The organism is Methylobacterium mesophilicum (genome assembly GCF_036441335.1).
In the GTDB taxonomy this organism is placed as follows: Bacteria; Pseudomonadota; Alphaproteobacteria; order Rhizobiales; family Beijerinckiaceae; genus Methylobacterium; species Methylobacterium mesophilicum_B.
This window is the reverse complement of the sequence record NZ_MLBW01000026.1, coordinates 1-55,891: the sequence shown is the minus strand read 5'-3', so window position 1 is coordinate 55,891 and position 55,891 is coordinate 1. Positions and strand designations below refer to the sequence as shown.

The following is a 55,891-nucleotide window of genomic DNA, read 5'->3' as shown; positions in this document are numbered from 1 at the left end:
ACGGTGAAGCTGAAGGGCACCGTGGAACCCTACTTCCGCGACCCGGTCGCGGAGGCCTGATCGGCCACCCGCGCGAGCGCGGACTCGAAGTTGCGGACGGCCTCGCGGACGAGCCTCCCGATCTGATCCGGAGAGCGCGGCCCGTCGACGACGAGGCTCGCGAGGATGTCGGAGCGGCGAGCGCGCTGCTTGGCGGTGCGCCCGTGGTTCGAGACGCGCAGGTGCCAGGGGCAGCCCGGCCGCCTCAGGTACAGGCTGTCGCCGCGCTCGTTCCGGGCGACGATCGCGAAGCCGTCCGCCTCCAGCATCCGCGCCGCCAGACCGAGCGCCGCGAGCGGCGGAAGCGGGCCGACGGCGGTCACGGCCCGGCCGGCTCGATCGTGCCGNGGCCCGGCCGGCTCGATCGTGCCGAGGCGGCGCCGCCCGAGCGCCCGCGCCTTGAGCGCCAGGGCCGGCCGCTCGACCGCGTACCAGGACAGGGCCGCGACCGGCACCGCGAGGGCGAGGGCCGGGACCAGCAGCGCGATCCCGGAGGCGGACGGCCACAGGGCGTGCAGGCTCTGCTGGATCGGCCAGCCGTAGAGATAGATCCCGTAGGAGAGATCGGACGACGGGTCGAACACGCCGCGCGCCAGGGGGCCGAGGGCGAGCCAGACCACGCCGTAAGCCTCGGCGAGGAACAGCAGGGCGGGGTAGGCCGGCGTCCGCGCGAGGACGAAGGCGCCGAAGACCAGGCAGGCGAGGGCCGCTGCCGAGACCCGCAGGCGATCGCGCCACAGGTAGAGACACGCGCCGGCCGCGAAGATCAGCGGCAGGCGCAGCGCCGTCTCGGTGCCCTTGGGCAGGTCCGCCCCCCGGGATCCGCAGGCGATCGTCAGGGCGAGTGCCAGCCCCAGCACGATCAGGGGGGCCGACCACCGTCGCCGGAGCAGCCCGCACGGGGCGGCGACGAGGACGCCGAGGTAGCACAGCACCTCGTATTTCAGCGTCCAGACCGTGCCGAGGGGCGCGCGGTAGGGGTTGGATTCGAAGACGCCGGGGAGGGCGGCGTTGCTCTTGAAGGTCGTCAGCGTGCCGCGGATGAACGACCACAGGGCGGGATCGCGCCAGTACTCGGAGACGGGCAGACGGGTCAGCGCCGCGCCGAGCCCGAGCGCGACGACGAGCGTCGCCGCCACGAGGCCGGGCAGGATCCGCAAGGTCCGTGCGAGGGCGTAGTCCCGGATACCGCGCCGGTCGCAGCTCATCGTGACGAGGAAGCCCGACACGGCGAAGAAGCCGTTCACCGCGTGCTCGCCCAACGTGTAGCCGGTGAGCCGGGCGAGGGGCTCGTCGCCGGCGGCGCCGGTCGCGACGCTGAACGCGTGGGACACCACGACGGCCAGGGCCAGCATCAGCCGCAGGCCGGTGAAGCCGTTGGGCCCGCGCTCCAGCGCGGCCGCGATCGTCGGCGCGCTCATCCCGCCAGACCCTCGCGGGCCAGCGCGGTGCGGCCCCGGAGGAAGGAGAGGGCACCCGCGGCCGAGCCGCCGTAGCGCTCGAGTCCGGCCCGCCGCAGCACGAGCGCGGACAGCAGCGCCTTCGGCAGATTGGCGGCCAGGGCGGCGAGGCTCGGGTCCGGCAGACCGTACTTCCGGCTGACATAGGCGCGCGACCATGCCTGATGCCAGCGCGCGCGAAACACCCGTCCCGGCTCGGGCGCCGACGACCGTCCGCGACCGTGGAGCGCCTCGGCGCGGTGGACGTGAATCAGGGCGCGGCCGCTCTCGGCCACGCGCCGGCACAGGTCGTCGTCCTCGTAGAACAGGAAGATGTTCTCGTCGAACCCGCCGAGGTCGAGGAACAGGGCGCGCGGCATCATCAGGCAGGCCCCGGAGAGGAACGGCGCGCAGGCGTCGCCCTGCGGCGGCGCGCGCCGGCCGGCGGGATTGGTCAGGTAGGGCGCGAGCAGGGAGCGCGCCTGGAAGAAGAAGCGCCCGTCGGGTTCGACGAGGCGCGGGGCGAGCAGACCGGCATCCGGCCAGGCGCGGGCCGCGTCCAGAAGAGCGTCCACGGCGCCCGGCCGCAGCACGACGTCGGGGTTGACGACGAGGACGTGCTCCGCCGTCTCGGCCGCGCGGACGCCCCGGTTGTTGGCGCGCCCGTAGCCCTCGTTGCGGGCGTTGCGGATCACCTGCGCGCCGGCCGCCTCCGCGACCGACGCGGAGGCGTCCCGGCTGGCATTGTCCACGACGATCGCCGGCACGTGCTCGCCGGCGAGCGCCGCGAGGCAGGCCGGCAGCACGTCGGCGCTGTCGTGGGCGACGACGATCGCGACGAGGCTCGCCACCGCGCGGCGGGACTATCGGCGCCTCAGGCCTTCTTCTCGGGCAGGTTGAGGCGGATGTGCAGCTCGCGCAGCTGCTTGGGGGTCGCCTCGGAAGGTGCGCCCATCATCAGGTCCTCGGCGCGCTGGTTCATCGGGAACAGCACGACCTCGCGGATGTTCGGCTCGTTGCACAGGAGCATGACGATGCGGTCCACGCCCGGCGCGATGCCGCCGTGCGGCGGGGCGCCCATGCGCAGGGCGTTCAGCATGCCGCCGAATTTCTGCTCCAGCACCTCGTGGCCGTAGCCCGCGATGGCGAAGGCCTTCTCCATCACGTCCGGACGGTGGTTGCGGATCGCGCCCGAGGACAGCTCCACGCCGTTGCAGACGATGTCGTACTGGAACGCCTTGATCCCGAGGATCCGCTTGGTGTTCGCGCCGGTCTCGTCCTCGCTCGCGAGGGCGTCGAGGTCGAGCGCGAGGAACTCCTCGCGGTCGATGTTCGGCATCGAGAACGGGTTGTGGGAGAAGTCGATCCGCTTCTCCTCCTCGCTCCACTCGTACATCGGGAAGTCGGTGATCCAGCAGAACGCGTACTGGTCCTTGTCGCAGAGGCCGAGCTCGTCGCCGATGCGGACCCGCGCCTTGCCGGCGAGCCCGGCCGCCCTCGACTCGGGGCCGGCGGCGAAGAACACCGCGTCGCCCGCCTTCGCGCCGGAGCGCCCGGCGATCAGGGCCTGGACCTCGGCGGGGATGAACTTGGCGATCGGCCCCTTGCCGGTGAGCTGGCCGTTCTCCTCCTCGAACACGACGTAGCCGAGGCCGGGCGCACCCTCGGAGCGGGCCCAGTCGTTGAGCTTGTCGAAGAACGAGCGCGGCTGGCTGGCCGCCCCGGTCGCCGGGATCGCCCGGACGACGCCGCCGGAGGCGACGACGCCCTTGAACGCCTTGAAGGCCACGTCCTCGCGGGCGAACAGGTCGGAGACGTCGGCGATGACCAGCGGATTGCGCAGGTCGGGCTTGTCGACGCCGTACTTCAGCATCGAATCCGCGTAGGTGATCCGCGGGAACGCCTTGGTCACGCGCTTGCCCTCGGCGAACTCCTCGAACACGCCGCGCAGGACCGGCTCGACCGCCTGGAACACGTCCTCCTGGGTGACGAAGCTCATCTCGATATCGAGCTGGTAGAACTCGCCCGGCGAGCGGTCGGCGCGGGCATCCTCGTCGCGGAAGCAGGGCGCGATCTGGAAGTAGCGGTCGAAGCCCGCGATCATCGTCAGCTGCTTGAACTGCTGCGGCGCCTGCGGGAGCGCGTAGAACTTGCCAGGATGGACCCGCGACGGCACGAGGTAGTCGCGGGCGCCCTCCGGCGAGGAGGCCGTCAGGATCGGGGTCTGGAACTCGAAGAAGCCGCCGTCGCGCATCCGGCGTCGGAGCGAGTCGATGATCGCGCCGCGCTTCATGATGTTGGCGTGGAGCTTCTCCCGGCGCAGATCGAGGAAGCGGTACCGGAGCCGCGTCTCCTCCGGGTACTCGAGGTCGCCGAAGACCGGCAGCGGCAGCTCGCCCGCCGGGCCCAGCACCTCGAGGTCGTCGATGTAGACCTCGACCGCGCCGGTGGGCAGCTCGGCATTCTCGGTGCCGGCCGGGCGGGTGCGCACGCGACCGTCGATCCGCACGACCCATTCCGAGCGCACGGCCTCGGCGGCCTTGAAGGCCGGGGAATCGGAATCGATCACGCACTGCGTCAGCCCGTAATGGTCCCGCAGATCCACGAACAGCACGCCCCCGTGGTCGCGGATGCGGTGGCACCAGCCGGAGAGGCGGACGCTCTGCCCGACGTCGGACGGGCGGAGCGCCCCGCAGGTGTGGGAACGGTAACGGTGCATGACGGGCTTCTTCTGTGGGAAGGCCGGCACCATTCACGCGAGGCCCCCCAAGTCAAGCGCGGGGGGCGCAGAACGGCGCCGAAAGCCGCGCGCGGCGCGCCCGCCGGCCTACCGTGGGGAGCGCCCAATTCCCATATGATGTCCATGAACAACAACGTCTTTCTCGATCTGGAGCGGCCCGCGAAGGCGGTGCCCGGGCGCGAGCCGGCCGGGTGGCGGACGCTGCCCCTGGAGGGCCGTTTCGACCTCGTCTACGAGGACGCGGCCGGGGCCTGGAGCAGCCGGTCCATCGACGCCCGCGAGCTCAGGCTCGGGCCGGGGCGGACGCTGCTCGGCGGCATCGACGCCCGGCGCGGCGGCTATCGCGGGTTCCGGGTCGACCGGATCCGCCGCCTCATCGACGGGGCCACCGGCGAGCGGGTCGAGACCGGCATCCTCGACCGCCTGCTCGGCCGCGCCGAGGCGCAGCGCCGGGCCGACGCGCTGCGGATCCGCTGGCAGGCACGAACGCGCCGGAAAGCGGCGGCCGCGGCCGTGGCGTGATCGGCGAGCCGGCGTGGTGCCCGCGTGAAAGGTGAAAGCGTGAAAGATGGGGACCTGCGAAGCCGCGTCTCCCCATGGCGGCCGCGGTTGCGTATAGCCGGTGCATGGACCTGATCACCACCACTGACGCGCTGCGCCAGATCTGCACACGCCTCGCCGAGCAGCCCTTCGTGACCGTCGACACGGAGTTCATGCGCGAGACGACGTATTATCCGAAGCTGTGCCTGATCCAGATGGCGGCACCGGACGGGACCGGCGTGCTGGTCGATCCGCTGGCGCCGGGGATCGATCTCGAGCCGTTCATCGCCCTCATGGCCGACGAGCGCACCGTCAAGGTCTTCCACTCCGCCCGCCAGGACCTGGAGATCATCTGGCTGATCGGCGGGATCCTGCCGCACCCGTTCTTCGACACGCAGGTCGCCGCCATGGTCTGCGGGTACGGCGATTCCGTCTCCTACGAGCAGCTCGTCAACGACGTCGCCAAGGCCAAGATCGACAAGTCGTCCCGCTTCACCGACTGGTCGCGCAGGCCGCTCTCGGAGGCGCAGCTGACCTACGCGCTCTCCGACGTCACCCACTTGGTGAAGATCTACGAGGTCCTCGTCGGCGAGCTGCTGCGGACCGACCGCGGCGCCTGGCTCGACGAGGAGATGGCGGTGCTGACCTCGCCCGAGACCTACCGCGCCGACCCCGCCCAGGCGTGGCGCCGGCTGTCCGGCCGGATGCGCAAGCCGCGGGAGATCGCCGTGCTCATGGAGGTGGCGGCCTGGCGCGAGACCGAGGCGCAGACGCGCAACGTCCCGCGCGGGCGCGTCCTGAAGGATGAGGCGGTCATCGACATCGCGTCGGCGGCGCCGCGGAGTGCCGAGGCGCTCGGTCGCCTGCGGACGATCCCGGCAGGGTTCGAGCGGTCCCGGACGGGGGCCGACATCGTCGCCGCCGTGGAGCGGGGCCTCGCCCGCGACACCAGCGGCGTCCGGATGCCCGAGCGCGTGCGGCGGAGCGGCGGCAACGGCGCGATCGTCGAGCTCCTGAAGGTCCTGCTGAAGGCGATCTGCGAGGCCGAGGGCGTCGCGCCCAAGATCATCGCCACGGTCGACGATCTGGAAGCGATCGCCGACGACGACGCCGCCGAGGTCCCGGCGCTGCAGGGCTGGCGTCGGGGCCTGTTCGGCGACAAGGCGCTGGCCCTGAAGCAGGGGCGGCTGGCGCTCTCGGTCGAGTCCGGCCGGATCGTGGTACGCCCCCTCGAGGCCGAACCCGCGACCGTCGGCGCCGGCACGACCGCATGACGCCGCGGCGACGCTGACAGAACAAACGCCGCGGCCGGGCGTGACTCGCCGCAGGTCCGGGATTAAATGGCAATTGGATTGCCGCTTAATCCCGCCCTTGCGTCCCGCGTATGTTCGAGCCGAACGAGATCCTCAAGACGCTGACCGGGCGCGGTCTCGTATCGGCTGAAGGATGCGAGTCGGTACGCGTCCGTTACCGAATCGTCGTCGAGAGGCGCGAGGGCGGAGTCGTCGCCTACGGCAACCTCTACGGCAGCTACGCCGGCCTCCGGCCGGTCTGGCTCGAGCCGGACGCCCAGCTCCGGCTGTCCAACGGCCGGCGCCTCAACATCTCGCTGACCGATCTGATCGGCGACGTCGCCGAGTTCGAGAGCACCGGCCCCGTCGGCGCCCTCTGACGCCGGCACGCGCTCGTTCACCAGATCACGGGCGGCACCCGGCACTGAGCCGCGAGACGCATCCTGATCCCGGATCGGGACGATTCGGCAATTTGTCGCGCGCGAACCCCGGTTGCGGGCGAGGGATCCTTGAAAAGGTCGGATGCGGCGACTGGGCGCATAGGGGGGCTTTGGGAAAATTCGGCACCGGATAGCCGCCGAAGCGTCTCGCAGTGCGGTCAGAGTGCAGGAGGCGGCGCCGCGTACGCCCTGGCTTGTTGCTGCCCGCCCGCGCGGACGGCGCATGCTAAACCCCAGCAAAGCTCTCTCGTTTGCAAGGTCTGCATGGGAAACGCACACGTGCCCGTGAGATGGGATCGAGAGAACCCGCAGCCGTTTGTGCGTCGCAACATTTCTTTTCGCATATGCATGACATCGACCCGGTCCGTGTCACGGGCAAAGAAGCTTTCACCGTGCTCCCACAGGCGTCGAACAGCGAGTTGACGGCGCTCAAAAATCTCTTAAGGTCCGGGCAAGCCTCGGTTTCGAGGGAGCCGCCTCAGGGATGGCGGTTCCTGGCTAGGGGATCTGTAGATCTCCTCGAAGTCCACTATGCCCGCTACCGAGGCGTCCATCCCTGTCGCAAACAGTCAGGTCGGAGTCCGAGCGACGCCACTCTCTTCGCGCGCCGTGAGAACTCTCAAGACTTGTCGGAGGAACCCATGAGAGCGGTACATCTCCTTGCGCTCGGCGCAGGTGTCGCGGCCGTCGCCGCGCCGGCGCTGGCCAATGAAAGCGTCATGAAGGGCATCGCCAACCCGGCGGAACAGGTTCTTCAGACGGTGGACTACGCGAACACGCGTTATTCGAAGCTCGACCAGATCAACGCCAAGAACGTCAAGGACCTGCAGGTCGCCTGGACGTTCTCGACCGGCGTGCTGCGCGGCCACGAGGGCTCGCCGCTCGTCGTCGGCAACGTCATGTACGTGCACACGCCGTTCCCGAACATCGTCTACGCCCTGGACCTCGACCACGAGGCGAAGATCCTCTGGAAGTACGAGCCGAAGCAGGATCCGTCCGTGATCCCGGTCATGTGCTGTGACACGGTCAACCGCGGTCTGGCCTACGCCGACGGCGCCATCCTCCTGCACCAGGCCGACACCACCCTCGTGTCGCTCGACGCCAAGACCGGCAAGGTCAACTGGTCGGTCGTGAACGGCGACCCGAAGAAGGGCGAGACCAACACCGCGACGGTTCTGCCGGTCAAGGACAAGGTCATCGTCGGCATCTCGGGCGGCGAGTTCGGCGTGCAGTGCCACGTCACCGCCTACGACCTGAAGACCGGCAAGAAGGTGTGGCGCGGCTACTCCGAGGGCCCGGACGATCAGCTGATCGTCGACCCGGAGAAGACCACCTCGCTCGGCAAGCCGATCGGCAAGGACTCCTCGCTGAAGACCTGGGAAGGCGATCAGTGGAAGACCGGCGGCGGCTGCACCTGGGGCTGGTTCTCGTACGACCCGAAGCTCGACCTCGTTTACTACGGCTCGGGCAACCCCTCGACCTGGAACCCCAAGCAGCGTCCGGGCGACAACAAGTGGTCCATGACCATCTGGGCGCGTAACCCGGACACCGGCATGGCCAAGTGGGTCTACCAGATGACCCCCCACGACGAGTGGGACTACGACGGCATCAACGAGATGATCCTCACGGATCAGAAGATCGACGGCAAGGAGCAGCCGCTCCTGACCCACTTCGACCGTAACGGCTTCGGCTACACGCTGAACCGCGCCGACGGCACCCTGCTCGTCGCCGAGAAGTACGACCCGGCCGTCAACTGGGCGACCAAGGTCGACATGGACAAGGGGTCCAAGAACTACGGCCGTCCGCTGGTCGTGTCGAAGTACTCGACCGAGCAGAACGGTGAGGACACCAACTCCAAGGGCATCTGCCCGGCGGCCCTCGGGTCGAAGGATCAGCAGCCCGCGGCCTTCTCGCCGAAGACCAACCTGTTCTACGTGCCCACCAACCACGTCTGCATGGACTACGAGCCGTTCCGGGTGACCTACACCCCGGGCCAGCCCTACGTCGGTGCGACCCTCTCGATGTACCCGGCCCCGAACTCGCACGGCGGCATGGGCAACTTCATCGCGTGGGACGGCGTCAACGGCAAGATCAAGTGGTCCAACCCCGAGCAGTTCTCGGTGTGGTCCGGTGCTCTGGCGACCGCTGGCGACGTCGTGTTCTACGGCACGCTTGAGGGCTACCTGAAGGCTGTCGACGACAAGACCGGCAAGGAGCTGTTCAAGTTCAAGACCCCGTCGGGCATCATCGGCAACGTGATGACCTACCAGCACAAGGGCAAGCAGTACGTGGGCGTCCTCTCGGGCGTCGGCGGCTGGGCCGGCATCGGCCTCGCGGCCGGCCTGACCGACCCGAACGCCGGCCTCGGCGCGGTGGGTGGCTACGCGGCTCTGTCGCAGTACACCAACCTCGGCGGTCAGCTGACGGTCTTCGCCCTGCCGAACTAATCGGCCGCAGGGTCCACCTGTAGAAATCGGTGCCGGCGCGGGTTCCCGCGCCGGCATCCTTGTGATTAGACTTTCTCGCAAGAGGCTGCGGCTCGGAGGGAGACGAAGGGCCTCGATCCAGGGAGACACATGCGTTGCTCAACCTCAGCAAGATTGTAACGCGGCCGGTTATCGCCGCCCTCGCCCTAGCGACCGTCTCGACGGTTGCCGTACATGCTGAGGATGCCAAGCCCGCCGACCCCAAGCTGGCCAATTCGCTGAACGCGAACGACAGGACCGCCGAGCAGGATCCCAAGCTGCTGAAGCAGGACGCTGCCGTGAAGGTCGAAGACGGCAAATACATGGACGCCGAAGGTCACCCGACGTTCCACGTGACCCAGGACGGCAAGATGCTCGACTGGTACACCTACTCGGGCTACCGCCGCTATCACGCCGAGTGCCACGTCTGCCACGGCCCGGACGGCATGGGCTCGACCTACGCGCCGGCGCTCAAGGATTCGCTGAAGCACCTCTCCTACGAGGAGTTCATCGGCATCCTGGCGGGCGGCAAGCAGGACGTGAACGCCGCCGAGCAGAAGGTCATGCCGGCCTTCGGCGACAACAAGAACGTCATGTGCTACTCGGACGATCTCTACGTCTACCTCAAGGCGCGCGCCGCCGGAGCGATCGGGCGTATCCGTCCCTCGGAGCACGAGGATAAGCCCGAAGCGGCCAAGAAGGCCGAGAAGGAATGCATGGGCTTTTGATGGCGCCGTTCGCCCGGATCCTCGCTCTCTGCGCTCTGTCTTTGGTGACGGCGCAGGGGGCCCGCGCCCAGCACCTTCCGGACACGGTCACCACGGACGTGCTGCGCGTCTGCGGGGATCCGGGCAACATGCCGTTCTCCGAACGCAAGGAGGACGGCTTCGAGAACAAGATCGCGGCGATCATCGCCGACGAACTGAAGATCAAGGTCCGCTACTATTGGCTGACCCAGGGTCCCGGTTTCGTGCGCAACACGCTCGGAACCGGCCTCTGCGACGTCATCATGGGCCAGGCTTTCGGCAGCGACCTCGTTCAGACCACCAATCCGTACTATCGCTCCGCCTACACGCTGGTCACCCGCGCGGGTGAGTTCGACGGCGTGACGGCCCTCGACGACCCGCGCCTGAAGGGCAAGAGCATCGGCGTGATCGCCGGGACGCCGCCGGTGAACCGGATGGGCGAGCTCGGACTGGTCTCGAGCATGAAGGCCTACGCGCCCTATCAGCTCGATCCGTCGCGCAAGTACCAGACGGTCGCCGCGGAGATCGTCGCGGCCCTGGCCGCCAAGGAGATCGACGCGGCCGTGCTCTGGGGACCCGCCGCGGGCTGGCTCGCCAAGCAGTCCGGGACGCCGATGAGCGTCGTGCCGCTGCTGAAGGAGCCGGAGCGGCCGCCGATGGCGTACCGGATCGCCATGGGTGTCCGGCTCGGCGAGAATGACTGGAAGCGGTCGCTGAACACGATCCTGCGCAAGCGCAAGGCCGACATCGACAAGGTCCTGCGCGAGTACGACGTGCCGCTCCTCGACGAGGAAGAGAACAAGCTCGTCACCCCCGGCGAGCGCTGAGGCGCGCCGGGATTGGACCGGCCCGCCGTCAGGCGCGCGCGATGCTGGTCCGGTCGAGCTTCGCCAACGCGTCCACCACGCGCTCGCCGCCGATCACGAGGTCGGGCGCGATCTCGGCCAGCGGAACCAGCACGAAGGCCCGCTCGCGCACGTAGCGGTGCGGCAGGACGAGGCGCGCGTCGTCGATGCTGGCGCCCTCGTAGGCGAGGACGTCGATGTCGATCACCCGCGGACCCCAGCGCTCCTCGCGGATCCGGCCGAGGTCGTGCTCCACCCGCAGGCAGGCGTCGAGCAGGCCGTGCGGGTCGAGGTCCGTCTCCACCGCCACGGCGCCGTTGAGGAACCACGGCTGGTCGGTCTTGCCCCAGGGCGGCGTCCGATAGTCGCTCGAGCGCGCGACGACGGCGATGCCCGGGGTCGCCGCGAGGCCGGCGACCGCGCGATCGAGCATCAGGGCCATGTCGCCGACGTTGCTGCCGATGCCCAGATACGCCCTCATCGGCCGGCTCCGCGGCGGCGCGTGATCGCGACGCCGACGCTGTCCAGGATGGCGGGCACGGGCGCGCTCGGCTTGTCGACCTGCACGGTGATCGCCTCGACGCGCGCGAAGCGCGCGAGGATCTCCGCGGCGACCGTCTCGGCCAGGGCCTCGATCAGGTTGAACCGTCGCTCGGTGGCGATCGCGACGGTCACCGCCGTCAGATCGGCGTAGCTGACCGTGCCGGCGACGTCGTCGGACCGGCCCGCCGGGCCGAGGTCGAGCTCCGCTTCGAGCGAGATGTAGAAGCGCTGGCCCAGCACCGCCTCTTCGGCCAGCACGCCGTGCCGGCCGAACACGGCGATCCGGGAGACGCGGATCAGGTCGCCCGCCATGCTCAGCGCGCCTCCGGCCGCATCACGGCGTCGACGACGCGCATCGCGTCGATATGGGCCGCCACGTCGTGCACGCGCACGATATCGGCCCCGAGGGTGGCCGCGACGGCGTGGGCCGCGAGGGAGCCGTGCAGGCGGTCGGCCGGACGGGTCTCGCGGTCGTGCAGGCGTCCGAGGAGCGACTTGCGCGAGACGCCGACCAGCACCGGGAATCCGAGGGCGCGGAGCTCGGGCAGCCGCCGCAGCGCCTCGAGATGCTGGTTCCAGGTCTTGCCGAACCCGACCCCCGGGTCGAGCACGATCTCGGAATCCGCGAGGCCCGCCCGGCGGGCGATCGCGAGGGACCGCTCGAAGAAAGCCAGCATGTCCGCGAGGATGTCGAGATCCGGCTCGATCGTCTCGCGGTTGTGCATGATGATGACCGGCGCACCGTGTGCGGCCGCCACGGCGGCGATGTCGGGCTCGCGCTGGAGGCCCCAGACGTCGTTCACGATCCGCGCGCCGGCCTCGAGCGCGACGCGCGCCGTCGAGGCCTTGTAGGTGTCGATCGAGATCGGCACAGGCAGCCGCGGCGCCACCGCCCGGATGACCGGCACGACGCGCGCCTGCTCCTCCTCGGCGGAGACCGGGACGTGACCGGGCCGCGTCGATTCCCCGCCGATGTCGAGGATGGCGGCCCCCTCGGCGACCAGCCGCTCGGCCTGGGTCACCGCCGCGGCCTCCCCGGCGAACAGGCCGCCGTCCGAGAAGGAATCGGGCGTGACGTTGAGGATGCCCATGACCAGCGTGCGGCCGCCGAGGGCGGGCAGCAGGTCGGACAGGCGGGAAGAGGCGGTCACAGGCGGGTCCCGTTCACGAACGCGGTTCGGGAGCCGGTGTGCGCGAATCGGGAGGCCGGCGCAACGCCGGCCTCGCCGTGAAACTCAGCCGTGATAGCAGCGGATCTCGGCCTCGGCCTGGGCCCGGCGCAGTTCCGCAACCTTGTCGTCGAAGATCTTGGTCGACTTGAACTCGTTCGCCCGGTTGCCGATGCCCTGCCGCATCGAGAGCACCGTGCTCGCCTGGACGTACTTGTCGTACGGCAGGATCGCGGCGAGCTGATCCAGCGAGCACGAGCATTTCTGCAGGCTCTCGCGGGTCTGGCCGTTGGCGGCCATGCAGCCGAACACGTAATCGACCCGCGCGTCGGTCGGGTAGTCGTTCTCCTCGGCGGCCCAGCCGGCCAGTCCCGACAGCGTCAGGGCGAGGGCGGCCAGGGCGCCCCGTTCAGCCAGCCTTCTGATCATAGCTCAGCTTCTCCTCAAGCAGTTCGCCGCCATCCGCGCTCTTCGACGACGCCTCGATCGAGACGATCTCGCCCGGAACGGAGGGCGCGGTCACGAAGGTATAGGTCATGTCGTCCATGCCGCGCATGCGCTGCGCCATCGCGTCGCCGGCGAACGGCTTCGTCACGACCCGCCAGCCGTCGACCTCGCGGCCGCCGAAATCCACCTTGGTCGGCGTCACGGTCGCCTTCTCGCGCAGGCCCTTGCGGATCGCGAGCTTGAGATAGCGCGGATTGGCTTCCAGCACCTTCGCGAGAGCCCGGAGGTGGTTCTCCAGGAACAGCGAGACCACCGGGTTGCCCGCCATGTCCTCGAACGGGCCGGCCGGCATCCGGTTCAGGCCAGAGAACATCACGACGCCGATATCGCGGCCCTCGGCGCTCTTCCCGGGCTCGACCTTCAGCTGGATCGTGTCCTCCAGGGGCGCCCCGAACGGCCCCTTCGAGATCCCCGAGCGGCGCAGGTAGTCGTAGGTCAGCGTCGAGCCCGCCGCGGTGTTCTTCATGTGCGGCTGGTCGAACAGCAGGTCCGCCGCGGAGGGCGGGGCGGCGGCGTTCGCCGGGGTGACGGTGGCGGGCTTCGGCGCGTCCTCGGCGAGGGCCGGCAGCGCGGCCAGAGCCAGCGCGACCGTGGTCGCGGCGAGGCCCCTCACGACAAGTCTTCTCACGAGTTCACTTCCTCCTTGAGCGGCGACCGGACGTTGCTGCCGATCGTCCGGTAGACGTAGTCGGGCGGGTTCTCGGCCGCCTCCTCGGTGGCCAGCGCCCGCACCTTGGCGTGGAGCGGCGAGAGCGAGCAGGCCGGATCCGTGGCGGCCGCGTCGCCGGCGAGCGCGAGCGCCTGGCAGCGGCAGCCGCCCCAGTCCTTCTCGCGCCGGTCGCAGGAGCGGCAGGGCTCCTTCATCCAGCCGGTGCCGCGATAGGCCGTGAAGGCCGGCGAGTCGCGCCAGATCTCGCCGAGCGAGCGGTCGTTGACGTTCCAGAACTCCAGCCCCGGGATCGTCTCGGCCGCGTGGCAGGGCAGGACCTTGCCCTGGGGCGTGACGTTCATCAGCTTGCGGCCCCAGCCGCCCGCGCAGGCCTTCGGGTACTTGGCGTAGTAGTCGGGCACGACGAGGTCGATGACGAGCTGGCCCTTCAGGCGCTCCCGGGCCGCCTCGACGATCCGGATCGATTCGTCGACCTGCGCCTTGTCGGGCATCAGGGCGGCGCGGTTGACGTAGGCCCAGCCGTAATACTGCGTGTGCGCCACCTCGAGCCGCTTGGCGCCCATCTTCACCGCGAGATCGATGAAGCCCGCCACCTCGTGGATGTTGCCGCGGTGGATCACCGAATTCAGCGTGAGGGGGAGGCCGAGTTCGACCACCTTGGCGGCGAACGCGAATTTCTGCGGCTGGGCATTCTTCAGGCCGCCGATCTTCTCGGCGTTCTGCGCGTCGACGCCCTGCACCGAGAGCTGCACGTGGTCGAGCCCGACGTCGTAGAGGTCCTGCAGCTTGGCGAGCGCACCGCCGACGCCGGAGGTGATCAGGTTCGAGTACAGGCCGAGATCGGCGCAGGTCTTGGTGATCTCGACGATGTCGTTGCGCGCCGTCGGCTCGCCGCCGGACAGGTGCACGTGCAGGACGCCGAGCGCCGCGGCCTCCCCGAGCACGCGCTGCCACGTCTGCGTGTCGAGCTCGCCCGACCGGCGGTCGAGCTCCAGCGGGTTCGAGCAGTACGGGCAGCGCAGCGGGCAGCGGTGGGTCAGCTCGGCGAGCAGACCGACCGGGGCCGGCGCATCGGGGCGGTTCGGCGTCAGCGCGTTCATCGCTCGAGAACCCGTTTCTCCGCGAGGCCGTCGAGCATCACCAGGATGTCGGTCTCGATAGCGCGGGGATCGGCCGCGTAGGTCTTGCCCAGCTCGTCCGCGATGTCGGCCACGCTGCGCGCGCCGTCGACGAGCTTCAGGACCGCCACGGCGTTGTCGTCGAGGTCGAATGTGCGCTCGGGGGCGAGCAGGACCCACTTGCCGCGGGTCTCGTCGTTGCGCAGCCGGACGCCGCGCGGCAGCCGCGGGCGATCGCCGGCCGCCATCTTCCCGCCGGCCGCACCCGGCACGGCCCGCGACGCCTCGGCCACCAGACCCTCGCCGGGCTGCCACGCGTCGGGCGGGACCATGCCGGGGGCCACGTAGGCGAAGTACAGGGCGTCGAGCTGCGTCCACAGCACGGTGCACTTGAATGTCAGCGCCGCCATCGCCTGCCGCTGCAGCTCCGGCGTCGTGGCGTGCTGCTTGACGTAGTCCAGGGCGAAGTCCGCGTCCCGCGGCGCCTGGGTCAGGCGCTTGTCGAAGTAGGCCAGCGTGTCCTTGGTGATGAAGTCGTAGTTCTTGAGCATCCCGGCGACGCGCTCGGAGATGATGGTCGGCGAGAACATCTCGGTCAGCGACGAGGCGATCGCCTCCAGGAGCGTCCGCTCGGAGACGAAGTGGACGTAGGCCTCGACCGAGAACTTCGTGGCCGAGAGGATACCGCGGGTCGACAGCACGTAGTCGCGATCGAAGCCCACGCCCTCGGCCAGCTTGAGCCAGCGCTCGATGCCGCCGTCGCCCTCGTGGTCGCCGTCGTGGTCGACGATCCGCTGGCGCCAGATCCGCCGCAGCGACGCGTCAGTCATCCGCGCCAGCACGGCGGCGTCCTTCACCGGGATCATCGCCTGGTAGTAGTAGCGGTTCAGCGCCCAGGCCCGGACCTGGTCCTTGGACAGCTTGCCGTCGTGCAGCAGCCGGTGGAACGGGTGCAGGTTGTGGTAGCGGCGCGCGCCGATGTCGCGCAGGGCCGCCTCCAGTTCCTCGGGACTCAGGAGACGCTGGCTGTCGGCGGCATCGGGGGTCGGGAAAATGGCGTTCATGGCGTGTCCGGCGTCCGTCCTGAGGTCGCGTTTCCTGTGTTCCGATCCCGCCCTCGTGCGCGGGGCGACTGTCCGGGCTCAGCCACGATATAGTGCCGCCCCCCCGGGCGCCCAACCATCGCCGGCTACCGTCGGTCGCGCATATGGCCGCGGCGCGGGGATCGGCAGGCCGCTGACGCTCGGTCCTAGAGCACCAGGCTCAGCCCGTCATGCGCCACGGTCCAGCCGGCCGCCTCGACATCGGCCCGCTCCGCAGAGCCCTCGACCAGGACCGGGTTCGTGTTGTTGATGTGCACGAAGACCCGGCGCCCGATCTCGACCGCCGCGAGGGCGTCGATCGAACCGTTCCCGCCGCGCATCGGCACGTGGCCCATGCGCCAGCCGGTCTTGGTGCCGACGCCGGCCCGGATCATGTCGTCGTCGTGCAGGACGGTGCCGTCGAACAGGAGCGCGTCGACGCCCGCGATCCGCGCGCGCAGACCGTCCGTCACGCGGGCACATCCGGGGATGTAGGCGAGGCGCCGGCCGCCGGCCTCGATCAGCGCGCCGACCGTGGTCTCGGTCTCGGCGCCGATCTCCATGGTCTCGTCCTCCAGCCACAGCGGCACCTTGCCGGGCACCGGGAAGAGGGTGACCGCCAGGCCGGGGAGGGGCTCGAAGCGCTGGTCCATGCCGATCGGCCGGCGGGCGACGACGCCCTCGGCCATCACGTCGAAGACGCGGTTGGCGTTGACCGAATCGAGGATCCCGCGCGTGCCGTAGAGGGTGTAGGGCTGACCCTCGCGCAGCGTCAGCAGACCCGCGACGTGGTCGACGTCGCCGTTGGTCAGGAGCACGGCGCGGATCGGCGAGTGGCGCAGGCCCTCGCGCGGATGCATCTGCGGGTTGTCGAAGAGCTGTTGCCGGATATCCGGCGAGGCGTTGATCAGCAGCCAGTCCGACCCGTCCGCGGAGACCGCGATGCTCGACTGGGTCCGGGGCCGCACCCGGTCCGGTTCGGACCGCGCCAGCGTGCAGATGGGGCAGCGGCAATTCCACTGGGGAAGGCCGCCGCCGGCCGCGGAACCGAGGATCACGACGCGCATGGTGCGGCTCCCGAGATCCCCGGCCCGTGAAACTCAGTTGAAGGTGTCGATTTCTGCCGACTCGTAGCTCGTCACTTCCATGCCGACGCAGATCTCGGACACGATCGGGGCAGCCCACTTCATGGTGTTTCTCCTCAGGCGATATCTTCACCGAGTGTCACGCGGTTCCTAAGAGGACCCTAAGACACTGATGGCGCTCTCATTTCCGGCGCCGGAGAGGTATCGACGATTCACGCGCGGGCTTCAAGCACTAAGTTGCCGGATCCTCCCAAATTTTTCGTGACAGACTTCCTAAACGCCCGGAAACCATCACGAAACACGCGGAGCTGCGACTAAAGTACAGGGGCCTACTGGCGGAAGTCGGGGCCGCGCAGTTCGAGCATGAATCCTTTACCCCGCACGGTGACGAGCCCCGGGCCCCCGTAGCGGACGAAATCGGCCATCTTGGAGCGCAGGTAGCCGATATAGACGTCGACCACGTTGAGGGAGAGCCCGCCCTGGCTCGCCCAGAGCCGGTCGAAGATGTCGGCGCGGGAGACCGGCTTGCCGATATTCTCCATCAGCATGGCGAGGAGGTCGGCCTCGCGGGGCGTGAGGCGGGCGCTGGCCTCGCCGCAGCTCGCCTGGCGGGTCTCGAGGTCGAGCATCAGCTTGCCGGCGGTGATGCGCGAGCGCGGCGCCTCCGCCTGCTCGCGCCGCATCAGGTGGGTCCGCAGGCGGGCGACCAGCTCGTCGAACTCGAACGGCTTGATGATGTAGTCGTCGGCGCCGAGCGCGAGGCCCTCGGCCCGGTCGCGGATCTCGTCGCGGGCCGAGAGGAACAGGATCGCGCCCGGGAATCCGCCCTCGCGCAGGGACCGGCAGACGTCGTGGCCCGAACCGTCCGGGAGGTTGATGTCGAGCAACACGGCGCCGGGGGCCGGATCGTGGGCGGCCTTGAGGGCCTCGTCGACGCAGGCCGCGGTCCCGACCTCGAACCCCTCGGCCTCGAGCCCTCGGGCGAGGAGGCCGCGGATGTCGATATCGTCCTCGACGATCAGGATCCGCGTCATGCGGCCGGCTCCTTCACCTGCGCGCCCACGTCGGCGCCGACGGCAGCACCGCCGACCGGGCCCGTTTCCCATGCCGGATCGCAGGCCGGGATGTCCAGGGTGACCCGGGCCCCGCGCCCGTCCGGCCCGGGCCCGAGCCGGATCGCGCCGCCGTGCTGCTCCACGATCCACCGCGCCAGGGCGAGCCCGATGCCGAACCCGGTCTCGTCCGGTCCGGCGCCCGACCCGCGCTTGAAGCGCTCGAACAGCGCGTCCTCGGACGCGCCGAAGCCGGGACCATCGTCGGTGACGGTGATCCGCCCGACCGGCCCGGGACCTGCCGCCAGGGCGACCTCGACCCGGGTGAGGCCGGCGGCGTGGCGGAGCGCGTTGTCGACGAGGCTCTCGACCGTCTGGCGCATCCACTCACGGTCGGCGAGGCTCTCGACGTCCCGGGTGCCGGGATCGAGGGTGAGGCCGACCCGGCGGCGCGCCGCCTCGGAGCTCATGTTGTCGACCGCCTCGGCGAGGACCTGGGCGAGCCCGAGACGGCGCTTGTCGAAGGCGATCTCGCCGGTTTCCGAGCGGGCGACGCGCAGGAGGTCCTCGACGCGCAGCTTGAGGCGCTGCGCCCGCTTCTTGATCGTCGCGAAGACCGGACCCGGATCGGCGCCGCGGGTGGCGCCGCGCAGGGCGAGGTCGCACTCGCCCAGGATGACCGTCAGCGGCGTCCGCAGCTCGTGGCTGACATCGGCGAAGAAGCGGCGGCGGGACTGATCGACGGCTTCCAGGCGGGCGTTGGCGGCGCGCAGATCGGCGGTGCGCGCCGCCACCGTGTCCTCCAGCGCCGCCCGGTCGGCCGCGACCCGCGATTCCCGGCGGGCGAGGCGGGCGGCCATGCGGTTGACGTTGGTCATGAGCAGGCCGAGCTCGTCCCGCGTGGCGACGGAGAGGCGCGTGTCGAGGGCGCCGTGGCCGATGGCGCTCGCGGCGCGGCGAACCTCCTCGATGCGGGCCAGGGTCGGCCGGGTGACGCCGCGGTACAGGATCGCCAGCAGCACCAGGGCCGCCGCCACCGCGGCGGCCGCGGCCACCCGCAGGCGCTCCGACAGCGCCCGGGCCTGCTCGGAGCCGAGCGCCATGCTGCGCCGCTCGGCCTCGATCAGGAAGGAGAGCGGCTGGCCGGTCATGGCGCCGAAGCCGTTGAGCGCGCCCTTGATCGCGTCCTGGCGCCGCTCCGGATCGGTCTGGCGGCTGATCAGCGACACCTGCCGGTCCAGCACCGCGCGGGCCGCGCGCAGCTGCGCCATGGGGCGGGTCCGCGCGGCGTACTGCATCCGGTCGGCCGGGTCGTCGCTCGGCGGGAAACTCTTGGCGAGCGCCTCGTCCACGGTGGTCAGGGCGCGGTCGGCGTTGTCGCGGGCGATCGCCATCGCCTCGGGCTGGCCGTCGGGATTGCCGACCGTCTCCACCGCCGCGAGACCGAACTGCGTGAGGCGGCCGGACAGCTCGGCGAGCAGTTCCAGGCGCCGCTGGGCCTCGAGGGTCCGGTCGACGGTGCGCTCCGCCGCCCCGATCGCCACCAAGGCGGCCGCGGCGGCCAGCACCACCACGATGGCGGTGCCGCCGAGCAGCAGCGCGAAGCGGACCTTCAGCGAGCGCATCGTCCCCGTCCCGCCCTCAATCCCGCCGCGCGGGCGGGCCCGAGCATGGCACCACCTGGGCGCCGAACCAAGGTGCCGTCACAGGTCCTTCGGCAGGCTTTCCTTCGCGGCGCAGCGCCACCGCTCCACGTGCCATTCCGGATGCGCGGCCTGCCAAGTGGCGAGCGCGCTCTGCGAATTGCGCAGGCACACGAAGGGGCTCGACTTCTCGAAGGACATCTCGATCCGGTCCTCGCGGCAGGTCGAGGGCTGGGCGACGAGACAGATCGACAGCAGCAGCAGCATGGGCGCCTCCCCGGGCTGCCGGCCTCGTGCGGGCCGGCTTGGCGGGGAGCATAGGACGCGTCCACGCCCCTTGCCCAGGCGGCGTCAGGCCGCGACCCAGATCTCGCCCTTGGCGATCGTCGCGAGGTCGCCGGAATAGCGGCGCAGCGGCTTGCCGAGGAGGTCGGCGTGCTCGGCGCTCAGGCCGCGCAGGGCCTTGGCCAGCAGCCGCAGGAACACGAGGTCGTGCGCTCCGGTCTCCACGAAGGTGGGCGACATCCGGCCGTGGCTGCCGACGAGGAGCGTCCCGCGGCGCATGCCGAGGCCGGGATGGTCGCCGACCGCGAGCGCCGCCAGGGTGCCGGCGATCATGCGCGAGCCCGCGAAGGCGCCCGCGCGGCCGGCCACGATCGTCCCGCGCCGCATCCGGTCGCCGAGATGCGCCCCGGCGCTGCCCCGGATGATCAGCGTCGCGCCGTCGAGCCCTGCCTTGGCGGCGTAGACGGCGCCGCCGGCATAGTCGCCCGCATCGCCCTCGACGGTGATCGTGCCGCCGGTGGCGCCCGAGGCCGCGTAGGGCCCGGCATTGCCGGTGACGATCACGCTGCCGCCCGCCATGCCGGCGCCGAGGCGCTGGCCGACATCGCCGGTGACCCGGATCGTGCCCTCCGACAGGGAGGCGCCGACCCGGTCGAGGCGCTCGTGGCCGCCCTCGATGGTCAGGGTGTCGGAACCGTCGAGCGCGACCGCGAAGCAGTCGCCGAGGCGCACGCCGGTCCGGGTCGTGCCGATCTCGAGGCGCTCGGCCTCGCCCTGGGACAGGCGGCTGAGCGCCAGCGGGTCGATGTTCAGGAAGTCCAGCCGCTCGGGCGGGGCCGCGCGCAGGGTGAGGGTGCTCACGGCTCAGCCCTCCGGCTTGGCGTCGTCGCGCGCGATCAGGTCGCGCAGGTGGTAGTGGTGGCGGCCGAGATTGCCGCCGTAATTGCCGGCCGTGACGGCGATCAGCCCGTGCTTGCCGCCGATCTCGGTGGCGGCGTGCAGGCCGGCGCGCATCGAGTCGGACACGCCCTGCGAGGTGAGGGCGTCGATCACGATCTCCAAGACCACGCCGCACTCGGCCGGGAGCGCCGAGCCGGCGCGGCCCTTCAGCGTCGGGCAATAGGCGTCGTTGGTCGAGGCCATCATGCCCTTGGTCCGGCCGCCGACCTTGGAGCCGGAGCGGACGATGCCGCCCGGGAACGGCAGGATCGCGCCCGGGACCGCCTTGGCGGCCTCGACGGCGATCTCGGCGACCTTCAGCGTCTCGGCGTGGTTCCGCCCGAGGAACAGCAGGTTGCCGCCGCCGACCGCGCCGTCGACGGCCCGGACCGAGTCCTCGCAGAGGAACTCGCCGTCCATCACCGGGATGCGCCAGTAGCGCCGGGCCTTGCCGCTGGCGTCGGGCAGGCGCTTGGCCACCGCGAAGCCGTCGCCGAAGTAGCGGATCGCGCCGCCGAGCTTGATCCTGGTCGGCCCGTCGACGCCCGCGTAGCAGGCGGTGCCCGGGCAGGTGAGGATGCACTGGCCGACGCGCTTGATCAGCTGGTCCTTGAGGCCGTTCGGCTCGAAACCGAACAGCAGGATGCGCACGCCCGGCCGCCCGTCCGGCGTCTCCTCGGGCGACAGCTCGGCGTCGATGCCGGCCTCGGCGCCGCAGCCGATCACCGAGGTGGCGAAGCCGGTCATCGTGGTCGCGGCGATCATCGCCCACTTGGCGGTGTCGTTCGTGACGATGATGGCCGTGCCGGCCACGTCGAACGCCTCCGCGAAGGTGTCGACGACCGGGATGCCGTTGAGGGTGAGGTCAGACATCGTACGTCCCGCAGCTCGCCCCGCTGATCACGCCCGGCATGGCACCGCCTCAAAGTTCTCCCGGCCCTCGCCGAAGGCCGCGTCGGGCACGGCGAAGCTGTCGAGGCCCTCGCCGAACCGCTCCGTGAGGTAGGTGTCGGCGCGCTTCGCCATGGCCTTGTCGGACTCGACGGTCAGCGACAGCGTGCGGCCGGCGCGCCACTCCACGACCTCGCCGTCCTCGACGATCGGCACGCCGTCCTTGAGGACGAGCTTGGCGGCGGTGAACATCGCGGTGCGATTCGCGTCGTCGCGGTAGACGGCAACGTCGGCCCGGGCACCGGCCCGCAGGTGGCCGCGGTCGGCGAGGCCGAGGAGCTTCGCCGGTCCGGACCGGGTCAGCTGCGCGATCTCGGAGAGCGTGTACTCGCGCTCCAGTCCCGGTAGGCTCGAGCGCTCGCCGACGACGCTCGGCAGCGTCGCGATCTCGCGGTCGCGCTCCGTCTTGTCCATCAGCAGGTGGATGATGCGGGGATACTGGGTGAACGGGCCGCCGTTCGGGTGGTCGGTGGTCAGGATCGTCCGCTCCGGGTCGGTGGAGAGCAGCATGATCTCCAGGCCGATCGCCCATTGCAGCGAGCTGGTCGGGCCCCGGGGCCGGTACAGGAACGGCACCACGCCGCCGCCCTCGGCGTCGCCCGCGTTCAGCACCCACTTCTTCGGCTTGGCACCCTTCCGGCCGGCGAACTGGCGGAGGATGTCGAGGGACACCGTCACGGTCTGGCCGAACACGACCTGCCCGATATCGAGGGTGGCGTTCGGGTTGTCGGTGATCGCCTGCGCGATCCGCTCGGCGGCCGAGCGGAAGCCGCCGGTGCCGGGATTGGCCGGGTCGACCGCGCCGTAGGCGTAGAACTGCGCGTGGGCGAAGTGGATGCGCCGACCCTCCGCCGCGTCCAGCGTCGCCATGAAGCTGTCGTCGGCCCCGGGCAGGCCGAGGTTGTTGCAGTGGACGTGCAGCGGGTGCGGGACGCCGATCTCCTCGACCGCGTCGAGGAGCGAGCCCATGATCTGCCGGGTCGAGAGCCCGTAGCAGGGGATCTCGTCGTCGAGGGAGAGGCGCAGGGCCCCGTCCTTGAAGGCCGAGGCGCCGCCCGCGTTGATGCACTTGACCCCGAGGCCGCGCGACTGGGCGACCGACAGGGCGACGAGGTCGCGCACGGCGTTGCCGCCCTGGCCATCGCGCAGGAGCTGCAGGAGCTGGTCGTCGTTGCCCATCACGGTCAGGGCGCCGCGGTCGAGCAGCGGGATGTCGGCGAGCTCGAGCTGCGTGCCCAGCGCGTGGGTCGGCGGCATCGCCGGCTCGACGGCCGTGGTGTAGCCCATCCGCGCGTAGGTCGAGCCGATCCAGGCCGCCGCCCCACCCGCGTGGGCGAAGGGATGGCCGTCGGGCGCCGCCTCGCTGACGTAGAGGTCGGGCAGGAGCAGCCGCGAGGTGATCACGTTGCCGCCGGCGATGTGCGAGTGCACCTCGACGCCGCCGGCCATCACCACGCAGCCCGCGGCGTCGATCACGGCGTCGGGCTCGCGGCCCGGCGGATCGATCACGCGGCCGTCCTCGATCCAGACGTCGCCCACGGAATCGCGGGACGCGGTCGGATCGACGACGCGCCCGCCCCGGATCACGCTCAGCATGCGGGTTCACTCCTCGACGCGGCCGGGCCCGTGACCAGGCGCTCCTTCAGGGCGCCCAGCACCGACGCGGCCGACGGCAGATCCGACGGCGCCGAGGCCGGCCAGAAGGTCAGCGCGGCGCGCTGCTCGTTCCACAACACGCCGCCGTGGTCGCGGCCGGGCTGGCCGACAGCGATCACCACCTCGGCGGCCCCGGCCTCACCGTCCGCGACCAGCGCGACGGAGGGGACGTTCGACAGCCAGTCCGGGCGCGACACCGGGACGGCGCCGAGCCAGAGAACGGCGTCGACCTCGCCGGCGGCGACCTGCCGGGCGGCGTCGAAGCGCCAGGGATCGTGCTCGGGCACGCGGCGCCCGAAGCCGCTGCGCGGCGCTTGCCCGGTCAGCCAGGCCGAGACCGGCACCACCGCCCGGTCCTGGCCGGTGCCGCCGACCGCGAGGGTGAAGCAGCGGGTCGTCTCGCTGAGCTCCATGGCGAGGCCCTGGAGCATCTCGATGCCGACCTCGCCCAGTTCGGCGGCATCGTAGAGGAGGATTCCGTACTGCGCGGCGGCGAGCCGGGCGGCGATCTGGCCGGGGAGATCATCGCCGGCGAGGTGGCCGCGGGCGTGGGCGCGCAGCACGCCGACCGCCTCGGTCAGCCCGCCCTCGGCCGGCCAGGACAGGGACGCGGTGGCGTTGGCGCCGACGGCCAGCAGGGTGCGGTCCGCCCCGGCGGCGCGACCGCGGCCGGGCTTGCCGTCGACGAGGCGCTTCAGGAGCGGCGCCTGCCAGGGGGCGGCGCCCACAACCAGCACCACGTCGGCGCGCCCGACGGCCTCGGCGGGCGTCGAGGTCAGCGCCCCGACCCGGCTCAGCGCTCCGAGGTCCGCGTAGGTGCCGGCCGAGCCGGCGGTGTCGACGGAGGCGCCGATGCGCCCCGCGAGATCGTAGGCCGCGCGGATCGCGGCCACGTCGGCGCTGAGGCCGGCGATCACCGGCGCGCGCGCACTGGCGAGGAGGGATGCGGCCGCCTCGATGGCGGTGCCCGCGTCCGTCGCGCCACCCTTCACCCAGGCTGCCATGCTCCCTCTCGCAACGTTCTTGCTTGGTTTCGGAGCGGGCGACGGCCGTAAGACCGGACGAAGCGGGTGCCCCTCGAGCCCGAGGGTTCCCCACCGAATCGGAATGGCTCATCCGCCCGGCATGTCCGGGCAGGCGGCAAACTCGGCGCGCCGTCGCGGGCCTAGGTTTGCCTTCATCCGCGCACCGCGGCAAGGGGGTCCGGCGGCGATGCGCGTCGGGAAGTGAATCGCGGGTATCGCTTCACCGCCGCGCGGTCTCCGCGATCGATCAGTCCTGCGCCGTCGGCGGGGACGATCCGCGCGCGTCCACGTTGCCCGGGTCCGGGCCGCGTGTGAAAAGCGCGCCGCGCAGGGGCCGGACCTGCGGGATTCGAGGCGGGATTCGAGGGAAGAGCGTTGGGCGAGGTCCCCGAACGGAACGAGGCGACGGCGGACGGTGCCGTGCGGGTCGAGGCGCCGGCGCGGCTGCATTTCGGCTTCCTGGACCTGCATGGCGGGCTCGGCCGGCGCTTCGGCAGCATCGGGCTGGCCATCGACGCGCCGTCCCTGATCCTGACCGCCCGCCGGGCGGCCCGGCCCACCGTCACGGGCCCGGAGGCCGACCGGGTGCGCGGCTACGTCGAGGCCGCCACCGCCCATCTCGGGCGCGGCGGGGACGTCGCCATCGATGTCGAGCGGGTGATCCCGGCCCATGCCGGGTTCGGCTCGGGCACGCAGCTCGCCCTCGCGGTGGCGGCCGCGATGGCCCGCCTGAACGGCGAGCCGTTCGCGGCGGAGGCCTTCGCGGCGACCCTGGACCGGGGCAACCGGTCCGGCGTCGGCCTCTGCGCCTTCACCGAGGGCGGGCTCATCGTCGACGGCGGCCGCGGCGCGGATGGCGGGCCGCCGCCGGTCATCGCGCGCCTGCCCTATCCCGAGGCATGGCGGATCGTCCTGATCCTCGATCCGAGCATGGCCGGCGTGCACGGGACGCGCGAGGTCGAGGCCTTCCGCGACCTGCCGCGGTTCCCCGAGGTGCAGGCGGCCGAGATCTGCCGGATCGCGCTGATGCAGGTGCTGCCCGCCGTCGCCCTGGCGGAGCCGCAGGGCTTCGGCGCCGGCATCACCCGGATCCAGACGCTGATCGGCGACCACTTCGCGCCCCATCAGGGCGGCCGCTACGCCAGTTCCGCGGTGGCGGAGGCGCTCGCCGCCGTCGCCGCGCGGGGCATCGCGGGCTACGGCCAGTCCTCCTGGGGGCCGACCGGCTTCGCGCTGGTCCCGTCCGAGGCCGAGGCCCGCACCCTGGTGGCCGGCCTCGACCGGGGCGGCCCCCTCCGGTTCGTCATCGCCCGGGGCCGCAACGGTGGCGCTTCGGTAACCGGTCCGGCGTGAGCCGGCCGCCCCGGGCTTGACCCGGGCCGCCGCTCCGGTTTTGACGGAGGGAAGGCGCCTCTCTCGCGCGCCGCACGAGGATTCCATGGCCCGCTCGATCCTCCACATGCTGACGCCGCTCCGGCACATGAGCCCGTTCGACGTGAACATGGCCGTGGATGCCGGGTTCGAGACGGTGGTGACCTACACGGAGGTCAGCCTCGCCGACGTCGTCTCGCTGACTCAGGATTCGATCTTCTCACGGTCGCCGGCCGACGGGACGCGGACGGGCATCTTCATCGGCGGCAAGAACGCCGAGGACGCCCTCGACATGGTCGATCGCGCCAAGAAGGCCTTCGTGCCGCCTTTCGTGAACCACGTCTTCGCCGACCCGGCGGGCTCGTTCACCACCGGCGCCGCCATGGTGGCGCAGGTCTCCCGCGCCCTGCGGCAGAAGTTCAACACCGACCTCACCGGCAAGCGCATCGTGATCTTCGGCGGCGCCGGCGTCGTCGCCTACGTGGCCGCGGTGATCGGTGCCCTGCAGGGCGCCACCACCGTCCTGGTCGGCCACGACGGCGAGGAGCGCGTCTCGAAGATCGCCTTCACGATGAAGTGGCGCTTCGGCATCGAGGTCGGCGCCGTCGACGGCACGACGCCCGACGATCGGCGCGCCGCCATCCGCGACGCCGACGTCATCCTCTCGGCCGGCCCGGCGGGCATCCCGATCCTCACCGCGGAGGATCTGGAATCCGCGCCGAAGCTGCTCGTGGCGTCCGACGTCAACGCCGTGCCGCCCGCCGGCATCGCGGGGATCGACGTCAACGCGGTGGACGTCGCGCTGCCGACGGGCAAGGGGGTCGGCATCGGCGCGCTGGCCGTCGGCGACGTGAAGTACAAGACGCAGCGGCGCCTGTTCGACCGGATGCTCGCCTCCGACACGCCGCTGTGCCTCGACTTCCGCGACGCCTACGCGCTCGCCGTGGAGATCGCCGGCTAGGCCGCTCCCGGACCGGATGCCGATGGCGGACGCGGTCCTGATCGCCGCGCAGGCCGGGCGCTCCCTGGCCGAGGCGGCGCGGCGCGCGGGGCTCCGGCCCTACGTCGCCGACCTGTTCGGCGATTCCGACACCCGCGTGCTGGCCGAGGCCTACCGGCAACTGCCGGGCCGCTTCGGCACCCGCCCCGCCGCCGACGCCACCCTGGCGGCGCTCGACGACCTCGCGGCGCGGGCCGGGAAGCCGGTCGGCCTGATCCTCGGCAGCGGCTTCGAGGACGCGCCCGACCTGATCGCGCGCCTCTCCGCGCGGCACCGGCTCATCGGCGCCTCGGCCGGGACCGTCGCCGCCCTGAAGGAGCCCCTGGCCTTCGCGGCCCTGTGCGCGCGCCTNCGGTCACCGAGCAGTGGTGCGCGCCGTCGCCGATCCGCCCGTTCCGCTACGCCGGGGCGCTCGCCCGCGGCGCCGGGGAAGACCCGGCGCTCCCTGCCGACCTCGTGCAGGCCGTCGCCGCCGGGATCGAGCGGATCGTCGCCGCGACCGGCCTGCGCGGCCTCGCCAGCGCCGACCTGCTGGTCGACGGGACCGACTGGTGGCTCACCGAGATCAACCCGAGGCCCGGCGCGACCCTCGACGTCCTCGACCGGCGCGGGACGCCGCTGCTCGCGGCCCACGTCGCGGCCTGCCTCGGCACGATGCCGGAGCCCGGACCGCATCCGGCGGGTGCGGCGGCCGCGCAGATCTGTTACGCGGACCGGGAGCTTGCGCCTGTGCCGGACCTCGATTGGCCGGACTGCGTGCGCGACCGCCCGTGCCCCGGCTCGGCGGTCCGCCGCGACGCGCCGCTCTGCACGGTGCTGGCCGAAGGCGCGGACCGGGCGGAGGTGCTCGCCCTGTTGGAAACGCGGACGGCACACCTGCGGGCCGTCTGCGCGGCGAAGAAAACACACCCCGAGGAAGCCCCGTCATGAGTGCCAGCCCGACCTATCCCAGCATCAACGCGCTCGCCGGCCCGCTGGTCGAGCGGCTCGTGGCCGACGCCGCGACGCTGCGGCTCTCCGTGTCGCAGGCCGCCGGCGGCGCCCGCATGGTCGATGCCGGCGCGCAGGCGCGGGGCTCGATCGAGGCCGGGCGGCGCATCGCCGAGATCTGCCTCGGCGGCCTCGGCACCGTCACCATCGCGCCGAGCGGGCCGATCGCGTCCTGGCCGTACTCGGTGACGGTCCATTCCGCCGACCCGGTGCTCGCCTGCCTCGGCAGCCAGTACGCGGGCTGGAGCCTCGCGGACGAGACCGGGGATTCCGGCTTCTTCGCCCTCGGCTCCGGCCCGGGCCGCGCGGTGGCGGCCGTCGAGGAGCTGTACCAGGAACTCGGCTTCCGCGATTCCGCCACCAAGACCGCCCTCGTGCTGGAAGCGGCCGGCGGCCCGCCCGAGAGCGTCGTCGCCAAGGTCGCGGAGGCCTCCGGCCTCAAGCCAGAGGATTTGACCTTCATCTTCGCGCCGACCCAGAGCCTCGCCGGCTCCACGCAGGTCGTGGCCCGCGTCCTGGAGGTCGCCCTCCACAAGGCCCACACGGTCGGCTTCGACCTGCACGCCATCGTGGACGGGATCGGCTCGGCGCCGCTGTCGCCGCCGCACCCGGACTTCATCAAGGCGATGGGCCGCACCAACGACGCGATCATCTACGGCGGCCGGGTCCAGCTCTTCGTGGACGCCGACGATTCCGACGCTAGGCAGCTCGCCGAGCAGCTGCCCTCCACGACCTCGAGCGACCACGGCGCGCCCTTCGCCGACATCTTCGCGCGGGTGAACGGCGACTTCTACAAGATCGACGGCGCCCTGTTCTCGCCGGCCGAGGCGATCGTCACGTCGGTGCGCTCCGGCGCCACCTACCGCGGCGGCCGCCTGGAGCCGACGCTGGTCGACGCGTCCTTCGCCTGAGGGCACGCGGGGCGCCGCTCCCGCGCGGGCGGGCCCCACTCCGATCCACCGAGCGACAGAACCTCGGGCCGCCCCGGAGGCGGGCGGCCCCGTGACGATCAGGACCCCCATGCGCATCGGGCTCGCGGCCGATAACGGCACCTGGCACAAGAACCGCCTGCTCGCGGCCCTGCGCGCGAGCGGCGTGGAGCCGGTGCTGTTCTCCCTCGCCGACGTGGCCGTCGTCACGGGCGGCGGCGAGCCGCTGCGCGTGCCGGGCTTCCCCGACGCGCTGCCGGACGGCGTGCTGATGCGGACCATCGCGGGCGGCACCTTCGAGGCGACGACGATGCGGCTCGGCGTGCTGCACGCCCTGGTCGCCGCAGGAGTCACCGTCTGGAACGCGCCGACCGCGATCGAGCGCTCGGTCGACAAGGCGGCGACCTCGCTGCTCATCGACCGGGCCGGCCTGCCGACCCCGGCAACCTGGGTGTTCTCGAAGCGCGAGGCGGCCGCGGCCCTGGTCGCCACCGAGGCACGGCCGGGCGCGCCGCTGGTCCTGAAGCCGCTGTTCGGCTCGCAGGGGGAGGGGCTCGCCCTGATCGAGCGCCCGGAGGACCTGCCCGACGAGGAGGCCGTGGCCCGGGTCTACTACCTCCAGCGCTACGTGCCGCGCCGGGACGGCCTGTGGCGCGACTACCGGGTGTTCGTCTGCGACGGCCGGGCGATCGCCGGGATGATCCGCGAGGGCGACGGCTGGATCACCAATGTCCACCGGGGTGGCCGCCCGCTGCCCTGGGCGATGCCGCGCGCCGCCGCCGAGCTGGCCGAGGCCGCCGCCGCCGCGGTCGGCGTCGACTATTCCGGCGTCGACCTCGTCGAGGACGGGGAGGGCGGCTTCTCGGTCCTCGAGGTGAATTCGATGCCGGCCTGGTCGGGGCTCCAGACCGTGTGCGAGACCGACATCGCCGCCGCGGTGGTGCGCGGCTTCCTCGCCGCGGCCCGCGGCGCCAGCCGTCCCCGGCTCGTGGTGGCATGAGCGGGGGCGGCCTCGACGCGGCCCTGATCGGCACGCTCTACCGGGCCGCCTGCCTCGCGGAACTCGACGCCCTCAAGCCCGGCAACGTCCACGCCTACGCGCCCGGCCACCGCATGGTGCTGGCGGATTTCGTGACGAGCGCCGACGTCTCGGCGCCGCCCCTGGCCCGGGCGGGCGCGGGCGTCGGGGCGCGGGTCCGCGACAGCGTCGCCGCCACCATGGCGGCGGTGGGCCAGAACACCAATCTCGGCATCCTGCTGCTCTGCGCGCCGCTCGCGGTCTCGGCCGAGGGGGGCCAAACCGTCGCGGCGGTGCTCGATTCCCTGGACGGCGCGGATTCGGAAGCGGTCTTCGCGGGTATCCGCCGCGCCAATCCGGGCGGCCTCGGCGCGGCCGGCCGGCACGACGTCGCCGACGCGGCGCCCGGCTCCCTGCGCGACGCCATGGCGGAGGCCGCCGATCGGGACCGGATCGCCCGCGCCTACGTGACGGGTTTCGCGGACGTGCCGGCGATCGGACTCGCGGCCCTGCACGAGGCCCGCGCCGCCGGGCTCGACCCGACCTGGTGCACGACCGCGATCCACCTGGCCTTCCTCCGCGCCGTCCCGGACAGCCACGTCGCCCGCAAGCACGGCGCGGCGGCGGCCGAGCGCGTCCGCCGTGAAGCCGAGGCGGCGCTCGCCGGGCTCGACCTCGCCGCGCGGCCGGTCGATGCGCTGCTGGCCCTCGACGCGTCGCTGAAGGCCCGGGCGATCAATCCGGGCACGAGCGCGGATTTCACGGTCGCGACCCTGTTCTGGGACGCCCTCGCGGGCGCCGGCGGCCGGCTCGCCTGAACCGCGCGCACGATCCGGTGTCCACGGCCTCGGACGGATAGAAATTCCTTCGTGTCAGGGCCTTGCGCGGGTTGTGAGCCGCAGGGCCCCGCTGTAGGGTCCGCCGCGCTGTCCGGCCCAACCGGCTCGGCCCATCCGGCTCGGCCGGCATGGTCGGGCGCCGATAACAAGGATGGCTTCCCGGCCGCGGCTTCGCCCGGCGCGCGGCTCTATTTCGGAATCCAGGGAGAGACACCGAATGGCGAAGATCACCAAGGTTCAGGTCGGCGAGGCCCTCGTCGGCGACGGCAACGAGGTCGCCCACATCGACCTCATCATCGGACCGCGCGGTTCGCCGGCCGAGACGGCTTTCTGCAACGGCCTCGTGAACAACAAGCACGGCTTCACCAGCCTGCTCGCGGTCATCGCGCCGAACCTGCCGTGCAAGCCGAACACCCTGATGTTCAACAAGGTCACCATCAACGACGCCCGTCAGGCCGTCCAGATGTTCGGCCCGGCCCAGCACGGCGTTGCCAAGGCCGTGCAGGACGCGGTGGCCGAGGGCATCATCCCGGCGGACGAGGCCGACGACCTGTACATCCTGGTCGGCGTGTTCATCCACTGGGAGGCGGCCGACGACGCCAAGATCCAGAAGTACAACTACGAGGCCACCAAGCTGTCGATCCAGCGCGCCGTGAACGGCGAGCCGAAGGCCTCGACGGTCACCGAGCAGCGCAACTCCGCGCAGCACCCCTTCGCCGCCAACGCTTAGATCGGGGACGGTCCTGGGCAGAGCGAGCCTCCGCCCGCACCGCGGGGCCTGCTCCAGCGACTGGCTTCGATCTTCCTTGGCCGATAATTGAACCCCTGAACGGGACGGCGCGAGCCGTCCCGTTTTCTGTTTGTCGTCCGCCGCACGAGCCACCGCGGCGACGGAGCGTCGGCCTTCGGCGCGCGGGACCCGTTTCGGTCGGCACGCGCGGCCGCGTCCGCGCCGGCAGAGCCGCGCGGTGAGGTCATACCTTGATCCGCCGAAGGGCTCGCGACCCTGCGCGATCACTGGAGGCACGGCGGCCCCCTGGTCCTCGCCGCGGCTCCCGACACGTCCGATCACGCGGCGATTCACGCCGGGATCCTCGCCTTCGTCGAGACCGGCGCGGACGATACCGATCAGGACAGCATCCCGCCCCTGATCGACCACAGCCTGGACTTCACTCTCCCGTTCCAGGCGACCGAGCGCGTCCGGCAATCCTCGAATCGCCACCGTGCGGGCGCGTCTCGCGGCCCAGGCGTCGCGTCGCGGCATCGGACCGGGGCGCGCCCGCGGGCGACCGCGGCAGGCCGGCGCCAAAAGAAAAGGGGCCGCCTCGCGGCGACCCCCTTCCTCCGTGACGCGAGTGGCGCGGACTTAGAAGTCCATGCCGCCCATGCCGCCGCCCGGCATCGCCGGAGCGGGGCTGTCCTTCTTCGGCGCGTCGGCGACCATCGCCTCGGTGGTCACCAGCAGGCCGGCGACCGAGGCCGCGTCCTGCAGGGCGGTGCGCACCACCTTGGCCGGATCGACGATGCCGGCCTGGATCATGTCGACATACTCTTCGGTCTGGGCGTTGAAGCCGAAGGTCTCCGAGGAGGTGTTGTCGGTGATCTTGCCGACCACGATCGAGCCTTCCACGCCCGCGTTCTGGGCGATCTGGCGGAGCGGGGCCTCGAGGGCCTTCAGGACGATCTTGATACCGGCCTGCACGTCCGGGATCTCGGACTTCAGCTCGGCGACCGCCTTCTTGGCGCGGAGCAGCGCGGTGCCGCCGCCCGGGACGATGCCTTCCTCGACCGCCGCGCGGGTGGCGTTGAGGGCGTCGTCGACGCGATCCTTCTTCTCCTTCACCTCGACCTCGGTCGCGCCGCCGACGCGGATCACCGCGACGCCGCCCGCGAGCTTGGCCAGACGCTCCTGCAGCTTCTCACGGTCGTAGTCCGAGGTGGTCTCCTCGATCTGCGCCTTGATCTGCGAGATGCGGCCCTCGATGTCGGACTTCTCGCCGACGCCGTCGATGATCGTGGTGTTCTCCTTCTCGATGCGCACGCGCTTGGCGCGGCCGAGCATGGGGAGCGTCACGTTCTCGAGCTTGATGCCGAGGTCCTCGGCGATCATCTGACCCTTGGTCAGGATCGCGATGTCCTCGAGCATCGCCTTGCGGCGGTCACCGAAGCCCGGCGCCTTGACGGCCGCGACCTTCAAACCGCCGCGGAGCTTGTTGACGACGAGCGTGGCCAGAGCCTCGCCCTCGATGTCCTCGGCGATGATCAGGAGCGGCTTGCCGGTCTGAACAACCGCCTCGAGCACCGGCAGCATGGCCTGGAGCGACGAGAGCTTCTTCTCGTGGATGAGGATGTAGGGGTCCTCGAGCTCGGCGACCATCTTCTCCGCGTTCGTGATGAAGTACGGGGAGAGGTAGCCGCGGTCGAACTGCATGCCCTCGACGACGTCCAGCTCGGTCTCGGCGGTCTTCGCCTCCTCGACCGTGATGACGCCCTCGTTGCCCACCTTCTGCATGGCGTGGGCGATCATCTCGCCGATCTCCTTGTCGCCGTTGGCGGAGATCGTGCCGACCTGGGCGACCTCGTCGGAGGTCGAGACCTTCTTGGCGCGCGCGATGATGTCCTTCACGGCGGCCTGGGTGGCGAGGTCGATGCCGCGCTTCAGGTCCATCGGGTTGATGCCGGCCGCGACGTACTTGGCGCCCTCGCGGACGATGGCCTGGGCCAGCACGGTCGCGGTGGTGGTGCCGTCACCCGCGATGTCGTTGGTCTTCGAGGCCACTTCGCGCACCATCTGGGCGCCCATGTTCTCGAACTTGTCGGCGAGCTCGATCTCCTTGGCGACCGTCACACCGTCCTTGGTGATGCGCGGGGCGCCGAAGCTCTTCTCGATCACGACGTTGCGGCCCTTCGGGCCCAGCGTCACCTTCACCGCGTCGGCGAGGATGTCGACGCCGCGCAGCATCTTATCGCGGGCGTCGGCGGAGAAACGAACGTCTTTCGCTGCCATTGTGTGCCTCTTAGCTAGTGGTTGAACCCCGAGTCCGGGACGGCCTCAAAGGGCGGTGACGGGTGATCCGATCAGAGGGCGACGACGCCCATGATGTCGGATTCCTTCATGATCAGGAGGTCCTGACCGTCGATCTTGACCTCGGTGCCGGACCACTTGCCGAACAGGACGCGGTCGCCGGCCTTGACGTCGAGCGCGTTGACGCGACCGGCCTCGTCGCGGGCGCCGGGGCCGACTGCGACGACCTCGCCCTCCTGCGGCTTCTCCTTGGCGGTGTCCGGGATGATGATGCCGCCCTTGGTCTTCTCTTCGCTCTCGATGCGACGGACGACCACGCGGTCGTGCAGCGGACGGAACTTCATGAGCTGCCCTCTTGCTTCAGGTCTTGAGTTGGCGTTGATGCGGCCGGCGGGACCGCCGCGAACTCGACTGTTAGCACTCTGTCTCGGCGAGTGCCAAAGACGGCCGCGAGATAGGCGCGGGCGGGTTCCGAGTCAAGGCTGTCGCACCCCCGCGCGACGGTGCGATGACGCGCCGGCGGCACCGATCCCCTCATGGACGACCCGCTCTCATGCTGAGCCTGCACGGACCCGAAGGCCCGGTGGCGCTGCGACCCGGCAGCCCGATCGCGCGCGACACCGTGTGGCTCGACCTGAACGACCCCACGCCGGAGGAGGCCGCGGCAGTCGAGGCCGCGACCGGCCTGCGCGTGCCGTCGCGGGCGGCGCTCTCGGAAGTCGAGACGTCGAGCCGCCTGCGCCGGGTGAAGGGCGGGCTCTCGCTCTCGACGCCGATGATCACCTTCGAGCAGAGCGCGTCGCAGCTGAAGCCACTGGGCTTCCTGCTGACCAAGGATCACCTCGTCACGATCCGCTTCCACGAGCTGCGCGCCTTCGAGGGCTCCGCGAAGCGCATCGCGGACGGCGACGGCAGCACGACGCCGAGCGAGATCTTCCTCGTCGTCCTGGAGGAGCTGGTCGACAGCCTCGCCGACGCCCTGGAGGATATGGGATCCGAGCTCGACACGCTCTCGACCCGCATCTTCGACTTCGACGTCCGCGGTGCCGAGCGGCGGCGCCTCGAGAGCCCGCCGCCCCGGCGCCGCGACCTCGCCCTCCGCCGGATCCTGCGCGGCATCAGCAACCGCGGGAAGGTTCTGGGAAAGATCCGGTCGAGCCTGCTCGGCCTCGAACGGATCATCCCGTTCGTCGCCGCGGCCTGCGACAGTCTCGGCCTGCCGGAGGATTCGCGCTTCGAGACGATCAAGCGGGACATCGAGTCCCTCGACGAGTTCGAGACGCGGCTCGCCGAGAACGTGCAGTTCCTGCTCGACGCCGCCCTCGGCCTCATCACGATCGAGCAGAACAACGTCTTCCGGGTCCTCACCGTCGTCTCGGTGGTCGGCGTCCCGCCGACGCTCATCGCGTCGATCTACGGGATGAACTTCAAGCACATGCCCGAGCTGGACTGGGCGCTCGGGTACCCCTACGCGCTCGGCCTGATCCTCCTCAGCGCCGTGGCACCGATCGTATACTTCCGCATGCGCGGCTGGTTCTGATATTCATAAGCAAAACACAGCATTCATGTCTCCATAGATCGGATAAAATGCAAATATCTGCGCGGATCCGAAATCGGCCACACAGCAGCGGCGATGTTACAAGCATTCGACCCGTGTCATCCGGATTTTAATCTGTACGAATGTCGCGATAAAGGGTTCATTAACGCTACGAGGCTAGACATGGCGCGGGAGAACGCGAGCAGCACCATGTTCAATCGCACTGTTTTCAACGAAGCCCAGGCCAAGATCGATGCCCTGGACCGCTCGCTCGCGATCATCGAGTTCTCGATGGACGGTACCGTCCTGCACGCGAACCAGAACTTCCTGCGGCTGATGAAGTACGGCCTCGGCGACGTCCAGAACCGCCATCACCGCATCTTCGTGGAGAGGGGCTTCGCCGAATCCGCGGAGTACGCGGCGTTCTGGAACAAGCTGAAGGACGGGCACTACGTCACAGGCGAGTTCCTGCGCCTCGACAAGGAGGGCGAACCGGTCTGGCTGGAGGCGACGTACAATCCCGTCCTGGACGCGCGCGGCAAGCCGATCGAGGTCGTCAAGTTCGCCGCGGACATCTCGGCGAAGAAGAAGGAGATCAACCGGCTCCTGACGATGATCGACAACGTTCCGGTGGCGGTCATGACCGCGGATCTGAAGGACGATTTCAAGATCGACTACATGAACGCCACGTCGCGCAAGACGCTCGGCACGATCGACCAGCACCTGCCGGTCAAGGTCGACGACATGCTCGGCCGCTCCTTCGACATCTTCCACAAGAACCCGAGCCACCAGCGCACCATGCTGGGGGACGCGAGCCGGCTGCCGCACAGCACCAAGATCAGGGTCGGGCCCGAGACCCTGAATTTACGGGTCACGGCCGTGACCGACGAGAGGGGGCAGTATCTCGGCCCGATGCTGACCTGGGCCGTGGTCACCGCGCAGGTGAACATGGAGACCGAGGTCAAGCAGGTCGTCGAGGCCGTCGGTTCGGCCATCCAGGAGATGCAGAGCTCGGCCGAGGGGCTGATGCAGTCGGCCGAATCCGCCCGGCACAAGGCCTCCTCGGTCGCGTCGAACTCCGAGCAGATGAACGGGGCGATCCAGGAAATCTCGGGTCAGGTCGGGCGAGTCTCGGAGCGCGCGCAGCAGATCGCCGCCCAGGCCGGAACCACCGACGCGACCATGCGCCAGCTGGCCGAGAACGCCCGCAAGGTCGACGCGGTGGTGGGCATGATCAAGTCGATCGCCGACCAGACCAACCTGCTGGCGCTGAACGCCACGATCGAGGCGGCCCGGGCCGGCGCCGCCGGCCGCGGCTTCGCGGTCGTCGCCTCCGAGGTCAAGGCGCTCGCCGAGCAGACTGCCAGGGCGACCGGCGAGATCACCCAGCAAGTCTCGGCGATCCAGAGCGCGACCGGCGACGCGGTCGGCGCCATCGAGATGATCACCGCGGCGGTGGACGAACTGTCCAACCTCACCCTGGCGATGGCGAGCGCCGTCGAGGAGCAGGCGGTCTCGACCCACGAGATGGCGGGCAATATCGGCGGCGTGTCCGAGGCCGCCAACGCCACCGGTCAGCTCGCCCAGACCGTCCAGGGCATCGCCGACAGCCTCGCCGCCCACTCGACGAGCCTGTCGGAGAGCGTCATCCGCTTCATGAAGTCGGCCTGATCGCGCGCCTCAATCCCGGGCGAGCTGCGCCCGGCCGATGGCGAAGACCCGCCCGTCCCCGAGGAGATGGGCGGTGAAGCCATTGGGGAACAGGCTCTCGATCGCCCGGTCGCGGACGTTCAGGCCGCCCGCGTAGGCGCCGAAGGCCGGCATGACGAGGCGGGCGCCGTCCGTGACGAAGCAGCGGCGGCGCACCGCCCGCCCGCGCATCGCCACCTTCCCGCAGGGATGGAGATGGCCGGCGATCTCGCCGGGGACGGGCTCCGGGCTCGGCTCGTGGCGCAGGACGAGGCCGCCGAGCGTCAGCGCGTCGGCGTAGCGGCCGCCGACGCCCTCGTTCACGGCCGCGTCGTGGTTTCCGGCGATCCAGACCCAGTCCCGCCCCTCCTGCAGGGCCGCCACGAGGGCGCGGTCGCCCGGCTCCATGCGCTCAGGCCCGCGGGCATCGTGGAACGAATCGCCCAGCGCGACCACGCGGGCGGGATCGTGGCGCACCACCGCCTCGTGCAGGCAGGCGAGCGTCTCGCGGGTGTCGTAGGGCGGCAGGAACTGGCCGGAGCGGGCCGCGTAGGACGAGCCCTTCTCCAGGTGAAGGTCGGACACGATCAGCGTCCGGTGCTCCGGCAGCCAGAGGCCGCCGCAGAGGTCGAGCACCAGGGTCTCGCCCGCGAGTTGAAGGGTGGGGTGCTTGGGAGTCTTCTCGAGTCTCAGGCCGGCCGCCAAGATCGCATCCTCGGTGTCGTCGGGGGAGGGCGGATCGGCGGTCAGGACAGAGCCTCTTGGAGAAGCTCCGCCTCGGCCTCGGCCAGGATCTCGTCGGCGCCCTCGCCGTAGACCCGCTCGCGCCCGATCTCGAGCATCACGGACACGGAGAGCGGCGAGACCCGGTCGAGAGACCTGTGGATGATTCGCCCCTGGATGCGCTCTAGCATCATGCCGAGGCGCCTCACGTCGAGGAGTCCGGTTGCCGCATCCTGCCGCGCCGCCCGGAGCAGCAGGTGGTCGGGCTGGTGCTTGCGCAGCACGTCGTAGATCAGGTCGGTCGAGATCGTGACCGCGCGGCCGGATTTCTTCAGGCCCGGATGGTGGCGCTCGATCAGCCCGGCGATCACCGCGCATTGGCGGAAGGTGCGCTTCATCATCGCCGACTCGTCGAGCCACGCCTCCAGGTCGTCGCCCAGCATGTCGACCGCGAACAGGTCGCCGATGAAGTCCGGATCGATCGCGGCGCGCTCCGAGACGTCGCGGGTCGACCAGATGGCGATGCCGTAATCGTTGGCCGCGAAGCCGAGCGGCCGCAGGCCGGCGCGCTCCAGGCGCCGGGTCAGCAGCATGCCCAGCGTCTGGTGGGCGAGGCGACCCTCGAACGGGAAGGCGGTCAGGTAGTAGCGCTTGCCCCGCGGGAAGGTCTCGACGAGGAGGTCGCGCTCGCCCGGCAGGACCGAGCGGCGGCGCTGCTGCAGCAGGTACGCGCCGATCTGCTCGGGCAGGCGGTCCCACGCGAACGGGTCGGCGATCAGCGCCCGGACCCGGGCCGCCAGGAAGGTCGAGAGCGGGAACTTCGCGCCCGCGTAGGACGGGATCGCGGGGTCGGTGCCGGCCGGCGCGCGGGTGACGAGGCACTCGTCCTCGGCGAGCCCCTCGAAGCGCAGGGTCTCGCCCGCGAACAGGAAGGTGTCGCCCACCGTCAGCGTCTCGGCGAACTCGTCCTCGATCTCGCCGAGCACCCGCCCGGTCTTGGGCAGCACCGTGCCGGGCTTGCCGCGCAGGGTCCGGCCGAGGCGGACTTTCACCCGGGCCGCCTCCACGATCGTGCCGACGTTCATCCGGTAGGCCTGGGCGGTGCGGGCGTCGCGCACCCGCCAGAGCCCGTCCGGTCCGCGCAGGATCTTGGCGAAGCGCTCGTAGGCGCGCAGCGCGTAGCCGCCGGTGGCGACGTAGTCGACGACCTGCTCGAACGATTCCCACGCGAGACCGGCGTAGGGCGCGGCCGAGACGATCTCGTCGTACAGGTCGACCGGGTCGAAGGCGTCGGCGCAGGCCATGCCGAGGACGTGCTGGGCGAGGACGTCGAGGGCGCCCTGGCGGGCGTCGGGCGTGTCCTGCGCGGCCTCCTCGACGGCGTCCAGCGCCGCCTGGCACTCCAGCATCTCGAACCGGTTGCCCGGAACGAGGTAGGCCTTCGAGGGCTCGTCCATGCGGTGGTTGGCCCGGCCGATCCGCTGCATGATCCGGCTCGCCCCCTTCGGCGCGCCGACATTGACCACGAGGTCGACGTCGCCCCAGTCGATGCCGAGGTCGAGGGTAGCGGTGCAGACGATCGCCCGGAGCTGGCCCGCCGCCATGGCGGCCTCGACCCGGCGGCGCTGCTGGGCGTCGAGCGAGCCGTGGTGGATCGCGATCGGCAGGGCGTCGTCGTTGAGTCGCCACAGCTCCTGGAACGTGTACTCGGCCTGGAGGCGGGTGTTCACGAAGACCAGCGTGGTCCGGTGCTCGCGGATGAGGTCGTAGATCGCCGGCATCGAGTGCCACGCGGTGTGGCCGGAGATCGGCAGCGCCCGGCCGAGGTCGAGCATGCGCAGGTCCGCCTTCGCCCCGCCCGCCACGGTGACGAGGTCGGCCATGGGGTGCGCGACGGCCCCCCCGTCCCGTGCGGGAGAGGGTTGAGGTGAGGGAGGAGACGCGTCGGATTCGGCCGCGCCGTCCCCGCTCGCGGAGGGGTGAGACGGGAGCGGCCCCTGCGGCACCAGGTACTTCCGCAGCTCGTCCGGCTCCCGCACCGTGGCCGACAGCCCGATCGCCGCGAGGCCGGGGCTCAGCCTGTGCAGCCGCGCCAGCGCCAGGGACAGCAGGTCGCCGCGCTTCGACGTCACCAGCGCGTGCAGCTCGTCGAGCACCACGCAGCGCAGTCCGGCAAAAAACTCAGCCGCCTCGCGGTGGGCGATCAGCAGGGCCAGCTGCTCGGGCGTGGTCAGAAGGATGTCCGGCGGCCGGCTGATCTGGCGGGTGCGCTTGTGCGCCGGCGTGTCGCCGGTACGGGTCTCGACGCGCACCGGCAGCGCCATCTCGGCGATGGGCGCATCGAGGTTGCGGGCGATGTCCACCGCCAGCGCCTTCAGGGGTGACACGTAGAGGGTGTGGAGGCCCGCCGCCTTCCGCTGGGGGCCGCGCTCGGCGAGGGCGACGAGGCTCGGCAGGAACCCCGCGAGCGTCTTGCCGGCACCCGTCGGCGCCACCAGCAAGGCCGAGCGGCCGGCCCCGGCGATCCGCAGGAGGTCGAGCTGGTGCGGCCGCGGCGCCCAGCCCCGCCCCGCGAACCAGGCGCGGAACCGCTCCGGCAGGATCTCGGCCGAATCGCTCAGGCGAGCGCCATCAGGAAGCGGTCGATCAGCTCCAGCGCCCGCTCGCTCATCGGGCTCGGGTAGCGGGCGAAGACGTGGCAGCCGCCGGGATAGATCGCCGTGTGACCGCCGTTCCCCGCCGCCGCCCAGCGCGCCGACATGTACAGCGTGTCGTCGAGGAGCGGATCGGCGGTGCCGATGGTGAACAGGGCCGGCGGGAGGCCCTTCAGGTCGGCGTAGATCGGCGACACGTCCGGCCGGCGCCTGTCGATGCCCTCGCGGACGTAGCCGTCGGCGAACTTGGTCAGGTCGCGGGTGTTCACCACCAGCCGCTCCTCCCCCCAGTTCCGCACCGACGGGGTCAGGCCCAGATCGAAGAAGCCGGCGTTGAGGTTGGCGCCCCGGAAGGCCCGCGGCAGGTTGTGCTTGTCGCGCAGCCGCAGCAGCACCATCACGGCGAGGTGCGCGCCGACCGACTCGCCGCCGATGGTCAGCGCGTGGATGCCGAACTCGGTCTTCCCCGGACCGGCCAGCCACAGGGCCGCGGCCTCGCAGTCGAGCAGGGCCGCCGGATAGGGATGCTCGGGGGCGAGGCGGTACTCGACCGACAGGGCGACGAAGCCGCAGGTATCGGCGATCCGCTCGAGCCACGGGTCCTGCTCGTCGGCCGAGCCCCACACCCAGCCGCCGCGGTGGATGTGCAGATAGGCGCCGCGCAGCTTCGTGCCGGGCTTGGGCCGGACCACGCGGAGCTTGAGCGGGCCGCCGGGCCCGTCGATCGTCAGCCACTCCGCCCGGGCGCTGTGCGGCATCGCGGGCGCAGCCTTGGTGCCCAGGCGGCGCCGCTCGCGCACCTCGGCGATCGGCAGCGACCAGGGATCAGGCAGCGCGGCGTGAGCCGCGACGATCTCGGCGTTGAGCCGGAGCGTCTCGGGATCGATCGTCGCCGGGTCGAACAGGGCGTGGTCGATCATCGTGCGTATGGTCCCGTCGGCACTCTGAGCCTCTCACACCGATCCCGATTCCCGGGAGTTCTCCCTTTGGCCGAGGCCGCGCCGCGAGAGTCCCGCGGCGTCGTCCACCCCGACCGGCATCTTGGCGCGCGCGACGCCGCTTGCCATCTGCACGGCGCGCGAGAAACCCGCCAACGCCTGATCCGCGCTCGGGTTTCGATGCGGTGTGGTGCGCCGGCCACGGTTCCGCCCGCTTCGTCGCCGATCCGAGGCCCCTGACGCTTCACGAGGACGCAATGCTCGTCGATCACGACCGGCGCCGGCAAGGCTATCAGCAGGGCGCCCCGCCGAACGCCCCCTACGGCGCGGACAGCTACCGGTCGCGCCCGTCCGCGCTGCGGCGGTTCCTCGGCGGCTCGCCCGCCGGCGTGTTCCTGCGCCTCCTGTTCCTGTCCGTGCTGGTCGGTGCCTTCATGTCGATGCTCGGCCTGACGCCGGGCCGGCTGTTCTGGCACGTCTACGATTCGGCGCGGGCGCTGGTCGAGGTCGGGCTGGCCTCGCTCCACGATTTCGGCGGCTGGATCGTCGCCGGGGCGATCGTGGTCGTGCCGCTCTGGCTGATCGCGCGCCTCTTCGCCGTTTCCCGCTGACGGGGTCCGGGGCCGATTCGGCACGGTCGCGCCCCGACGATCCAGCACGCCGCGGGTTCGGGCAGATCCGCCGCCCGCCGCCGCAACCCGCCGATGCGATCGGCGCGCTTTTCGCGGGCGGCGCGTCTCCGTAGCGTGCGGCATGATGCACACCGTCGCCAGCCCGGCCCGCCCGACGAACCGCCGCGTCCTGGCCCTGGCGCTGCCCATGACGATCGCCAACGTCACGACGCCGATGCTCGGCTTCGTCGGCGCGGCGGTGATCGGGCGGCTCGGCGACGCGGCGCTGCTCGGCGCCATCGCCCTCGGCGCCGTGATCTTCGACGCGATCTTCTGGTCGTTCGGGGCGCTCCGCATGGCGACCGCCGGCCTGACCGCGCAGGCGGTCGGCGGGCGGAACGCGGCCGAGGTCGACCGCATCCTGGCGCGCGCGCTGGCGGCGGGCGCCCTGATCGGGCTCGTTCTGATAGTCCTGCAGGGCCCCCTCGCGCAGCTCGCCTTCGCGATCAGCGGGGCGAGCGCGGCGGTGATCGCCGGTCTCGCGACCTACTTCCACATCCGCATCCTGTCCGCGCCCTTCGTGCTGGCAAGCTACGGCGTGCTCGGCTCGATCCTGGGGCGCGGGCGCACCGATCTCGGCCTGCTGCTGCAGATCGCCATCAACCTGACCAACGTCGCGCTGACGCTCACGCTTGTCCTGGCCTTCGGACTGGGCCTCGCCGGCGCGGCGCTGGCGACCCTCGGCGCCGAGGCGCTCGGGCTCGGCCTCGGGCTGATCCTCCTGGCGCGGCTCGGCTCCCGGCCCTTCCGGGTGCCGCTGCGCGACCTGCGCGACGCCGCGGCGCTTCGCCGGACGCTCAGCGTCAACGGCGACGTCATTCTGCGGACGCTGGCGCTGATCACCGGCATCGTCCTGTTCTCGGCGCTGGGCGCTCGGCAGGGCGACGTGGTGCTCGCCGCGAACTCGGTCCTGTGGAATCTCTTCCTGATCGGCGGCTTCTTTCTCGACGGCTTCGCCACGGCCGCCGAGACCCTGTGCGGGCAAGCCGTCGGCGCCCGGGACCGGGAGGCGTTCGACGCGGCCGCCGCCCTGAGCCTGCGCTGGTGCCTCGGCTTCGGCCTCGCGGTCAGCGTGCTGTCGCTGGCGGGCGGCCCGGCCTTCATCGATGCCGTGACCACGAACGGCCCGGTCCGCGAGGCGGCCCGCTCCTACCTCGTCCTCGCCGCCCTGGCGCCGCTCGCCGCCGCGGCGCCCTTCGCGTATGACGGGATCTATATCGGCGCGACCTGGACGCGGGCGATGCGCAACCTGATGGTGTGCGCGCTCGCCGCCTACTGCGCGGTCCTGGCGCTCGTCGAGAGCCTGGGCTTCGGCAATACCGGGCTGTGGCTGGCCTTCGTGAGCTTCCTGGGCGCCCGGGGGCTGGGACAGGCCATCGCGTTCCCGCGCCTCGCCCGGGACGCGTTTCGCAGGCCGACCCCGGCCGCCCTCGAACCGGCGATCTAGCGGCAGCCGCGCCCCGCCGGGAACGGCGCTAGCGCGGATCCTTCCAGGTGGTGGGCTGGGCCGGCGGCGCGGCGCGGGCCACCGAGCCCGTGGTGCGCGGCACGGCCGCCTCCGTCCGCCGCGCGCGGGCCCGCGGGCAGGAGCGCCAGGGCGGCGAGGGTCAGGTCGTGCGCGCGCTCCGCGTCGAGGCGGTGCAGCAGCGGGCGGACGAGGGGGAAGGCGGCCGCGATCATGCCGGCAGGATCCCGGCCGGGACGGCGTGCCGCCCGTCGGCGCCCAGCGGCATTTCGTCCGCCGCGATGACGGCCGAGAGCGGCAGCGGGCCGTAGAGGTGCGGGAACAGGTCGCCGCCGCGAGAGGGTTCGTAGCGCAGGCCGTCGCCGAGGGCGTCGGCCTCGACAGCCACGAGGAGCAGGTCGTCCTGCCCGGCGAAGTGCCGGGCCGCCGTCTCGGCGACCTGGGCGGCCGTCGAGAAGTGGATGAAGCCGTCCTGATGATCGATCGGCGCGCCCGTGAACCGTCCCGCGGCCTCGGCCTCACGCCACAGGGCGCGCGGACAGATCTTGTAGATGAGCGGCATCGAAACTCCCCGGAAACGACGCTGCGATAGAGGCGCCGGGCCGCGGCGGCAACCGCTCCGCGCCCCGCCGGATTCGAGGAGCGATTGCAATCTGCCGCCCGTAGTTCTACTTTCCTACGACTAGGCTGGACGTCACACAGCCGTGTCCGGATCGGCAGAGCGGGTCCGGAAAGTAAATTGTCAAGTATCTCCGCGCGTACCCGGCGGGTGTCGAACGGACCCGGCGGGAGAACCGTCTCCGTGCCTCCGAGGCAGCCGGATCCCGGCTGGTGAGACGGGGGTGCCGGCCCGCTCAGGGTGAGCTTCCGAGCCCGCTATGCTGTCGCACGAGCAGATCTGGAACGCCATCGACCGGCTCGCCGAGCGCCACGGCTACTCGGCCTCGGGCCTCGCCCGCCGCGCCGGCCTCGACGCGACCAGCTTCAACCGGTCGAAGCGCGTCGGCGCCGACGGCCGCAAGCGCTGGCCGTCGACCGAGTCCGTGTCGAAGGTCCTGGCCGCCACCGGGTCGAGCCTCGACGAGTTCCTGCGGCTCATCGAGGCCCGCGAGATTCCGGCCCGCACGATGGTCCCGCTGATCGGCCTGACCCAGGCCGGCGCCGGCCGCCTGTTCACCGACGAGGGCATGCCCACCGGCGGCGCCGGCTGGGAGGAGATCGAGTTTCCGGATCTCGGCGAGGAGCGCGCCTTCGCGCTGGAGATCCAGGGCGATTCCATGCTGCCGCTGTTCCGGGACGGCGACGTCCTGATCGTGTCGCCCACGGCCAGCGTCCGCAAGGGCGACCGCGTGGTGGTCCGCCTGCACGGCGGCGAGGTTCTGGCCAAGGAGCTGCGGCGGCGCACCGCCCGGACCGTGGAACTGGCCTCCCTGAACCCCGAGCACGAGGACCGGATCCTCAACCTCGGGGAGGTGGCCTGGATGGCCCGGGTGATGTGGGTGCGCCAGTAGGCGCCGCCCGGGCGGGTCGACACGCGGATCCGCGCTTGGCCGTGAGGCCGTTCATCGCTATCGCTGGCGCGTCGCGGACCTTCCGCATCCGCTGAGCGCGAAAGCAGCATGGCGCAGCCCGGGACGGATCACAGCGCGGCCGCAGACAAGCCGCTCGCGGACGAGGCCCGCTCGCTCCTCGACGCGTTGCCGACGCCCAGCCTCCTGCTCGATCCGCAGGGCCGTGTCCGCCACGCCAATCCCGCCCTCGAACATCTCGCCGGCTACCCGGCGGAGCGGCTCGTCGCGCAGGGACTCGACCTGATCCTGGCCCAGCGCACGGCGCCCCTCGATCCCGCCGGCGGCGAACCTCAGGAGTTCCTGGCCGTCCGCGCGGACGGGACGAGCTTCTGGGCCCACCTGGAGACGGCGTCCCTGCCCGGGACTCCTTTCCGCATCGGCCAGATCCGCGACGAGACCGCCCGGCGCGAGGCCGAGGGCGCGCTCGCGCTCTCCCGCCAGCGCGAGGCCCTGGGGCTCCTGACCAACAGCGTCGCCCACGAGTTCAACAACTTCCTGCAGATCCTGATCGGCTACATCGACGGCCTCAAGCGCCGGCTCGGCGACCGGCAGGAGCCGTTCGTGCAGCGGGCGATCGCCCGCTCGGCCGACGCCACCGAGCGCGCGGCGATCCTGACCCGGCACCTCCTCGCCTACTCGCGCCGCATCGCGCCGGACGTCCGGTCGGTCGACCTCGACGCCATCGTCGCGGACCTGGCCGCGCGCCTCGAACCCGACCTGCCGCCCGGCATCCGCCTCGCCGTGGCGGCGACGCCGGGCCTGCCTCGGGCGATCAGCAATCCGACGCAGATCGAGTTCGCCCTGCGGCATCTCGTCGCCAACGCCTGCGAGGCCATGCCGTCGGGCGGGACCCTGAGCCTCTCGACCTTCCGGGTGGACCCCGGCGACCGCTCCCTGCAGCAGCCGGGTCACGGCAGCGTCGGGATCGCGGTCGGCGATACCGGGCAGGGCATGTCACCCGAGATGCTCGCCCGGGCGCTGGCGCCGTTCCAGACCAGCCACGAGGCGGGGCGCGGCGCGGGCCTCGCGATCGTCCACGGCCTCATGAAGCGGCAGAACGGGACCATCACCCTCGACAGCCGGAGCGGGGAGGGAACACAGGTCCGCCTGTCCTTCCCGGCCGCACCCGAGCGCACGCTCCACTAGTGCCACGCCGGCCGGAACGGCAGCACTGGCGCGCCGAACCCGACCTGCGGGTTCGGCGTGCTCCCTTGCCGCGCGGCGCGCTGATCCGGTGGAAAACGCGGTCCGGGCGACAGCGGTCAGGACTAAAACCGCTGCCCGACCGTTCCCATATCGTCGCTGGCGCTCCGCGCCGTCCGGTTCTCGTCCTCTGAGGCGTGTACATGTTTACTGAGATTTCGCGCCGCAGGCGTGTGGCCGCCCTCCTGGCGCTGGCCGCTGCGCTGACCGTCGCGGCGCCCGTCGCGGAAGCCCGTCCGGGCGGCGGCGGGTCCTTCGGATCCCGCGGTTCGCGCACCTACACGGCGCCCTCCGCCACGCCGACCGCTCCGGGCGGTGGCATGACGATGCAGCGCTCGCAGACCGCGCCGTCTCCCGGCATGGGCAGTCCCGGGATGCAGGCTCCGGCCGCGCCGGGTCGCCGGTTCGGCGGCGGCTTCTTCGCGGGCCTGCTGGGCGCCGGCCTGATCGGCGCGCTGCTCGGCGGCGGCTTCTTCGGCGGCCTCGGCGGTCTCGCGTCGATGATCGGCCTGCTGTTCCAGGTCGGGCTCGTCGTTCTGGTGGTGATGCTGGCCCTGCGCTTCTTCCGCCGCCGGAACGAGCCGGCCGGTGCCGGTGCGCCCTACGCCCGCTCGTCGCTCGACGATCAGCCGGGCGCCCGCGGCCCGATGGGCGGCGCTCCGGGCGGCCCGGCTCCCGGCGGCATGTTCGGTGGTGGGCAGCGCCCGCCGCAGTCACGCCCGGTGCAGATCGGCCCGGCCGATTACCAGGCCTTCGAGCGCCTGCTCGGCGACATCCAGGACGCCTACTCGCGCGAGGATCGGGTGACCCTGGGCAACCTGTCGACGCCCGAGATGGTCGGCTACTTCGACGAGGAGCTGCGCGGCAACGCGTCCCGCGGCGTAGTGAACAAGATCTCGGACGTGAAGCTGCTGCAGGGCGACCTCGCGGAGGCCTGGGGCGAGGACCGCACCGACTACGCGACCGTGGCGATGCGCTACGCCCTCAAGGACGTGATGGTCGAGCGGGCAAGTGGCCGCGTCGTCTCCACGGGCTCGTCCGAGGCGACGGAGCTCTGGACGTTCCTGCGCCAGCCCGGCCGCGGCTGGGTGCTCTCGGCGATCCAGCAGACCCGCTGATCGCGACGGCGCTCCGGCCTCAAGGGCCGGAGCCGCGACGCTCCCTCAGGCCGGCGTCCCCACCGGGGCGCCGGCCTTTCTGTGCGCGTCCCACCGGTTCGCGAGGTCGACGAACCCGGCCACAGGGATCTCCTCGGCCCGCGCGGTCTCGGACAGGCCGGCGGCGGCCAGCAGGGCGCCGGCCTCGGGCGTCAGCGCCTTGAGGCTCTGGCGCAGCATCTTCCGGCGCTGGCCGAACGCGGCCCGTGTGACCGCCTCCAGCGCGCCGGCGCGGCAGGGCAGGGGCCGGGCGCGCGGAACCAACCGGACCACGCTCGACGTGACCTTCGGCGGCGGCACGAAGGCCGTGGGGCTGACGTCGAACAGGATCTCGGCCTCCGTCCGCCAGCCGCACAGGACCCCGAGCCGGCCGTAATCGGCCCGCTCCTCCGGGCCGGCGACGATCCGCTCGGCGACCTCCCGCTGGAACATCAGCACGGCCTGATCCCACCAGGGCGGCCAAGCCTCGCCGTCCAGCCAGCCGGTGAGCAGGGCGGTGCCGACATTGTAGGGCAGGTTGGCGACGATCCGCGCCGGGGCATCGCCCACCAGCGGCCGCGGGTCGAAGGCGAGGGCGTCGGCGTCGACCACCTCGAGGCGTCCCGGATAGTGGGCGGCGATCTCGGCGAGGGCCGGGAGCGCCCGCGGGTCGCGCTCGATCGCCACCACGCGGGCGGCGCCCTCGGCGAGGAGCGCGCGCGTGAGGCCGCCGGGTCCCGGGCCGACCTCCACCACCGTCACCCCCGCGAGGGGACCGGCCGCCCGGGCGATCCGCCCGGTCAGGTTGAGGTCGTAGAGGAAGTTCTGGCCGAGCGCCTTCCTCGGCTCCAGGCCGTGGCGGGCGACGACCTCGCGCAGCGGCGGAAGCCCGTCCCCGGCGCTCATGCTGCCTCCGTCACAGCTCGTCCTCGGGATCGAAATGCCGCGCGCCCGCGGGCCGGGGCCGGCCGGCATAGACGCTGAACGGGATGATCTCGGCACCGCCGGGCGCCTCGCCCTGCGCCGCGTTGGCGGCCAGCCGGTCGGCGAGGCGCAGGGCCGCCACGAGGCTGTCGGGCCGGGCGATGCCCTGGCCGGCGATGTCGAAGGCCGTGCCGTGGTCCGGCGAGGTCCGCACGAAGGGCAGGCCGAGGGTGACGTTCACGCCGTCGTCGAACGCGATCGTCTTGATCGGGATCAGGGCCTGATCGTGCGTCGGCGCGAGGGCGACGTCGTAGGTCTCCCGGGCGCGGGCGTGAAACAGGGTATCGGCGGGGAGCGGCCCGCGGATGTCGATGCCCCGCGCCCGCAGGCGCGCCACCGCGGGGGCGAGGACGTCGCGGTCCTCGTGACCGATGGTCCCGGCCTCGCCCGCGTGCGGGTTGAGGCCGGCGAGGACGAGGCGCGGCTCCGGGAGACCGAACCGCTCCCGCAGGTCCCGGGCGACGATCGCGGCGGTCTCCTCGACGAGCTCCTGGGTGAGCAGGGCCGGCACATCCTTCAGCGGCACGTGGATCGTCACCGGCACCACCGAGAGACCGGCGCTCCAGATCATCATCACCGGCCGGGGCGGCGTCACGCCGGGCGGCACCGCGAGGGCGGCCAGGAACTCGGTGTGCCCGGGATGGGCGAAGCCCGTCCGGGTCAGTACGAACTTGGCGATCGGGTTGGTCACCACCGCGCTCGCGCGCCCGGTCTTCACGAACGCCACCGCCGCGGTGATCGACTCGATGGTCGCGCCGGCATTGACGACATCCGGCACCCCCGGCTCGGCGGCGACGCGGGCGCCGCTCGGCAGGGGCACTACGGGAAGTGCGCGCGGGAACACCTCGGCGGCGGTCTCGGGATCGACCTCCGCCACGGGAACGGGGCGGTCGAGGCGGTGGGCGAGGCGCTCGACGAAGTCGGGATCGGCCACCAGGAAGAACGGCGGCAGCGGCTCCGCGCCGCTCCGCCCGAGCCACGCGCTGAGCGCCAGCTCCGGACCGATGCCGGCGGGGTCTCCAAGGGTGAGGGCGAGAGGCGGCATGGGCGCTCTATAGCGCCCGCGCGGCGCGGGCGCATCCTCGGCGGGTGGGGACGATGGCCGCGGTCGGGTCCGGCGCGGTGCCGGTCCCGGTGCCTCACCGGATCGAGGCGATGCCGTCCGCTGTGGTGGCCGTGCCGACGTTCTGGCGCAGGTCGGCCTCGCCCAGGGTCTTCAGCTCGACCCGCAGCAGCACGGTCTGGTTGCGCTCGCGGACGCCCGTCGCGGTGGCGATCGGCGAGTTGATGTAGTTCAGCGAGACGGTGGTGCACTCGTCCTGATAGCCGCCGCCGAAGCTCGCGCCCGACAGGTAGAAGCGGCCCGGGTTCTGGTAGATCGGCACCGTCCCGATCGGGTTCGCCAGGTAGGAGCTCAGCGCGTCCGTGTAGGTGTTGCGCACGTCGAGATAGTGGGTCAGGTCGACGAGCAGCGAGCCCGACACGAACCAGTTCGGCGTGATGTTGTAGGTCGCGGTGGCGGTGATGCCCTCGCGGTAGTGGCTGTAGCCCAGCAGCGGCTGGGCCTCGTAGTACGAGTAGAAGGCCGAGAGGGTCAGCGGCAGGAACGGCGCGAAACGCGCCGTCGCGCCGGTCTCGAAGCGCGCCACGTGGAAGTCGGACTGGTTGAACCGGGCCCGGCTGATGAACGTGATGTTCTGGTTCGGCGAGACCTGGAAGCGGCCGACGAAGTCCGAGCGCTGCGTCTCGAGCCCGGAATCGAGGCCGGTATTGGCGATGTCGCCGCGGCGGAACGAGTTGACGCCCGCGAGCTGGATGGACTCGCCGAACAGCACGTTCGCGTACCAGCCCGACGGGGTCACGACGGAGTACTGACCGCCGAGATTGGTGCGCACGCCGCCCTCGACCCGGTCGTAGCCCGAGAACTTGTCCCACTCGAACAGCGAGGTGTCGTCGAAGACGAGGCTCTGCGCGTCCTCGTTGGGCAGGCGGCCGATCCGGGTCTCCGACGGGCGCGCGATGATCTGGCCGATCGGCTCCAGGGTGTGGACGCCGAGCGCGCCGAAATTGGCGACGAACGGGTAGCGGTAGTCGAGGCCGATCGCCGGCATGACGCGCCCGGCAAAGCCCTGGTCGACGTGCGCGACCTGCGGGACGAGGTCGTTCTGGTAGCCCGAGAAGCTCGTGCTGTTGAAGAACGCGTCCGTGCGCAGATACGCGAAGGGCGTGAATTTCTGGCCCAGATCGTCGATGAAGCTGCGGCGCCAGGACAGCTCCGCGGAGGCGCGGGTGTTGGTGCCGGCGAGCCCGTCGATGGCGCAGAGGCCGCGCTGGAAGACCGTGCAGGTCTGGTAGAGCGGGAAGCTGACGCCGTTGACGCTCGGCGAGAACAGGTAGCTCGAGGTCCGCGGCAGGCCCTGGTACTGCGTGGTCTCGCGGGTCAGGCTGGTGATGTTCGCCTGGAAGCGCACCTCGCCGCCGATCTCCGATGGGCCGTTGATCCGCTTGTCGTAGTCGATCACCGGCGCGACGATCGGCTGCTGCTTCTGCCAGTCGAAGCTCGACAGGCCCTTGAAGTAGTAGCCCCGCGCCTCGAACCACGAGCGGTCGCCCTGGCCGATCAGGAAGGCCGTCGAGGTGGCCTCACGGAAATAGTCCGTGGTGATGTTCTGGTTGCGGATCCGGTAATTGTCGAGGAACCACTTGTCGGTCACGCCGACGAGGTCCCAGCCCGTGCGCCACCGCGGGTTGATGTAGAACCGGCCCTGCGACTCGACCGAGCCGCGGAAGTCGCGCTCGCCGGCGCCGAGTGGGCTCGGCAGGAAGGCGGAGGGCGTCGTCTGCGAGATGCCCGACAGGCGGATGTTGTAGAAGCCGTTGTCGATCCGCTGGCGGAACTCGCCCTGCGCGAGCAGGCCCTGCCGGCTCAGCAGGGTCGGCGTCAGCGTCAGGTCGTAGTTCGGGGCGAGGTTGATGAAGTACGGGAGCGACACGCCGTTGCCGAGCGCGGTCGTCGTGACGAAGCGCGGCGTCAGGAAGCCGGTCTTGCGCTTCACCGTCGGATCCGGCGCCTCGAAATACGGCAGGTAGGCCACCGGGATGCCGGCGATCTCGAGCGTCGACTCGTCGAAGTAGACCGTGTGGGTCTCGTTGTCGTGGATGATCTTCTTCGCCTTGATCTGCCACAGCGGCGGCGTCTCAGGGTTGTCCTTGCACGGCTCGCAGGCCGTGTAGCTGCCCGACTCGAAGCTGGTCTGCTCGCCGTTCAGGCGCTCGGCCCGCGGCGCGGAGAACCGGGTGCGCACGGTCTCGAACTTGCGCTGCACCGTCTGCTGCCCGCGGAAGGCGTCGACGAAGCCGGTCTTGAAGTCGTCGGTCAGTTCCATGCGCGCGCCGGTCACGACGCCGCCGTCGGCCTCGGTCAGGCGGACGTTGCCCTCGGCGAAGACCCGGCCGGAATTCCGGTCGTAGCGCACGCGGTCGGCCTGGAGGGTCCGCGGGCCGTAATGCAGCTCGGCGTTGCCCCGCGCCGTCACGGTGCCGTTATCGTTGTCGTAGATCAGCTCGTCGGCCTCGACGAGGAGCTTGTCGCCCGGCTTGCCGGCCGCGACGGCGGGCAGGCCCTGGGCATGGGCGGTCAGGCCACCGGCCAGCGGCGCGGCGAGCGCCAGCGCGACCCGGAAACCAGCCTTCCGCAGGATGTCGGCGACCTTACGCAACGCGCGTCCCAACCCCTGTGACGTCTGCCGCCACCAACCCCAACACCCGTCTCCCGTGCCGCGAAGGATCGCGGAAGTCAGCCGTCTTCCTGGTACAGAAGCGTGAGCGTACCGAGAAGACTGCCTACCACGGCCGGGAACCAGGCCGCCACCGGTGCGGCGACGAGTCCGGATGCTCCGAGCCCCTCCATGACCTGTCGGACCACGTAGAGGGCGAAGCCGGCCGCGACGCCACCGAGGACGAGTTTGCCGACCCCACCAAAGCGGAAGAACCGTAAGGAAACGGTTGCGGCGACGATGACCATGGCGACGAACAGCACCGGCCGCGCCCACAGGACATCGTACTGGAGACGGTAGCGCGTGGCGTCCAAACCGGCCCGCTCGGTCCGCGCGATCGTTGTGGGAAGTTGCCAGAAAGGCACAGATTCCGGGGGGGTGAACCGCTGCCGCACCTGCCCGGGGTCGAGGTTCGAGGCGATCAGGTAGGTGTCGAACGACTCAGGCGGCGCGTCCGGTGTGAGAACGCGCACATCGGAGAGCTCCCAGTAACCGTCGTGGAGCGTCGCGCGGGCCGCGACGAGCTGCTCGGCGAACTTGCCGGCGTCGTCGAAGGTGAAGACCGACACCCCCGCCAGAGTGGTCGTGCCCTCGATGGCGGTCTCGGCGCGGAGGATCGCCTCGCCGTCGAGGCCCTTCTGGCGGATCCAGAGGTCCTTGCCCGAACTCGCCTTGGTCGATTTGGCGAAGATCTTCGCCTCGATCTCGGTGGAGCGCTGCTTCAGCATCGCCGAGACCGGGTTGTAGACGCCGACCGCCAGCGCGCCGAGGGCGAGGGCCACGAAGAAGCCGGGCTGCAGGAACTGCCAGGCCGAGATCCCGGCCGCGCGGGCGACCACCAGCTCCAGCTTGCGCGAGAGCTGGAGCAGGGCCGCCATGGAGCCGAACAGGACCGCGAAGGGCAGGACGCCCTCCGCCACCGCGGGGGTGCGGTAGAGCGAGAGCTGCGCCATCAGGCCGGCGGACGCGCCCTGGGCCTCGCCGGCGCGGCGGAGCAGCTCGACGAAGTCCAGGGTGTAGACCAGCGCGAACACGGTGACGAAGACGCCGAGCACCGTGCGGAGGAACCGGGCGGCGAAGTACCGCCCGAGGGTGGGGCCGATCAGCATCATCGGAGTCAGGCCGCCGGCGCGAGGCGCGGCCCGCGGAACCGGCCGCGGACGAATCGGGCCAGGGCGGCGTTGAACGCGCGCACGCGCGAACCGTAGAAGATCAGGAGGCTCGACAGGAGGATCGCGAGCAGCGGCACGCCGTAGACCGCCAGGACCGCCGCGGGGCTGCGCGCGGCGGCGCTGACCGCCGCGAAGCCGCCGATGCGCAGCGCCACGACGGCGACGATCGCGCCCGCGACGGCGACGCCGCGCCCCTGCCGGGTCGTGCGGGGATCGCCCAGAGCCGCGAAGGCGATGAAGACCAGGGCCAGCGGGTAGAGGCAGGCGGACAGCCGGTCGTGCAGCTCGGCCCGGAACCGGCCCTTCTGCAGCTTGTAGTAGCCCTCCGTCGTGTCGGGGAACAGGAGCTGGGCCGTCGAGCGCTCGCGGGGCTTGTAGATCGTGTCGGAATCCGGGGGCGCGAAGGCCGCGAGGTCGATCGTGTAGCGCTCGAAGGTCAGGATCGAGGAATCGCGCGAGTCCTTCTGCTGCTGGTGGACGCTGCCGTTCTCCAGGATCAGGTAGCTCTGGCCGTCCACGTCGACCGCGTTGCCGCGTTCGGCGAGGTAGACCTTGGTCTTCCCGGCCTCGCGCCGGTCCTGGATGAACAGTCCTTTGAGGGTGCCGCCCGGACCGCGCTCGCGGAAGTGGAAGGTGATGCCGTTGTCGAGCTGGGTGAACTGCCCTTCCTTGACGACGTTCGCGATGAAGTCGCCGCGCACCCGGGTGATCACGTCGCGCAGCTCCTGGAAGCTCGCCGGCATCACCACCACGACCAGGAATCCCACCAGGAAGCTGACGAACAGCGCCAGGGTGAGGAAGGGCCGCAGCAGCGAGCGCGGTGGCATCCCCGCCGCCGACATGACGATCAGCTCGGAATCGCCGTTCAATTTGTTGAGCGCGTAGACGGTGCCGATGAACAGCGCGACGGGGGCGATGACCACGACGAGGGTCGGCAGCGACAGGCCGGTCACGAAGAGGAAGACCAGCAGCGTCTGGCCCTTGGCGGTCACGAGGTCGAGCTCGCGCAGGGCCTGCGTCAGCCAGATGGTGCCCGTCAGCCCGATCAGGCAGGCGAGGGTGGCGCCCAGGGCGATCCGAAAGATGTAGCGCTCGATCTGCCTCATAGGCCCGGCAGTCCCGCTCGTCCTCTCGCGCCCTCGGGGCGGCAGGGACCCGATAAAAGGGGCGATTCCAGGGCTGTCACGCCGCGTTGCGTTCTCCGTCTCAGCGGCTACACAGGGCAGATGGCCCGAGCCTCGGCGCGCGGGTGCGTAGTACGGCTCCGGGATAACGGGCAGGGCGACGGGTATGGCGGACGGTATCGAGATCGGTTTCGGTCCCCTGGAGCAGAGCGGCCATGGGCCCGGCGGATCCGGCGATCTCGTGGTCTTCGTCGGCGACGACCTGTCGCTCGGGTCGGCGGCCCGCGAGGCGCTGGGCGCCTCCGGGGCGGATCTCGTGGCCCGCGCCGCGGCCTCCGAGAAGTTCAAGGGCCGCTCGCTCAGCGCGCTGTCCCTGCCGGCTCCGGCGGGCGTCGGCGCCGACCGCCTCGTGGTCGTGGGCCTCGGCTCCGAGAAGGACCGGGCCAAGGCCGACTGGCCGGCGCTCGGCGGCTTCACCGCCAGCAAGGTGGCGGGCCGGACCGCCCGTGTCGTGCTCGACTGGCCGGGCGCGACGGTCACGGCGGCGCAGGCCGGCGAGTTCGCCCTCGGCGCGCGCCTGCGGACCTACGCGTTCGACCGCTACAAGACCAAGAAGAAGCCCGACGCCGACGACAAGTCCGTCACCGCGCTGACCCTGCTGCTCGCCGATCACTCCGCGGCCGCGCGCGAGGGCGCGGCCGCCCGGAGCCTGTCCGACGGGGTGATCCTGGCCCGCGACCTCGTGAACGAGCCGCCGAACGTGCTCTTCCCGGAGGAGTTCGCCCGCCGCGCCTCGGAACTCGCCAAGCTCGGCGTCGAGATCGAGGTGCTGGAGCCGGCCCGGATGCGGGAACTCGGCATGGGCGCGCTGCTCGCGGTGGCGCAGGGCTCGGCCCGCGAGCCGCGGATCGTGATCATGCGCTGGAACGGCGGCCCCGCGGCCGAGGCGCCCGTGGCCCTCATCGGCAAGGGCGTCGTGTTCGATTCCGGCGGCGTCTCGATCAAGCCGGGCGGCGGCATGGAGGACATGAAGGGCGACATGGGCGGCGCCGCCGCGGTGGTCGGCGCGCTCCACGCGCTGGCGGCCCGCAAGGCGCGCTGCAACGTGGTCGGCGCCATCGGCATCGTGGAGAACATGCCGGACGGCGGCTCGTACCGCCCGTCCGACATCCTGACCTCGATGTCCGGCCAGACCATCGAGGTGATCAACACCGACGCCGAGGGCCGGCTGGTGCTGGCCGACGTGATCACCCACGTCATCCGCAGCACCAAGCCCAAGGCGATCGTCGACCTCGCGACGCTGACCGGCGCGATCATCGTGGCCCTGGGCCAGGACATCGCCGGCATGTTCTCGAACGACGACACGCTGGCGGGCAACATCCACGCCGCCGGCGAGGCGACCGGCGAGAAGGTGTGGCGGATGCCGCTGATCCCCGCCTACGACAAGGCCATCGATTCCAAGTTCGCCGACATGAAGAACACCGGCGGCCGGCACGGCGGCGCCGCCACCGCGGCCTCGTTCATCAAGCGCTACGTCGAGGACGTGCCGTGGGCGCATCTCGACATCGCCGGCGTCGCGATGTCGTCGAACGCCAGCGAGATCAACCGCAGCTGGGGCGCGGGCTGGGGCGTGCGCCTCCTCGACCGGCTGATCCGCGACCATTACGAGGCCCGCTGAGACGACCGCGGCGTTCCTGACGCCGCGCGCCTGTCCGGGTGATCCCAGCATGGCCGCACACGCCAACGCCGCGCTCGACCGGGCCGGCCCGGGCGCCGGGACGTCCAGGGGCCGCGCCGGCGGCCCG

The 55,891-nt window shown here is 71.4% G+C and carries 50 protein-coding genes and 3 pseudogenes (1 of these 53 cut by a window edge); 22 read left to right on the top strand and 31 right to left on the bottom strand.

Annotated features, from left to right (window positions below):
* On the top strand, positions 1–60 hold the end of the coding sequence (locus MMR14E_RS16230; RefSeq protein WP_331315665.1) for a DUF3297 family protein. The gene continues 192 nt to the left of window position 1, outside the view; only the last 60 of its 252 coding nucleotides appear in the window; the start codon falls outside the window, past its left edge; its stop codon occupies positions 58–60.
* A gap of 327 nt (positions 61–387) precedes the next feature.
* On the opposite strand, the pseudogene MMR14E_RS16225 reads toward MMR14E_RS16230, so the two are convergent.
* From MMR14E_RS16225 to aspS, 3 genes and pseudogenes are all read right to left on the bottom strand, one after another.
* Positions 388–1,460: pseudogene (locus MMR14E_RS16225) on the bottom strand (acyltransferase family protein); the annotation flags it as partial.
* Entirely contained in the window at positions 1,457–2,329 is an 873-nt protein-coding gene (locus MMR14E_RS16220; RefSeq protein ID WP_331315664.1) for a glycosyltransferase family 2 protein, read from the bottom strand. The pseudogene MMR14E_RS16225 and the gene MMR14E_RS16220, both read right to left, overlap by 4 nt.
* A gap of 23 nt (positions 2,330–2,352) precedes the next feature.
* Positions 2,353–4,197 carry an aspartate--tRNA ligase gene (gene aspS, locus MMR14E_RS16215; RefSeq protein ID WP_331315663.1) on the bottom strand — a complete coding sequence of 615 codons (1,845 nt, stop codon included), beginning with the start codon at positions 4,195–4,197 and terminating at the stop codon, positions 2,353–2,355.
* Positions 4,198–4,341: 144 nt separating this feature from the next.
* On the opposite strand from aspS, the gene MMR14E_RS16210 reads away from it, so the two are divergent.
* The 6 genes from MMR14E_RS16210 to xoxJ all read left to right on the top strand — a co-directional run bounded on the left by MMR14E_RS16210 (position 4,342) and on the right by xoxJ (position 10,528).
* On the top strand, positions 4,342–4,740 hold the full coding sequence (locus MMR14E_RS16210) for a hypothetical protein (RefSeq protein WP_331315662.1): 399 nt from the start codon (positions 4,342–4,344) through the stop codon (positions 4,738–4,740).
* Between the two features lie 104 nt (positions 4,741–4,844).
* A complete protein-coding gene (gene rnd, locus MMR14E_RS16205) occupies positions 4,845–6,032 on the top strand; it encodes a ribonuclease D (protein ID WP_331315661.1) in 1,188 nt (395 codons plus the stop codon).
* A gap of 110 nt (positions 6,033–6,142) precedes the next feature.
* Positions 6,143–6,430 carry a hypothetical protein gene (locus tag MMR14E_RS16200; protein WP_331315660.1) on the top strand — a complete coding sequence of 96 codons (288 nt, stop codon included), beginning with the start codon at positions 6,143–6,145 and terminating at the stop codon, positions 6,428–6,430.
* Positions 6,431–7,131: 701 nt separating this feature from the next.
* Positions 7,132–8,937 (top strand): lanthanide-dependent methanol dehydrogenase XoxF1, encoded by a 1,806-nt coding sequence (gene xoxF1, locus MMR14E_RS16195; protein WP_331315659.1) that lies wholly within the window; start codon positions 7,132–7,134, stop codon positions 8,935–8,937.
* Positions 8,938–9,071: 134 nt separating this feature from the next.
* Positions 9,072–9,683 carry a c-type cytochrome, methanol metabolism-related gene (locus MMR14E_RS16190; protein WP_331290232.1) on the top strand — a complete coding sequence of 204 codons (612 nt, stop codon included), beginning with the start codon at positions 9,072–9,074 and terminating at the stop codon, positions 9,681–9,683.
* Positions 9,668–10,528: a rare earth element methanol dehydrogenase accessory protein XoxJ gene (gene xoxJ, locus MMR14E_RS16185; protein WP_331315658.1), complete on the top strand. Its 861-nt coding sequence runs from the start codon at positions 9,668–9,670 to the stop codon at positions 10,526–10,528. Before MMR14E_RS16190 ends, xoxJ begins: the two co-directional genes overlap by 16 nt.
* Positions 10,529–10,556: 28 nt before the next feature.
* Here the strand turns inward: xoxJ and folK are convergent, their stop codons facing one another.
* The 16 genes from folK to MMR14E_RS16105 all read right to left on the bottom strand — a co-directional run bounded on the left by folK (position 10,557) and on the right by MMR14E_RS16105 (position 24,250).
* Positions 10,557–11,027 (bottom strand): 2-amino-4-hydroxy-6-hydroxymethyldihydropteridine diphosphokinase, encoded by a 471-nt coding sequence (folK, locus tag MMR14E_RS16180; protein WP_331315656.1) that lies wholly within the window; start codon positions 11,025–11,027, stop codon positions 10,557–10,559.
* Positions 11,024–11,401 carry a dihydroneopterin aldolase gene (folB, locus tag MMR14E_RS16175; RefSeq protein WP_331315654.1) on the bottom strand — a complete coding sequence of 126 codons (378 nt, stop codon included), beginning with the start codon at positions 11,399–11,401 and terminating at the stop codon, positions 11,024–11,026. Before folB ends, folK begins: the two co-directional genes overlap by 4 nt.
* Positions 11,402–11,403: 2 nt before the next feature.
* Positions 11,404–12,240 (bottom strand): dihydropteroate synthase, encoded by an 837-nt coding sequence (gene folP, locus MMR14E_RS16170; protein WP_331315652.1) that lies wholly within the window; start codon positions 12,238–12,240, stop codon positions 11,404–11,406.
* Between the two features lie 84 nt (positions 12,241–12,324).
* Positions 12,325–12,687 carry a hypothetical protein gene (locus tag MMR14E_RS16165; protein WP_091678351.1) on the bottom strand — a complete coding sequence of 121 codons (363 nt, stop codon included), beginning with the start codon at positions 12,685–12,687 and terminating at the stop codon, positions 12,325–12,327.
* On the bottom strand, positions 12,668–13,378 hold the full coding sequence (locus MMR14E_RS16160) for a hypothetical protein (RefSeq protein ID WP_331315651.1): 711 nt from the start codon (positions 13,376–13,378) through the stop codon (positions 12,668–12,670). The genes MMR14E_RS16165 and MMR14E_RS16160 overlap by 20 nt, the downstream gene beginning before the upstream one ends.
* Positions 13,379–13,389: 11 nt before the next feature.
* Positions 13,390–14,535: a pyrroloquinoline quinone biosynthesis protein PqqE gene (pqqE, locus tag MMR14E_RS16155; protein ID WP_331315649.1), complete on the bottom strand. Its 1,146-nt coding sequence runs from the start codon at positions 14,533–14,535 to the stop codon at positions 13,390–13,392.
* Positions 14,532–15,617 (bottom strand): pyrroloquinoline-quinone synthase PqqC, encoded by a 1,086-nt coding sequence (pqqC, locus tag MMR14E_RS16150; protein WP_331315648.1) that lies wholly within the window; start codon positions 15,615–15,617, stop codon positions 14,532–14,534. The genes pqqE and pqqC overlap by 4 nt, the downstream gene beginning before the upstream one ends.
* Positions 15,618–15,802: 185 nt before the next feature.
* Complete coding sequence (gene pqqB / locus MMR14E_RS16145; RefSeq protein ID WP_331315647.1) at positions 15,803–16,702, bottom strand: pyrroloquinoline quinone biosynthesis protein PqqB; 900 nt, start codon at positions 16,700–16,702, stop codon at positions 15,803–15,805.
* Between the two features lie 33 nt (positions 16,703–16,735).
* Positions 16,736–16,825, bottom strand: a complete 90-nt coding sequence (pqqA, locus tag MMR14E_RS16140; protein ID WP_012317526.1) for a pyrroloquinoline quinone precursor peptide PqqA — start codon at positions 16,823–16,825, stop codon at positions 16,736–16,738.
* Between the two features lie 224 nt (positions 16,826–17,049).
* Complete coding sequence (locus tag MMR14E_RS16135) at positions 17,050–17,754, bottom strand: response regulator transcription factor (RefSeq protein WP_020091831.1); 705 nt, start codon at positions 17,752–17,754, stop codon at positions 17,050–17,052.
* A complete protein-coding gene (locus tag MMR14E_RS16130; RefSeq protein ID WP_331315646.1) occupies positions 17,751–19,397 on the bottom strand; it encodes a HAMP domain-containing sensor histidine kinase in 1,647 nt (548 codons plus the stop codon). The genes MMR14E_RS16135 and MMR14E_RS16130 overlap by 4 nt, the downstream gene beginning before the upstream one ends.
* A gap of 78 nt (positions 19,398–19,475) precedes the next feature.
* Positions 19,476–19,682, bottom strand: a complete 207-nt coding sequence (locus MMR14E_RS16125; RefSeq protein ID WP_331315644.1) for a hypothetical protein — start codon at positions 19,680–19,682, stop codon at positions 19,476–19,478.
* 84 nt (positions 19,683–19,766) lie between these two features.
* A complete protein-coding gene (locus MMR14E_RS16120) occupies positions 19,767–20,561 on the bottom strand; it encodes a formylmethanofuran dehydrogenase subunit C (RefSeq protein ID WP_331315642.1) in 795 nt (264 codons plus the stop codon).
* 3 nt (positions 20,562–20,564) lie between these two features.
* Positions 20,565–21,512: a formylmethanofuran--tetrahydromethanopterin N-formyltransferase gene (fhcD, locus tag MMR14E_RS16115; RefSeq protein ID WP_331315641.1), complete on the bottom strand. Its 948-nt coding sequence runs from the start codon at positions 21,510–21,512 to the stop codon at positions 20,565–20,567.
* Positions 21,513–21,539: 27 nt separating this feature from the next.
* Positions 21,540–23,186: a formylmethanofuran dehydrogenase subunit A gene (locus MMR14E_RS16110; RefSeq protein ID WP_331315639.1), complete on the bottom strand. Its 1,647-nt coding sequence runs from the start codon at positions 23,184–23,186 to the stop codon at positions 21,540–21,542.
* Positions 23,180–24,250, bottom strand: a complete 1,071-nt coding sequence (locus MMR14E_RS16105; protein ID WP_331315637.1) for a formyltransferase — start codon at positions 24,248–24,250, stop codon at positions 23,180–23,182. Before MMR14E_RS16105 ends, MMR14E_RS16110 begins: the two co-directional genes overlap by 7 nt.
* Positions 24,251–24,646: 396 nt before the next feature.
* On the opposite strand from MMR14E_RS16105, the gene MMR14E_RS16100 reads away from it, so the two are divergent.
* From MMR14E_RS16100 to fae, 7 genes and pseudogenes are all read left to right on the top strand, one after another.
* On the top strand, positions 24,647–25,624 hold the full coding sequence (locus MMR14E_RS16100) for a beta-ribofuranosylaminobenzene 5'-phosphate synthase family protein (protein ID WP_331315635.1): 978 nt from the start codon (positions 24,647–24,649) through the stop codon (positions 25,622–25,624).
* 85 nt (positions 25,625–25,709) lie between these two features.
* The gene (locus tag MMR14E_RS16095) at positions 25,710–26,603 is read left to right on the top strand and encodes an NAD(P)-dependent methylenetetrahydromethanopterin dehydrogenase (RefSeq protein ID WP_331315633.1); all 894 of its coding nucleotides are present in this window, start codon (positions 25,710–25,712) and stop codon (positions 26,601–26,603) included.
* Positions 26,604–26,625: 22 nt separating this feature from the next.
* Positions 26,626–27,572: pseudogene (locus MMR14E_RS16090) on the top strand (tetrahydromethanopterin C1 transfer protein).
* The gene (mch, locus tag MMR14E_RS16085) at positions 27,569–28,543 is read left to right on the top strand and encodes a methenyltetrahydromethanopterin cyclohydrolase (RefSeq protein ID WP_331315632.1); all 975 of its coding nucleotides are present in this window, start codon (positions 27,569–27,571) and stop codon (positions 28,541–28,543) included. The pseudogene MMR14E_RS16090 and the gene mch overlap by 4 nt, the downstream one beginning before the upstream one ends.
* 109 nt (positions 28,544–28,652) lie before the next feature.
* Positions 28,653–29,561, top strand: a complete 909-nt coding sequence (locus MMR14E_RS16080; RefSeq protein ID WP_331315980.1) for a RimK family alpha-L-glutamate ligase — start codon at positions 28,653–28,655, stop codon at positions 29,559–29,561.
* Complete coding sequence (locus MMR14E_RS16075; RefSeq protein ID WP_331315630.1) at positions 29,558–30,397, top strand: triphosphoribosyl-dephospho-CoA synthase; 840 nt, start codon at positions 29,558–29,560, stop codon at positions 30,395–30,397. Before MMR14E_RS16080 ends, MMR14E_RS16075 begins: the two co-directional genes overlap by 4 nt.
* A gap of 238 nt (positions 30,398–30,635) precedes the next feature.
* Complete coding sequence (fae, locus tag MMR14E_RS16070; protein WP_012317540.1) at positions 30,636–31,148, top strand: 5,6,7,8-tetrahydromethanopterin hydro-lyase; 513 nt, start codon at positions 30,636–30,638, stop codon at positions 31,146–31,148.
* Between the two features lie 636 nt (positions 31,149–31,784).
* On the opposite strand, the gene groL is transcribed toward fae, so the two are convergent.
* Both groL and groES read right to left on the bottom strand, forming a co-directional pair.
* The gene (groL, locus tag MMR14E_RS16065) at positions 31,785–33,425 is read right to left on the bottom strand and encodes a chaperonin GroEL (protein ID WP_132366947.1); all 1,641 of its coding nucleotides are present in this window, start codon (positions 33,423–33,425) and stop codon (positions 31,785–31,787) included.
* Positions 33,426–33,496: 71 nt separating this feature from the next.
* Complete coding sequence (gene groES, locus MMR14E_RS16060) at positions 33,497–33,787, bottom strand: co-chaperone GroES (RefSeq protein WP_331315629.1); 291 nt, start codon at positions 33,785–33,787, stop codon at positions 33,497–33,499.
* Between the two features lie 209 nt (positions 33,788–33,996).
* Here groES and MMR14E_RS16055 point away from each other — a divergent pair, with 209 nt between their 5' ends.
* Both MMR14E_RS16055 and MMR14E_RS16050 read left to right on the top strand, forming a co-directional pair.
* Complete coding sequence (locus MMR14E_RS16055; protein ID WP_331315628.1) at positions 33,997–34,983, top strand: CorA family divalent cation transporter; 987 nt, start codon at positions 33,997–33,999, stop codon at positions 34,981–34,983.
* Between the two features lie 207 nt (positions 34,984–35,190).
* A complete protein-coding gene (locus tag MMR14E_RS16050; protein ID WP_331315978.1) occupies positions 35,191–36,651 on the top strand; it encodes a PAS domain-containing methyl-accepting chemotaxis protein in 1,461 nt (486 codons plus the stop codon).
* A 9-nt stretch (positions 36,652–36,660) separates the two neighbouring features.
* Here MMR14E_RS16050 and pdeM read toward each other — a convergent pair whose 3' ends face one another.
* The 3 genes from pdeM to MMR14E_RS16035 are packed head-to-tail and all read right to left on the bottom strand — an operon-like array spanning position 36,661 to position 40,966.
* A complete protein-coding gene (gene pdeM / locus MMR14E_RS16045) occupies positions 36,661–37,374 on the bottom strand; it encodes a ligase-associated DNA damage response endonuclease PdeM (protein WP_331315627.1) in 714 nt (237 codons plus the stop codon).
* Positions 37,375–37,415: 41 nt separating this feature from the next.
* Positions 37,416–40,013, bottom strand: coding sequence for a ligase-associated DNA damage response DEXH box helicase (locus MMR14E_RS16040; protein ID WP_331315977.1), 2,598 nt, complete (start codon positions 40,011–40,013; stop codon positions 37,416–37,418).
* Complete coding sequence (locus MMR14E_RS16035; protein ID WP_091680189.1) at positions 40,010–40,966, bottom strand: alpha/beta hydrolase; 957 nt, start codon at positions 40,964–40,966, stop codon at positions 40,010–40,012. The genes MMR14E_RS16040 and MMR14E_RS16035 overlap by 4 nt, the downstream gene beginning before the upstream one ends.
* A 275-nt stretch (positions 40,967–41,241) precedes the next feature.
* On the opposite strand from MMR14E_RS16035, the gene MMR14E_RS16030 reads away from it, so the two are divergent.
* Together MMR14E_RS16030 and MMR14E_RS16025 are read left to right on the top strand one after the other, a co-directional pair.
* On the top strand, positions 41,242–41,595 hold the full coding sequence (locus tag MMR14E_RS16030; protein ID WP_020093561.1) for a DUF6460 domain-containing protein: 354 nt from the start codon (positions 41,242–41,244) through the stop codon (positions 41,593–41,595).
* 142 nt (positions 41,596–41,737) lie between these two features.
* Positions 41,738–43,102: an MATE family efflux transporter gene (locus tag MMR14E_RS16025; RefSeq protein ID WP_331315626.1), complete on the top strand. Its 1,365-nt coding sequence runs from the start codon at positions 41,738–41,740 to the stop codon at positions 43,100–43,102.
* A gap of 98 nt (positions 43,103–43,200) precedes the next feature.
* Here MMR14E_RS16025 and MMR14E_RS29285 read toward each other — a convergent pair.
* Both MMR14E_RS29285 and MMR14E_RS16015 read right to left on the bottom strand, forming a co-directional pair.
* A pseudogene (locus MMR14E_RS29285) lies at positions 43,201–43,335 on the bottom strand (dihydroorotate dehydrogenase (quinone)); the annotation flags it as partial.
* Positions 43,332–43,682 (bottom strand): DUF952 domain-containing protein, encoded by a 351-nt coding sequence (locus MMR14E_RS16015; protein ID WP_331315625.1) that lies wholly within the window; start codon positions 43,680–43,682, stop codon positions 43,332–43,334. The gene MMR14E_RS16015 and the pseudogene MMR14E_RS29285, both read right to left, overlap by 4 nt.
* A gap of 316 nt (positions 43,683–43,998) precedes the next feature.
* Between MMR14E_RS16015 and MMR14E_RS16010 the strand changes: the two genes are divergently transcribed.
* From MMR14E_RS16010 to MMR14E_RS16000, 3 genes are all read left to right on the top strand, one after another.
* Positions 43,999–44,631, top strand: a complete 633-nt coding sequence (locus MMR14E_RS16010) for a S24 family peptidase (protein WP_091713468.1) — start codon at positions 43,999–44,001, stop codon at positions 44,629–44,631.
* Between the two features lie 108 nt (positions 44,632–44,739).
* Positions 44,740–45,837, top strand: coding sequence for a two-component system sensor histidine kinase NtrB (locus MMR14E_RS16005; protein WP_331315623.1), 1,098 nt, complete (start codon positions 44,740–44,742; stop codon positions 45,835–45,837).
* A gap of 200 nt (positions 45,838–46,037) precedes the next feature.
* The gene (locus MMR14E_RS16000) at positions 46,038–47,012 is read left to right on the top strand and encodes a TIM44-like domain-containing protein (RefSeq protein WP_331315622.1); all 975 of its coding nucleotides are present in this window, start codon (positions 46,038–46,040) and stop codon (positions 47,010–47,012) included.
* Between the two features lie 45 nt (positions 47,013–47,057).
* Here MMR14E_RS16000 and rsmA read toward each other — a convergent pair whose 3' ends face one another.
* From rsmA to lptF, 5 genes are all read right to left on the bottom strand, one after another.
* The gene (gene rsmA / locus MMR14E_RS15995; RefSeq protein ID WP_331315621.1) at positions 47,058–47,936 is read right to left on the bottom strand and encodes a 16S rRNA (adenine(1518)-N(6)/adenine(1519)-N(6))-dimethyltransferase RsmA; all 879 of its coding nucleotides are present in this window, start codon (positions 47,934–47,936) and stop codon (positions 47,058–47,060) included.
* Positions 47,937–47,946: 10 nt separating this feature from the next.
* Positions 47,947–49,059, bottom strand: a complete 1,113-nt coding sequence (pdxA, locus tag MMR14E_RS15990) for a 4-hydroxythreonine-4-phosphate dehydrogenase PdxA (RefSeq protein WP_331315620.1) — start codon at positions 49,057–49,059, stop codon at positions 47,947–47,949.
* A 94-nt stretch (positions 49,060–49,153) separates the two neighbouring features.
* Positions 49,154–51,733: an LPS-assembly protein LptD gene (locus MMR14E_RS15985; protein ID WP_331315619.1), complete on the bottom strand. Its 2,580-nt coding sequence runs from the start codon at positions 51,731–51,733 to the stop codon at positions 49,154–49,156.
* 77 nt (positions 51,734–51,810) lie between these two features.
* On the bottom strand, positions 51,811–52,899 hold the full coding sequence (gene lptG / locus MMR14E_RS15980) for an LPS export ABC transporter permease LptG (protein ID WP_331315975.1): 1,089 nt from the start codon (positions 52,897–52,899) through the stop codon (positions 51,811–51,813).
* Between the two features lie 8 nt (positions 52,900–52,907).
* Positions 52,908–54,068 carry an LPS export ABC transporter permease LptF gene (gene lptF, locus MMR14E_RS15975; protein WP_331315618.1) on the bottom strand — a complete coding sequence of 387 codons (1,161 nt, stop codon included), beginning with the start codon at positions 54,066–54,068 and terminating at the stop codon, positions 52,908–52,910.
* A 184-nt stretch (positions 54,069–54,252) separates the two neighbouring features.
* Between lptF and MMR14E_RS15970 the strand changes: the two genes are divergently transcribed.
* The gene (locus tag MMR14E_RS15970) at positions 54,253–55,764 is read left to right on the top strand and encodes a leucyl aminopeptidase (RefSeq protein WP_331315616.1); all 1,512 of its coding nucleotides are present in this window, start codon (positions 54,253–54,255) and stop codon (positions 55,762–55,764) included.
* Positions 55,765–55,891 lie beyond the last annotated feature (127 nt).

Excerpts from the sequence above, each read along its gene's own strand:
- MMR14E_RS16105 (WP_331315637.1), bottom strand. The coding sequence starts at position 24,250 with ATGGCAGCCTGGGTGAAGGGTGGCGCGACGGACGCGGGCACCGCCATC.
- MMR14E_RS16200 (WP_331315660.1), top strand. The coding sequence starts at position 6,143 with ATGTTCGAGCCGAACGAGATCCTCAAGACGCTGACCGGGCGCGGTCTC.
- MMR14E_RS16030 (WP_020093561.1), top strand. The coding sequence starts at position 41,242 with ATGCTCGTCGATCACGACCGGCGCCGGCAAGGCTATCAGCAGGGCGCC.
- fhcD (WP_331315641.1), bottom strand. The coding sequence starts at position 21,512 with ATGTCTGACCTCACCCTCAACGGCATCCCGGTCGTCGACACCTTCGCG.
- xoxF1 (WP_331315659.1), top strand. The coding sequence starts at position 7,132 with ATGAGAGCGGTACATCTCCTTGCGCTCGGCGCAGGTGTCGCGGCCGTC.
- pqqC (WP_331315648.1), bottom strand. The coding sequence starts at position 15,617 with ATGAACGCCATTTTCCCGACCCCCGATGCCGCCGACAGCCAGCGTCTC.
- MMR14E_RS16165 (WP_091678351.1), bottom strand. The coding sequence starts at position 12,687 with ATGATCAGAAGGCTGGCTGAACGGGGCGCCCTGGCCGCCCTCGCCCTG.
- pdxA (WP_331315620.1), bottom strand. The coding sequence starts at position 49,059 with ATGCCGCCTCTCGCCCTCACCCTTGGAGACCCCGCCGGCATCGGTCCG.
- groL (WP_132366947.1), bottom strand. The coding sequence starts at position 33,425 with ATGGCAGCGAAAGACGTTCGTTTCTCCGCCGACGCCCGCGATAAGATG.
- lptF (WP_331315618.1), bottom strand. The coding sequence starts at position 54,068 with ATGAGGCAGATCGAGCGCTACATCTTTCGGATCGCCCTGGGCGCCACC.
- MMR14E_RS16125 (WP_331315644.1), bottom strand. The coding sequence starts at position 19,682 with ATGCTGCTGCTGCTGTCGATCTGTCTCGTCGCCCAGCCCTCGACCTGC.
- xoxJ (WP_331315658.1), top strand. The coding sequence starts at position 9,668 with ATGCATGGGCTTTTGATGGCGCCGTTCGCCCGGATCCTCGCTCTCTGC.
- MMR14E_RS16035 (WP_091680189.1), bottom strand. The coding sequence starts at position 40,966 with ATGATCGACCACGCCCTGTTCGACCCGGCGACGATCGATCCCGAGACG.
- MMR14E_RS16000 (WP_331315622.1), top strand. The coding sequence starts at position 46,038 with ATGTTTACTGAGATTTCGCGCCGCAGGCGTGTGGCCGCCCTCCTGGCG.
- pqqB (WP_331315647.1), bottom strand. The coding sequence starts at position 16,702 with ATGCGCGTCGTGATCCTCGGTTCCGCGGCCGGCGGCGGCCTTCCCCAG.
- rsmA (WP_331315621.1), bottom strand. The coding sequence starts at position 47,936 with ATGAGCGCCGGGGACGGGCTTCCGCCGCTGCGCGAGGTCGTCGCCCGC.
- MMR14E_RS16110 (WP_331315639.1), bottom strand. The coding sequence starts at position 23,186 with ATGCTGAGCGTGATCCGGGGCGGGCGCGTCGTCGATCCGACCGCGTCC.
- MMR14E_RS16130 (WP_331315646.1), bottom strand. The coding sequence starts at position 19,397 with ATGCGCTCGCTGAAGGTCCGCTTCGCGCTGCTGCTCGGCGGCACCGCC.
- MMR14E_RS16050 (WP_331315978.1), top strand. The coding sequence starts at position 35,191 with ATGTTCAATCGCACTGTTTTCAACGAAGCCCAGGCCAAGATCGATGCC.
- MMR14E_RS16025 (WP_331315626.1), top strand. The coding sequence starts at position 41,738 with ATGATGCACACCGTCGCCAGCCCGGCCCGCCCGACGAACCGCCGCGTC.
- MMR14E_RS16080 (WP_331315980.1), top strand. The coding sequence starts at position 28,653 with ATGCGCATCGGGCTCGCGGCCGATAACGGCACCTGGCACAAGAACCGC.
- MMR14E_RS16210 (WP_331315662.1), top strand. The coding sequence starts at position 4,342 with ATGAACAACAACGTCTTTCTCGATCTGGAGCGGCCCGCGAAGGCGGTG.
- lptG (WP_331315975.1), bottom strand. The coding sequence starts at position 52,899 with ATGCTGATCGGCCCCACCCTCGGGCGGTACTTCGCCGCCCGGTTCCTC.
- mch (WP_331315632.1), top strand. The coding sequence starts at position 27,569 with ATGAGTGCCAGCCCGACCTATCCCAGCATCAACGCGCTCGCCGGCCCG.
- MMR14E_RS16010 (WP_091713468.1), top strand. The coding sequence starts at position 43,999 with ATGCTGTCGCACGAGCAGATCTGGAACGCCATCGACCGGCTCGCCGAG.
- MMR14E_RS15970 (WP_331315616.1), top strand. The coding sequence starts at position 54,253 with ATGGCGGACGGTATCGAGATCGGTTTCGGTCCCCTGGAGCAGAGCGGC.
- folK (WP_331315656.1), bottom strand. The coding sequence starts at position 11,027 with ATGAGGGCGTATCTGGGCATCGGCAGCAACGTCGGCGACATGGCCCTG.
- MMR14E_RS16075 (WP_331315630.1), top strand. The coding sequence starts at position 29,558 with ATGAGCGGGGGCGGCCTCGACGCGGCCCTGATCGGCACGCTCTACCGG.
- MMR14E_RS16135 (WP_020091831.1), bottom strand. The coding sequence starts at position 17,754 with ATGACGCGGATCCTGATCGTCGAGGACGATATCGACATCCGCGGCCTC.
- rnd (WP_331315661.1), top strand. The coding sequence starts at position 4,845 with ATGGACCTGATCACCACCACTGACGCGCTGCGCCAGATCTGCACACGC.
- folB (WP_331315654.1), bottom strand. The coding sequence starts at position 11,401 with ATGGCGGGCGACCTGATCCGCGTCTCCCGGATCGCCGTGTTCGGCCGG.
- MMR14E_RS16055 (WP_331315628.1), top strand. The coding sequence starts at position 33,997 with ATGCTGAGCCTGCACGGACCCGAAGGCCCGGTGGCGCTGCGACCCGGC.
- fae (WP_012317540.1), top strand. The coding sequence starts at position 30,636 with ATGGCGAAGATCACCAAGGTTCAGGTCGGCGAGGCCCTCGTCGGCGAC.
- MMR14E_RS16095 (WP_331315633.1), top strand. The coding sequence starts at position 25,710 with ATGGCCCGCTCGATCCTCCACATGCTGACGCCGCTCCGGCACATGAGC.
- aspS (WP_331315663.1), bottom strand. The coding sequence starts at position 4,197 with ATGCACCGTTACCGTTCCCACACCTGCGGGGCGCTCCGCCCGTCCGAC.
- pqqE (WP_331315649.1), bottom strand. The coding sequence starts at position 14,535 with ATGAACGCGCTGACGCCGAACCGCCCCGATGCGCCGGCCCCGGTCGGT.
- MMR14E_RS16015 (WP_331315625.1), bottom strand. The coding sequence starts at position 43,682 with ATGCCGCTCATCTACAAGATCTGTCCGCGCGCCCTGTGGCGTGAGGCC.
- pqqA (WP_012317526.1), bottom strand. The coding sequence starts at position 16,825 with ATGAAGTGGGCTGCCCCGATCGTGTCCGAGATCTGCGTCGGCATGGAA.
- MMR14E_RS16005 (WP_331315623.1), top strand. The coding sequence starts at position 44,740 with ATGGCGCAGCCCGGGACGGATCACAGCGCGGCCGCAGACAAGCCGCTC.
- groES (WP_331315629.1), bottom strand. The coding sequence starts at position 33,787 with ATGAAGTTCCGTCCGCTGCACGACCGCGTGGTCGTCCGTCGCATCGAG.